The organism is Bartonella sp. MM97QHHN (assembly GCF_042194285.1).
In the GTDB taxonomy this organism is placed as follows: domain Bacteria; phylum Pseudomonadota; class Alphaproteobacteria; order Rhizobiales; family Rhizobiaceae; genus Bartonella.
In genome coordinates, this window is sequence record NZ_JBHIMS010000082.1 from 230,685 (window position 1) to 288,355 (window position 57,671).

At 38.0% G+C, this 57,671-nt stretch carries 38 protein-coding genes and 5 pseudogenes (2 of these 43 cut by a window edge); 22 read left to right on the forward strand and 21 right to left on the reverse strand.

Going from position 1 to position 57,671, the window contains the following annotated elements:
* A protein-coding gene (locus tag ACFIJW_RS06420; protein ID WP_375633684.1) for a GH36-type glycosyl hydrolase domain-containing protein crosses the window boundary here: on the forward strand, positions 1–6,339 show its 3' portion. Its footprint begins 2,232 nt before the window's first position; only the last 6,339 of its 8,571 coding nucleotides appear in the window; the start codon falls outside the window, past its left edge; it ends in the stop codon at positions 6,337–6,339.
* Positions 6,340–6,464: 125 nt separating this feature from the next.
* The gene (gene pncB / locus ACFIJW_RS06425; RefSeq protein WP_375633685.1) at positions 6,465–7,769 is read left to right on the forward strand and encodes a nicotinate phosphoribosyltransferase; all 1,305 of its coding nucleotides are present in this window, start codon (positions 6,465–6,467) and stop codon (positions 7,767–7,769) included.
* 1,483 nt (positions 7,770–9,252) lie between these two features.
* On the opposite strand, the gene ACFIJW_RS06430 is transcribed toward pncB, so the two are convergent.
* The 10 genes and pseudogenes from ACFIJW_RS06430 to nth all read right to left on the reverse strand — a co-directional run bounded on the left by ACFIJW_RS06430 (position 9,253) and on the right by nth (position 18,996).
* Positions 9,253–9,639 carry a YbaN family protein gene (locus ACFIJW_RS06430; RefSeq protein ID WP_375633686.1) on the reverse strand — a complete coding sequence of 129 codons (387 nt, stop codon included), beginning with the start codon at positions 9,637–9,639 and terminating at the stop codon, positions 9,253–9,255.
* Positions 9,640–10,047: 408 nt separating this feature from the next.
* Positions 10,048–10,953 (reverse strand): metal ABC transporter permease, encoded by a 906-nt coding sequence (locus tag ACFIJW_RS06435; protein WP_273790250.1) that lies wholly within the window; start codon positions 10,951–10,953, stop codon positions 10,048–10,050.
* Positions 10,950–11,816, reverse strand: coding sequence for a metal ABC transporter permease (locus ACFIJW_RS06440; RefSeq protein ID WP_375611406.1), 867 nt, complete (start codon positions 11,814–11,816; stop codon positions 10,950–10,952). Before ACFIJW_RS06440 ends, ACFIJW_RS06435 begins: the two co-directional genes overlap by 4 nt.
* A pseudogene (locus tag ACFIJW_RS06445) lies at positions 11,813–12,642 on the reverse strand (manganese/iron ABC transporter ATP-binding protein). The gene ACFIJW_RS06440 and the pseudogene ACFIJW_RS06445 overlap by 4 nt, the downstream one beginning before the upstream one ends.
* Positions 12,639–13,547: a metal ABC transporter substrate-binding protein gene (locus tag ACFIJW_RS06450; protein ID WP_375620851.1), complete on the reverse strand. Its 909-nt coding sequence runs from the start codon at positions 13,545–13,547 to the stop codon at positions 12,639–12,641. The pseudogene ACFIJW_RS06445 and the gene ACFIJW_RS06450 overlap by 4 nt, the downstream one beginning before the upstream one ends.
* Positions 13,548–13,837: 290 nt before the next feature.
* Positions 13,838–16,252, reverse strand: a complete 2,415-nt coding sequence (gene pheT / locus ACFIJW_RS06455; RefSeq protein ID WP_375633687.1) for a phenylalanine--tRNA ligase subunit beta — start codon at positions 16,250–16,252, stop codon at positions 13,838–13,840.
* Positions 16,253–16,284: 32 nt separating this feature from the next.
* Positions 16,285–17,367, reverse strand: coding sequence for a phenylalanine--tRNA ligase subunit alpha (gene pheS, locus ACFIJW_RS06460; RefSeq protein WP_375633688.1), 1,083 nt, complete (start codon positions 17,365–17,367; stop codon positions 16,285–16,287).
* 94 nt (positions 17,368–17,461) lie between these two features.
* Positions 17,462–17,863 carry a 50S ribosomal protein L20 gene (gene rplT, locus ACFIJW_RS06465; protein ID WP_375633689.1) on the reverse strand — a complete coding sequence of 134 codons (402 nt, stop codon included), beginning with the start codon at positions 17,861–17,863 and terminating at the stop codon, positions 17,462–17,464.
* Positions 17,864–17,896: 33 nt separating this feature from the next.
* Positions 17,897–18,100, reverse strand: coding sequence for a 50S ribosomal protein L35 (rpmI, locus tag ACFIJW_RS06470; protein WP_183193590.1), 204 nt, complete (start codon positions 18,098–18,100; stop codon positions 17,897–17,899).
* A gap of 155 nt (positions 18,101–18,255) precedes the next feature.
* Positions 18,256–18,996, reverse strand: a complete 741-nt coding sequence (gene nth / locus ACFIJW_RS06475) for an endonuclease III (RefSeq protein WP_375633690.1) — start codon at positions 18,994–18,996, stop codon at positions 18,256–18,258.
* A gap of 120 nt (positions 18,997–19,116) precedes the next feature.
* Here nth and ACFIJW_RS06480 point away from each other — a divergent pair, with 120 nt between their 5' ends.
* From ACFIJW_RS06480 to ilvD, 3 genes are all read left to right on the forward strand, one after another.
* On the forward strand, positions 19,117–19,548 hold the full coding sequence (locus ACFIJW_RS06480) for an Hsp20 family protein (RefSeq protein WP_375612819.1): 432 nt from the start codon (positions 19,117–19,119) through the stop codon (positions 19,546–19,548).
* Positions 19,549–19,574: 26 nt separating this feature from the next.
* Entirely contained in the window at positions 19,575–19,826 is a 252-nt protein-coding gene (locus tag ACFIJW_RS06485) for a DUF1150 domain-containing protein (RefSeq protein WP_012754519.1), read from the forward strand.
* A gap of 975 nt (positions 19,827–20,801) precedes the next feature.
* On the forward strand, positions 20,802–22,640 hold the full coding sequence (gene ilvD / locus ACFIJW_RS06490; protein ID WP_375633691.1) for a dihydroxy-acid dehydratase: 1,839 nt from the start codon (positions 20,802–20,804) through the stop codon (positions 22,638–22,640).
* 1,058 nt (positions 22,641–23,698) lie between these two features.
* Here the strand turns inward: ilvD and mutS are convergent.
* Positions 23,699–26,443 (reverse strand): DNA mismatch repair protein MutS, encoded by a 2,745-nt coding sequence (gene mutS, locus ACFIJW_RS06495; RefSeq protein WP_375633692.1) that lies wholly within the window; start codon positions 26,441–26,443, stop codon positions 23,699–23,701.
* A 195-nt stretch (positions 26,444–26,638) separates the two neighbouring features.
* Between mutS and ACFIJW_RS06500 the strand changes: the two genes are divergently transcribed.
* Positions 26,639–28,939, forward strand: a complete 2,301-nt coding sequence (locus ACFIJW_RS06500) for an NADP-dependent malic enzyme (RefSeq protein ID WP_375633693.1) — start codon at positions 26,639–26,641, stop codon at positions 28,937–28,939.
* Positions 28,940–29,005: 66 nt separating this feature from the next.
* Here the strand turns inward: ACFIJW_RS06500 and secB are convergent, their stop codons facing one another.
* Positions 29,006–29,482 carry a protein-export chaperone SecB gene (gene secB / locus ACFIJW_RS06505; protein ID WP_375633694.1) on the reverse strand — a complete coding sequence of 159 codons (477 nt, stop codon included), beginning with the start codon at positions 29,480–29,482 and terminating at the stop codon, positions 29,006–29,008.
* 142 nt (positions 29,483–29,624) lie between these two features.
* A complete protein-coding gene (locus tag ACFIJW_RS06510) occupies positions 29,625–30,119 on the reverse strand; it encodes an FxsA family protein (RefSeq protein ID WP_375633695.1) in 495 nt (164 codons plus the stop codon).
* Between the two features lie 174 nt (positions 30,120–30,293).
* Between ACFIJW_RS06510 and ACFIJW_RS06515 the strand changes: the two genes are divergently transcribed.
* On the forward strand, positions 30,294–30,986 hold the full coding sequence (locus ACFIJW_RS06515) for a Tim44/TimA family putative adaptor protein (RefSeq protein WP_375617567.1): 693 nt from the start codon (positions 30,294–30,296) through the stop codon (positions 30,984–30,986).
* A 52-nt stretch (positions 30,987–31,038) separates the two neighbouring features.
* Positions 31,039–31,629 (forward strand): Smr/MutS family protein, encoded by a 591-nt coding sequence (locus ACFIJW_RS06520; RefSeq protein ID WP_375617529.1) that lies wholly within the window; start codon positions 31,039–31,041, stop codon positions 31,627–31,629.
* 135 nt (positions 31,630–31,764) lie between these two features.
* Here ACFIJW_RS06520 and ACFIJW_RS06525 read toward each other — a convergent pair.
* Positions 31,765–32,013, reverse strand: a pseudogene (locus tag ACFIJW_RS06525) (Arm DNA-binding domain-containing protein); the annotation flags it as partial.
* A gap of 527 nt (positions 32,014–32,540) precedes the next feature.
* Complete coding sequence (locus ACFIJW_RS06530; protein WP_375617530.1) at positions 32,541–33,077, reverse strand: GcrA family cell cycle regulator; 537 nt, start codon at positions 33,075–33,077, stop codon at positions 32,541–32,543.
* Positions 33,078–33,562: 485 nt separating this feature from the next.
* Between ACFIJW_RS06530 and ACFIJW_RS06535 the strand changes: the two genes are divergently transcribed.
* The 3 genes from ACFIJW_RS06535 to ACFIJW_RS06545 are packed head-to-tail and all read left to right on the forward strand — an operon-like array spanning position 33,563 to position 36,746.
* Positions 33,563–34,777, forward strand: a complete 1,215-nt coding sequence (locus tag ACFIJW_RS06535; protein WP_375633740.1) for an aspartate aminotransferase family protein — start codon at positions 33,563–33,565, stop codon at positions 34,775–34,777.
* Entirely contained in the window at positions 34,774–35,709 is a 936-nt protein-coding gene (gene argF / locus ACFIJW_RS06540; RefSeq protein WP_375617531.1) for an ornithine carbamoyltransferase, read from the forward strand. Before ACFIJW_RS06535 ends, argF begins: the two co-directional genes overlap by 4 nt.
* A gap of 35 nt (positions 35,710–35,744) precedes the next feature.
* Positions 35,745–36,746 carry an Hsp33 family molecular chaperone gene (locus ACFIJW_RS06545; protein ID WP_375633696.1) on the forward strand — a complete coding sequence of 334 codons (1,002 nt, stop codon included), beginning with the start codon at positions 35,745–35,747 and terminating at the stop codon, positions 36,744–36,746.
* A gap of 911 nt (positions 36,747–37,657) precedes the next feature.
* Here ACFIJW_RS06545 and ACFIJW_RS06550 read toward each other — a convergent pair.
* The 5 genes and pseudogenes from ACFIJW_RS06550 to ccmA all read right to left on the reverse strand — a co-directional run bounded on the left by ACFIJW_RS06550 (position 37,658) and on the right by ccmA (position 40,580).
* The gene (locus ACFIJW_RS06550) at positions 37,658–38,251 is read right to left on the reverse strand and encodes a DsbE family thiol:disulfide interchange protein (RefSeq protein WP_375633697.1); all 594 of its coding nucleotides are present in this window, start codon (positions 38,249–38,251) and stop codon (positions 37,658–37,660) included.
* Positions 38,226–38,478 (reverse strand): annotated as a pseudogene (locus tag ACFIJW_RS06555) (hypothetical protein). Before ACFIJW_RS06555 ends, ACFIJW_RS06550 begins: the two are co-directional and overlap by 26 nt.
* Positions 38,466–39,245: a heme ABC transporter permease gene (locus ACFIJW_RS06560; RefSeq protein WP_375633698.1), complete on the reverse strand. Its 780-nt coding sequence runs from the start codon at positions 39,243–39,245 to the stop codon at positions 38,466–38,468. The pseudogene ACFIJW_RS06555 and the gene ACFIJW_RS06560 overlap by 13 nt, the downstream one beginning before the upstream one ends.
* Before the next feature lie 46 nt (positions 39,246–39,291).
* Complete coding sequence (ccmB, locus tag ACFIJW_RS06565; RefSeq protein ID WP_375617534.1) at positions 39,292–39,957, reverse strand: heme exporter protein CcmB; 666 nt, start codon at positions 39,955–39,957, stop codon at positions 39,292–39,294.
* An 11-nt stretch (positions 39,958–39,968) separates the two neighbouring features.
* Positions 39,969–40,580, reverse strand: coding sequence for a heme ABC exporter ATP-binding protein CcmA (gene ccmA, locus ACFIJW_RS06570; RefSeq protein ID WP_375617535.1), 612 nt, complete (start codon positions 40,578–40,580; stop codon positions 39,969–39,971).
* Between the two features lie 295 nt (positions 40,581–40,875).
* On the opposite strand from ccmA, the gene acnA reads away from it, so the two are divergent.
* The 11 genes and pseudogenes from acnA (at position 40,876) to gpsA (ending at position 55,189) form a co-directional block, all read left to right on the forward strand.
* Positions 40,876–43,563 carry an aconitate hydratase AcnA gene (acnA, locus tag ACFIJW_RS06575; RefSeq protein ID WP_375633699.1) on the forward strand — a complete coding sequence of 896 codons (2,688 nt, stop codon included), beginning with the start codon at positions 40,876–40,878 and terminating at the stop codon, positions 43,561–43,563.
* A 237-nt stretch (positions 43,564–43,800) separates the two neighbouring features.
* Positions 43,801–44,067: a 30S ribosomal protein S20 gene (gene rpsT, locus ACFIJW_RS06580; protein ID WP_273790272.1), complete on the forward strand. Its 267-nt coding sequence runs from the start codon at positions 43,801–43,803 to the stop codon at positions 44,065–44,067.
* Between the two features lie 701 nt (positions 44,068–44,768).
* Positions 44,769–46,340: a chromosomal replication initiator protein DnaA gene (gene dnaA / locus ACFIJW_RS06585; RefSeq protein WP_375611430.1), complete on the forward strand. Its 1,572-nt coding sequence runs from the start codon at positions 44,769–44,771 to the stop codon at positions 46,338–46,340.
* 186 nt (positions 46,341–46,526) lie between these two features.
* Positions 46,527–47,648, forward strand: coding sequence for a DNA polymerase III subunit beta (gene dnaN / locus ACFIJW_RS06590; RefSeq protein WP_375633700.1), 1,122 nt, complete (start codon positions 46,527–46,529; stop codon positions 47,646–47,648).
* Positions 47,649–47,668: 20 nt separating this feature from the next.
* A complete protein-coding gene (recF, locus tag ACFIJW_RS06595) occupies positions 47,669–48,802 on the forward strand; it encodes a DNA replication/repair protein RecF (protein WP_375611469.1) in 1,134 nt (377 codons plus the stop codon).
* 54 nt (positions 48,803–48,856) lie between these two features.
* Positions 48,857–49,310: pseudogene (aroQ, locus tag ACFIJW_RS06600) on the forward strand (type II 3-dehydroquinate dehydratase).
* Positions 49,311–49,440: 130 nt separating this feature from the next.
* A complete protein-coding gene (gene cyoA / locus ACFIJW_RS06605; protein WP_375633701.1) occupies positions 49,441–50,412 on the forward strand; it encodes a ubiquinol oxidase subunit II in 972 nt (323 codons plus the stop codon).
* A gap of 76 nt (positions 50,413–50,488) precedes the next feature.
* Positions 50,489–52,507 carry a cytochrome o ubiquinol oxidase subunit I gene (gene cyoB, locus ACFIJW_RS06610; protein ID WP_375617542.1) on the forward strand — a complete coding sequence of 673 codons (2,019 nt, stop codon included), beginning with the start codon at positions 50,489–50,491 and terminating at the stop codon, positions 52,505–52,507.
* Positions 52,504–53,172, forward strand: coding sequence for a cytochrome (ubi)quinol oxidase subunit III (locus ACFIJW_RS06615; RefSeq protein ID WP_375617543.1), 669 nt, complete (start codon positions 52,504–52,506; stop codon positions 53,170–53,172). Before cyoB ends, ACFIJW_RS06615 begins: the two co-directional genes overlap by 4 nt.
* A pseudogene (gene cyoD / locus ACFIJW_RS06620) lies at positions 53,172–53,777 on the forward strand (cytochrome o ubiquinol oxidase subunit IV); the annotation flags it as partial. The gene ACFIJW_RS06615 and the pseudogene cyoD, both read left to right, overlap by 1 nt.
* A gap of 404 nt (positions 53,778–54,181) precedes the next feature.
* The gene (gene gpsA / locus ACFIJW_RS06625; protein ID WP_375633702.1) at positions 54,182–55,189 is read left to right on the forward strand and encodes an NAD(P)H-dependent glycerol-3-phosphate dehydrogenase; all 1,008 of its coding nucleotides are present in this window, start codon (positions 54,182–54,184) and stop codon (positions 55,187–55,189) included.
* A gap of 1,835 nt (positions 55,190–57,024) precedes the next feature.
* On the opposite strand, the gene fabI is transcribed toward gpsA, so the two are convergent.
* Positions 57,025–57,671, reverse strand: partial view of an enoyl-ACP reductase FabI gene (gene fabI / locus ACFIJW_RS06630; RefSeq protein WP_375633703.1) — the 3' portion only. Its footprint extends 172 nt past the window's final position; only the last 647 of its 819 coding nucleotides appear in the window; its start codon lies off the right edge, out of view; its stop codon occupies positions 57,025–57,027.

Sequence of the window (57,671 nt, forward strand, 5' to 3'; positions counted from 1 at the left end):
TATGCTCGTACTGCTCTGGTAAGTAGCATAGAAGTCATTGAAGACTATCCAACCGCTTACAATATTGATGTTATGCGTTATCATCGTTGGGTCCGCGGTGATTGGCAGCTTTTGCCTTATCTTTTTTCCCACCGTCAAATAAGTTCCGTGACGCGTTGGAAAATGCAGGATAATTTACGTCGTTCTCTCACTCCACTTATGTGGTTAATCGCAGCATTTGCAGGATGGGCTTTTTTGTCTTTAAAGAGTGCAATCGTCTGGCAACTATTCTTGTTGTTTAGCTCCTTCATTTCACCCATTCTATGTGTATTAAAAACGCTTGTCTCATCCAATATAGATCATTCTTTGCGTGGACATTTTCAATTAATTTGGAACAAAATTGCTCTTACAAGCGCTGATATATTTCTTAAAACGACGTTTCTTGCTCATTCGGCGTATTTTATGACCGATGCGATTATTCGTACACTCTATCGTATGACGATTTCAAACCAGCATCTTCTTGAATGGAAAACTTCTGCCGCAACAAAATCAATGCCCAATAGTTTGCGTGTCTATGTTTTTACAATGGCACCAGCATCGCTTATTGGTATTCTTACTATAGCACTCCCTCTTTTTTCTGATAGTTTTGCAAGCTTGGTTGCTTTGCCTTTTGGGATAGCATGGTTTTTTTCACCCTTTATTGCTTGGATTGTGAGTCAACCTTCAACCTTTCAAGATAGCCTTGATCTTTCTTCAAAAGATGAAAAAAAACTTCGCTCTATTGCACGGCGGACATGGCTTTATTATACAACCTTTGTCAATGCACAAAACAACCATCTGCCTCCCGATAATTTTCAAGAAGATCCTGAACCTCTTGTTGCTCAACGTACATCGCCTACGAATATTGGCGTTTATCTCCTTTCTATTATTGCAGCACGTGATTTTGGCTGGATTGGTTTTGAAGAGACCATCACCCGTATTGAATGTACATTACGCTCTCTTACAAAAATGGAAAAGTTTCGTGGTCATCTCTATAATTGGTATGAAACGGAGACACTCAGGCCTCTTTTGCCTACTTATGTATCAACCGTTGATTCAGGAAATCTTGCCGGTCATTTGGTAACACTCTCTTCTGCTTTAAGTGAATGGGCTGAAAAACCGCCTCTTTTTTTCCAAAGTGATCGAGAAGGCTTATCGGATGTTCTTGCTATTCTTGAAGAAACTGTCAGAGAAGTTCCAGATCATCAACCCAGTTTACGCTCTTTACGCCAAAAAATCGAAGAAAACATCACTCGTTTTCATGACTCTGTCTTCACTTTTTTAGAACAAGAAAATACGGTCCCTTCTCACATCATAGATCTTTCACTTGCAGCCCACGATATTGTGCACTTAGTCGGTGAACTTGACCACAAAATTCAAACGATAGAATCTGCTCGTGCGCTTTCTTGGGCTAAATGCCTTATCGACACCTGTAACGCTCATCATCATGATGCGACTGCTCATTGTGATACTGAAAAATTACGTAAAAACCTAAACAGGCTGGCTATAATGGCACGGCAAATAGCCTTTGATATGAAATTTGACTTTTTAGAACAGCCTAAACGGCATCTCTTATCCATTGGATATCGTGTTCAAGAAAACAAACTCGATGAAAATTGTTATGACCTACTTGCTTCAGAAGCACGTCTTGCAAGCTTTTTTGCCATCGCAAAAGGAGATATAAAACTTAAACATTGGTTTCGTCTTGGTCGACTTCTCGTACCCATAGGTGGGAAAGGTGCACTCCTATCATGGTCTGGATCAATGTTCGAATATCTTATGCCATCTCTCGTAATGCATGAACCTTTAGGGTCTCTCTTAGATCAAACAAATCGATTGATTATTCGTTGTCAAATACAATATGCCCATAAACGGGAATTTCCATGGGGTATTTCAGAAGCCGCATTTAATGCTCGCGATCATTTAATGAATTACCAATACGCTCATTTTGGTGTTCCAAACCTCGGACTCCAACGTGGTCTTTCACGCAATGCTGTCATTGCTCCCTATGCCAGCCTTCTAGCGGCACAATATGCTCCTGCTTGCGCTGTCGCTAATTTAAAACGACTCCGTGATCTTGGAGCTTTAGGAACATATGGTTATTATGACTCTGTTGATTTTACTCCAACACGCGTGAAAACAGGGGAAAAATACGCCATTGTACGCAATTATTATGCGCACCATCATGGTATGTCTATTCTTGCTCTTAACAATGTTATTTTTCAAGGGCGAATGCGTGATCGTTTTCACCGTGATCCCGTTATTGAAGCAACACAATTGCTCTTACAGGAAAGAGCGCCTCATCTCATTCCTATTATTCATACCAAAGCTGTTAATCGTATGCGCAATAAGTCTCAAGCATTTGACGCAGCCCCTTTGCGCATTATTACAAACCCGTTACTCAAACCACGAGCAACTTTACTTTTGTCTAATGGCTTTTATTCTACCATGTTAACAGCGAATGGTTCTGGTTACAGCCGTTGGCACGATTATGCGATTACGCGCTTTATTCCTGATGCAACAGAAGATCAACAAGGTACTTTATTCTTCTTACGTGATACGCATAGTGGACGGTGGTGGTCTGTTACTGGTGAGCCAACACGTGTTATTGAAGAAGAAGCTGTCAGCATTTTTACAGATGAAAAGGCTGAATATACAAAAATGGTTGATGGTATTAAATCAACACTTGAATGTCTTATTACATCTGAAGGATGTGGCGAAGGGAGACGTATTCAATTGATGAATACGACAAATAAAGACCGACTCATTGAAGTGACTTCTTATGGTGAATTAGCGCTTGCAACGATGGATACAGACCAAGTTCATCCTGTTTTTTCCCGTATGTTTATAGAGACAGAAATTACTGAAGAAGGTAAAACAATTTTTGCCAAAAGGCGCAAACGCTCGCCTAGTGATCCTGAAATCTATGTTGCCCATTTTGTTTCTAGTACAACAGATATTCTCCAAGAGACAGAAGCTGAAACAGATCGCTCTCTGTTTATTGGTCGGGGGCGATCCATTCATCGGCCCACTGCATTTGACCAAAATGCTCGTTTCAGTAATAGTCAAGGTTGTGTTCTTGACCCTGTTATGTCATTGCGATGCCGTATAAAAATTTCAGCCCATGAAAAAGCAGAACTTATTTTTTGGACTTTTGCTGCTCATACAAAAGAAGCGCTAAATAATCATATTAAACATTATCGACAACCTGATATGTTTCAAAAAGAACTTTCAATGGCATGGACGCGCTCACAAGTCGCACTGTATCAGAGCGGAACCCAGCTTAAAGAAGCTATTATCTATCAAAAATATGCAACACCGCTTATTTATCCAGAAAGAACGTGGCGTCTTCCTTCTGAAATATTAGCAAAAACGATAGGAAAAAAGTCTAATCTTTGGCCTATGTCTATCTCAGGAGACAATCCACTCTGTCTTCTTAGATTAAATAACGAGGGAAATATAACTGTACTGCGCGAGCTCCTTAAAGCACATGAATATTGGCGTATGCGCGGACTCATTGTTGATTTGGTCATTCTTAATGAACAAACATTTTCCTACATACAAAATACACAACGCGCTCTTGAGTGGGTCTGTGAATCTTATTATCACCACACGCAAAAAGCAGATGAACGCCAACATATTTTCATGCTTCGACGCGATCAAATGAGTGAAAATAGTTTTAAAACGCTTCTTGCATCAGCGCGTATCGTTCTTGATGCCCAAAATGGCTCTTTATCTGAACAACTTAAACGACTTGATGAGAATGATTTTAATCTCACAGTTCGTAAAAATTATCAAGAATCTTATGATCAATTAAACTTGCCAAGATATAACGAAGGACAGCAATTTACAACACAAACTGAACAAAATCTTTTTTCTTCCATTGGTCTTATTAGCCAACAAAAACCATCCTCTTTTCTCCCAAATGGAGAAGATCTAAGATATTGGAATGGTTACGGTGGTTTTAATCAGCACAATCATTATGTAATACGTCTTCATGGACGTACCACTACACCGCATCCGTGGATTAATGTCATTGCTAATCACAGATTTGGTTTTCATGTCTCTGCTGAAGGTGCAATTTTTACTTGGGCTAACAATAGCCGCGATTATCAACTAACTCCTTGGGCGAATGATCCAACGTCTAACCGACCAGGAGAAGCTCTTTATCTGGTTGATCGCCAGTCTTTAAAACGTTTCTCACCCGTTTCTACTGTTGAATGTGACGAAAATATTGTCTATGAGGCTTGTCATGGGTTTGGATTCTCAACTTTTAAATCAACACATTCAGAAATCGCATTAGAACTGACTCATACACTTGATCCCGAAAAACCTATTCGCTTTTCACGTCTTATCCTTACGAATGAAGGGAAAAAACCACGCAGTTTACGCCTTTATAATTATGTTGAATGGGTTTTGGGAAATGTCCGTACAAAATATGCCCCCTTTATTGTTTCCTCTTATGAGGACAGATGGGGTGCACATTTTATTCAAAATCCCTATCACATCGAGAAATCTCAACAAGTTACATTTTTATCAGCATCCGAAATGCCAACCAGCACTACGACCAATCGCGCTGAATTTATTGGTGCAACGGGAACCGTAACACGTCCAAATGCGATCCGTAAAGCCGGTGCTCTTTCGAATACCATTGAAGCAGGATGTGATCCTTGTTCAGCATTCGCTTATGATATTGATCTTCAACCAGGGCAAACAAAAGAAATCATATTCTATCTTGGTAGTGCTGAAAATAGGCAAGAAGCTGAAAAATTACTCAATCAAGTACGTACAAGTGATTTTGAAATTCAGCTCACAAAACAAAAACAGCAATGGAGTGATTTTGTTTCTCCTTTCCAAGTCAAAACACCTGATGCTTCTTTTAATCTTATGGTCAACCATTGGCTTCCTTATCAAATCTACGCATGCCGCATCATGGCACGCGCAGGCTTTTACCAAGCGAGTGGTGCATTTGGTTTTCGTGACCAGTTACAAGATAGCTTGTCTTTGTTATTGCTGGAACCACAATTAGCACGTGAACAATTGTTAAATGCAGCAGCGCACCAATTTCTTGAAGGTGATGTGCAACATTGGTGGTTGCCTGACACAAATGCTGGTGTTCGTACATACATTTCTGATGATATCGTTTGGCTTGCATATGCAACAGCTCTTTATGTCACTACCACTGGTGATGACGCTTTTCTTGATACGCTCATTCCTTTTATTGAAGGTGATGTTCTCAAAAGTGGGCAACAGGATGCTTATTTTCAACCCACCCAATCCTCAAAGGTTGCAACAGTTTATGAACATTGTGCTTTAGCTTTAGACCTTGCCATTAAACGCTGCGGACCACATGGTCTCCCTCTTATTTTAGGTGGGGATTGGAATGATGGTATGAATTTGGTTGGTGTGGAAGGAAAAGGCGAAAGCATTTGGTTAGGATGGTTTCTTGGGTACACATTACAAGCATTTATCTCTTTAGCCCAAAAACGTGGTGATAATAGCCATATGCAAATATGGAGTACGTACCTTGAACATTTAACAAAATCCCTAGAGAAAAACGGTTGGGATGGTGCTTGGTATCGACGTGGTTATTTTGATGATGGAACACCTCTTGGCTCTAAAATCAATGATGAATGTCAAATTGATACCATTGCTCAATCTTGGGCTGTCATTTCTCAAATGGCATCGCCTGAACGTCAAAAACAAGCGATGAAATCAATGTTGGAACAGCTCTATGATAAAAAAGGCGGACTCATTCGCCTTTTTTGGCCGCCTTTTGATAAAAGTACGCTCGAGCCTGGTTATATAAAAGGTTATCCTCCAGGAATTCGAGAAAATGGTGGTCAATACACGCATGGTGCCATTTGGAGTATTTTTGCGTTGGCTGAAATGGAACAAAACGATAAAGCTTATGCTTTATTTTCTATGATAAACCCAATTACCCATGGACAAGATCCTGAAATTTATCGTGTTGAACCTTATGTGATGGCCGCAGATATTTATGCTGTTGAACCACGATGTGGTCAAGGCGGTTGGACTTGGTATACAGGTTCAGCCGGTTGGTTTTATCGCGCCGCAACACAAGCTATTCTTGGAATACAGCGTCAGGGAGACCTATTGTTTTTGCAGCCACATTTACCCTCTATTTGGCCAAAATATGAAGCAACAATGAAGTTTTATGATGCCGTTTATCGCATTAAAGTAAAATGGGGACCTAAAAATATGCTCTATGTTAATAGCAAAGAATATACCGAAGTTCATATAGGGATAAAGTTACAAAAAACAGGTCAGCATGAAATTATGCGTATTGTCAAATCTTAAAGATGAAAAAAGAGAGCAGGCTTTTTATTCTTGCCCAAAACTGTAGAGTTGTTATATTGCACCGTCTATATTAGCCGTGTTGGTGCATAATATTTTAGATTTTATGAAAATGAAAGAAAAAGGTTATGAATCATCCGGATATTGCTAGACGTGTTTACAATCACACTTGGAAGCTTGATCCCATTATTCGGTCACTTCTTGATACGGATTTTTATAAGCTTCTTATGGTGCAGATGATTTGGGGGTTATACCCTAATGTTAATGTTACTTTTTCCCTCATAAGTCGCTCTAAAACAATACGTCTTGCCGATGATATTGATGAGAGTGAATTACGTGCTCAACTTGATCATGCTCTTAGTTTGCGCTTTACAAAAAAAGAAATGATCTGGCTTGCTGGTAATACATTTTATGGACGCAAACAAATTTTTGAACCGGATTTTCTTCAGTGGCTTGAGAATTTTCAACTCCCAGAATATGAACTCACCCGCAAAGATGGCCAATATATCCTTCATTTTCATGGACCCTGGGCCCATAGTTCCATGTGGGAAATTCCTGCCCTTGCTATTATTAGTGAATTACGTTCACGTGCTGCTCTCAAAAAACTAGATCGTTTTGCTCTTGATGTACTTTATGCGCGTGCTAAAGCAAAAATGTGGAGTAAAGTTGAACGTCTCAAAAAATTGCCTGATATTAAAATATCTGACTTTGGGACAAGGCGCCGCCATTCTTTTTTATGGCAGCGCTGGTGTGTGGAAGCATTAAAAGAAGGCATTGGTCATTCTTTTACTGGAACTTCTAATGTTCTTCTTGCCATGGATACGGATTTAGAAGCTCTTGGAACCAATGCACACGAATTGCCTATGGTTATTGCGGCTCTCAGCAACAACGATGATGAATTACGCAGAGCTCCGTATCAAGTCTTGCAAGATTGGAATCGTTATTATGGTGGAAATCTTCTCATTGTTTTACCTGATACCTTTGGTACAGAAGAATTTTTACGCAATGCACCAGATTGGGTTGCTGATTGGACGGGTTTCAGACCCGATAGTGCGCCCCCTATTGAAGGTGGCGAACGTATTATTCAATGGTGGAAAGAAAAAGGAAAAGATCCACGCAAAAAACTTTTAATTTTTTCTGATGCTCTTGATGTCAATACAATTGAAAAAACCTATCATCATTTCCATGGTAGAGTGCGCATGAGTTTTGGATGGGGCACGGATCTTACCAATGATTTTACAGGCTGTGCACCTCAGGAAATCAAAACTCTTGATGCTCTTTCCCTTGTTTGTAAGGTGACCTATGCCAATGGTCGACCAGCCGTAAAACTTTCAGATAATCCTGAAAAAACGATTGGTGATTCAAAAGAAGTACAACGTTATCTCAATTTTTTTGGTAATAAAAAGCGAATTGCTAGACCTATAAAGACATAGTTTCCGGTTCTTTAAAACAAGTATATTGACTCATCATATTGTTTATAAGATTGATTTTTGTTCTACCCTAAGGATGAGGATTCTTAACCTTTGCTGGTCTGTAAACAGTTCGGCTGTTTTTGAGCAGATTCTACTTGGCCTACCACGCATACGCTTCACTTACATAAGGCGCGATAGATAAGACTTAAAAGTATTTACGACGCATTAAAAAAACACTTAACGTGCCAAGGAAGTTTAGCCAAGGAGATTTTCTCATTTTAACCCTGTTAAATCAAGCACACTCATCTCCTTGCATGTATGAAGGTTTTCAAGTTCTAAGGGTTATTGTTGTAGTTTGACAGTAGGTTTTATACTAAGTAGGAAGAGGTTGGATTAAGTAGGAATACGTGGTAATTTGTTGTTTTTATGTACAATTTTGACCATTAAATGCGCGTTTTATCAAAATAGATTTTGACACCTAAAATTGCAAAAATTACCGAAAATCAGAAAAAAGTGCGTTTCCATAAGTAAAAATGAGAAAAGGCTTTCAAAACCCTTTGAGAACATCTTTAAACTCTTTGAAAAAAATAAATTGGTACAAAATTTAGTGTCAAAATATACAAAACCAGATGACAAGCTATAATTGTAGCATTAGGAATTACTAAGGCAACATTGGAGGATGACAAATAGCATGGTGACTGTCGGTGTGTATTTTGCAAGGCAAGGATGATGGTGCTCAAATAGATTTTATACATGTTACAGGAGATTTTACTTTATCCATGTATAGTCTGCTATTATGAAATGAGTAAAGCGTTGAGAAATGTTTCATTAAAAATAAATGTGTAAATAACATGATTTGGGAGACCTTTTGTTTTACTTGAGGGGCATGACTTCATTAAAAAACAAAGAATGCAATAATATTTTTATTTCGAATAAGCTTTATACAAAGACAGAAAAATTATTTATTCGCATATTATAATAAGAATGCGTGTATATATAAAACCATTTGAAAAACTCTGTTGTTTCTTATGAATTATTCTTAAGTTAATAACAGATGTAACATTAAAGATTGATATAATAGACCGGCTTCTTAACTGTATAAGTATAAAAATGATGGTGTTTAGTAAGCTTTGTATTATATCCTCATTAAGAAATATGAAAAAAACGAAATGTCTTTTAGAAAGAAATGACTATCATATCAATGACTTTTTAATGATGTATATGTAGAGATTCATACAAACATGCTTTACAGAAATAAAGACTCTCTTCCATGAATGTGATTTATCATTGTTTACCAAGAGAGAACATTTTGAGTGTTCATAAACAATTTTCTTTGTTCATAAAAATTATTTCACAAACATATTATTAATTAATTGCGTTCAAAAAGCTTGCTATTTCATATGCATTTTGGAAATGGAGAGCTTATATTCAAAACTTAAAAGTTCTCATAGTTTTACAAATAAGCCGAAGCTAAAAAGAGTATCCCATAAAGCCTTTTTTATCATTAGGAAGATGGACGTGTTACAATATAAATGGCAATCAGCAATAATATAACCGCAACAAGTAAAGAAATCCACAAAGGAGGGTGTAGCATTACAAAAAAGGATAAAAATCCTCCTGTCATACTCATCATTGCAAAAACTTTAACAAATGGAGAGATTGCTTTTTTTTCTTCCCATCGCTTAATAGGGGGACCCAAAATACGATGATTATTCAACCATTGATGAAAACGTGGAGAAGAACGCGTAAAACACCATGAGGCAACCAATAAAAAAGGCACAGTTGGCATAATAGGTAATACGACACCGATAATACCTAATATAACCATCGCCCACCCTGCTATATAATAGCAGATACGTAAAGGGTGCGATATCTTCAAATCTTTTTTCATTTTCTCGTACTATTTTCCTCTACGCAAAACCCTATACAAAAACATTGTATCTGTTTTTTTCTGTTTACATGTCTGAGTGCACAATTACGCTCTACCCCTTCATGTGTAAGTGTCTTTGCTGTTATAAGTTCCTTGAAAATACCGAATAGCTTACACAATATTATAATCATTTTAAATGATTTCAAGAAAAGAGGAGAGATTTTAGAAAAACAAAAAAATAAAAAGGCTGCAGAAGAAATCAATGCAGCCTCTTAATTAAGAATGCAGTTTTGGGGGGGAGAAAATTTACTGCATTCACCTGCTAGATATTAGGAGGAAAAATAACCTAGCACCCCGGACTCTAATTAAAATAAAAATGAGAAACAATATATAAAAATGCATGGCTGATATGCATGAATTTTAACACTTTCAAGTCTCTTGAACTGTGTTTCGACGAAAGAAAATCATCATGAAAATAGCCATAAAAATCAACGTCAAGATCAACACAATTGTGGAAGCAGAATCAGAGCCGATAAATAAGCTGAGATAAATCCCTAAAAAACCAGAAAAAGCTGCAACAAGTATCGCGATCATTAACATAAAAGAAAACCGCTTTGTGACAAGATAGGCAATTGCTCCTGGTGCTATCAGTAAAGAAATAACGAGTACGATACCTACAGCTTTCAAAGCTGCAACAATTGTAAGAGAAATCATCGTTAGCAGGGTATAGTGGAGTAGAGATATTGGTAACCCCATTGCACGTCCTTGAACTGTGTCAAAAATATACAGCATAAAGTCGCGCCATTTTGCTGCTAAAATAAAAGTGACAACAGCGGAAATGATTGCCGTCTGCGTTATATCAAGCCAGTTAACACCCAAGAGATTACCAAATAGAATATGATTCAAATCTAAGCTACTATAAATAGACGTGGCTAAAACAAGCCCCAAACCAAACATTGAAGAAAAGACCACACCCATCACCGTGTCCTGTTTGATACGGCTATTGCTCCCTAAAAAACCCGTTAATAGTGCACACACCATTCCTGCAACAAAAGCACCGCAAGTAATCAAAGTCATTGTAATATTCTCTGGACGCATATGCTGAAACCAAGCAAATGGCAAAGAAGTTAAAAATGCGATTACCCATGGTGTTGTCATATAACCAACAACAACACCTGGAAAAACTGCATGAGAAATGGCATCGCCTAACAGCGCCCATCCTTTCAAAATAAGAAAACAGGAAAGCATCGCCATGGGAATAGAAAGAATCATGACAATAAGCATACCCTTAAGCATAAAAGAAAACTGAAACGGAAGCAGTAATTGATCAATCATGATAATATTACACCCTTTTTTGCCGCATTTATGCGTAAGCGCGCAGCAATAAACCCATGTTTAGGAGCAAAAATAAAAGCCAAAACAAATAAAGATGCTTGAAAAAGCACTACAACCCCCCCTGTTTGTGCATTCAAAAAATAACTCACATAAACACCCAAGACACTTGTGAAGGTTCCAATTACAACTGCAATAACCAAGATGTTCACGAAACGATCACTTAAAAGATAGGCCGTTGCTCCAGGTGTCACAACAAGACAAATGACTAAGAATGCTCCAACGGTTTGCATCGCAGCAACAGTACAAGCGGCAAGCAATGTGAAAAAGAGAATCTTTAAAAATTTTACGTTTAATCCAATGGCATGCGCATGCGTTTCATCAAATAATGACACAAGAAGATCTTTCCATTTCAAAAGCAATATAAGCAACGAAACAAAGCCGATAAAAGCCAATTGTAGAATATCTGTTGAACTCACTGCTAAAATATTTCCCAAAACAATCGTATCAATATTAACAGCCATTGGTTTTAATGATTTGAGAAACAACCCAAAGGCAAAAAAGGAAGAAAAAATGAGCCCAATAATGGTATCTTCTTTAAGCTTTGTCCGGTGGTTAAAAAAGAGCATTGCTGCTGCTGCAAGACCACCAGAAAAAAAAGCGCCGAGTGAAAAAGGTAACCCTAAAAGGTAAGCTCCTGCTACACCAGGAACAATCGAATGGGAAAGTGCATCACCAATCAATGACCAACCTTTTAACATCAAAAAAGCTGAAAGAAAGGCACAAACACACCCAACTAACCCAGAAACCCACATTGCATTCACCATATATTGATAGCTCAGTGGCTCAAGCAACCAAGAAATCATGCAACGTGCTCCACTCTTTCAATATCTTCACAAACTGCAGACTGCTTTCTTCCCATGAAAACATCATTTTTTTTGTGGTTTGAAGATCAAAAATATGGTGGTGCAAAGACCCTCCAAAAGTTTTCTCCAGATTTTCCTTTGTAAAGATTTTTTCTGTTAACCCAGAAGCTAAAACAGTACCTTTTATTAAAACTGTATGATCACAAAATTCGCGAACAGAACCCAAATTGTGAGTTGAAACCAAGATCACTGCTCCTTCTTTACGGAGATCTTGTAACAAAGCAATGATTTTATCTTCTGTTGTAACGTCAACCCCTGTAAACGGCTCATCTAATAAAATAGCTTTTGCTTTCTGTGCAAGAGCGCGCGCTAGAAAAACACGCTTTTTCTGTCCACCAGAAAGTTCTCCAATTTGGCGCTTGGCAAAAGCCAACATATCAACGCGTTCTAAGGCAATACGAACGGCTTCATAATCTTGTGTACGGGCATAGCGAAAGAAATTCATATGACCGTACCGCCCCATCAATACAACATCTTCAACCAAGACAGGAAAATTCCAATCAACATCTTCACTTTGAGGAACATAAGCAATAAGATTTTTTTTCAAAGCTATATCAACGGGCAAATCAAACATACGAATTTTTCCCTTTGAGGGGCGTACAAACCCCATAATCGCTTTAAATAACGTTGACTTACCGGATCCATTAACACCAACCAATGCCGTAATAGAACCCTTTGGACTTTCAAAATTCACTTCGCGTAAAGCTGTATGTCCATTACGATATGTTACCGTTACTCCTTGGGCAAAAATTCCACATTCCGTCATTGGTTTTTTACTCCCTCTACTAAAGCATTGCTAATACGTCCACTCGTGACACGTAATAAATCAATATAAGTGGGTACCTCACCATTTTTCTCACTTAAAGAATCAACATAAAGAACACCACCGTATTTAGCCCCTGTTTCTCTGGCAACCTGCTTGGCAGGCGCAGGGGAAATAGTGCTTTCAGAAAAAACTGCATGAATATTGTATTTGCGAACCATATCGATAACATGCTTGACCTGCTGTGGTGTTCCTTGTTGGTCAGCATTGATGGGCCATAAATAAAGTTCTTTTAGATCAAAATCACGCGCCAAATAGCTAAAAGCCCCCTCACTGGTCACAAGCCAACGTTTATCTTGCGGTACAGCTTCTAATTCAGCCCTAATTGGATCAATCGTTGCACGAATTTTCTGTTTATAAATTTCAGCATTCTGTTTATAAATTTCAGCATGTTCAGGATCATATTTTACAAAAGCATCGCGAATATTATCAACGTAAATCAAAGCAGAGGTCGGTGACATCCACGCATGAGGATTGGGTTTACCGCTAAAGGGTCCCTCACCAATTTTAATGGGTATAATACCTTTTGAAACAACAACACTTGGAACATCCTTGATATTTTGAAAAAACTTTTCAAACCAAAGCTCTAACTCTAAACCATTCCACAATACAAGGTTAGCTCCCTGAGCACGCATAAGATCGCGTGGGGTGGGTTGGTATTCATGAATTTCCGCACCTGGTTTTGTAATGGATTCAACATCAGCGGCATCACCTGCTACATTGCGTGCCATATCAGCAATGATAGTGAATGTCGTAACAGCTTTAAATTTACCAGCACACAAAGCAAAATTGGGTGTAAAAAAAATAACACTTCCAAAAACTATGGTGAAAAACGTTCTTACGTTCATTGATTCTCTCTTTCCTTTATATGCCTTCTTTTTATTGCAAATAATTTGCATTATCATTTAGCAATAGCAGTTATCTTTTACATTTGCAATGAAGGATTAAGAGAAAAAATAACTTTTCAAGATGTTTAAAAACAGTTTTTTCATATTGAAAAAATTGATGATTTAAGCAGCTTGTTTTGGTAAGGAGGTTCCCTTTCAAGAAGGTCTATAGCTCTTGAATGCCAAACAAAAAGGGAGCACTCAAAAATGCTCCCACTTCATGTAAAATATCTCATAAAAAATGAGAATACTCAGTAGCGTAAATATGCACCTGTCATTTTGGTAACATTATCCACGATCTTTGAGGCAAGCTTTTCTAAATCTTCATCTGTTAGAGTCCGTTCTATGGGCTGAATAGTTACTTCAATTGCAACAGATTTTTTATCTTCACCAAAGCTTAAATCTTCAAAAATATCAAAAACCTGCACTGAATGAATAAGTTTTTTATCGGCTCCACTTGCCGCCCGAATAATAAGAGAAGAGGCAACAGTTTTATCCGCTATAAAGGCAAAATCACGCCGCACCATTTGAAAAGGTGAGAGTTTCAAAGGAGGGCGGCTTTTGGTCGTTTTTTTCTTTGATTCTGGAATTCGGTCTAGAAAAATTTCAAAGCCGCATAAAGGTCCACTGACATCTAACTTTTCTAATGTAGCAGGATGAAAAACACCAAAAAAACCAAGAATAATCTTTGATCCAAGTTTTATGACACCTGAACGACCAGGGTGATACCAATCAGGTGCTCCAACTTCAATCTGCACTTTCCCAACATCCATATCGCATGCTTCTAAAATAGCTAAAGCATCTGCTTTGGCATCAAAAACATCAACGACGGTTGCATTTCCATTCCAAAAACGCCCAGCCCCTTTAAACTGCTCTGTTCCGCGACGAATTCCACTAACAACACGGTGTTGTTTATCAGGGGTGTCGCCCTCATAAATACTTGAAACTTCAAACAAAGCAAGATCGGAAAAACCACGATCAGCATTTCTTTGTGCCGCTATAATCAAACCAGGTAAAAGGGAAGGACGCATCATTGACATATCAGCAGCAATAGGATTAACTAATTTAAGCTCTTCTTGACCTCCTCCAAAAGCAAGAGCTTGATTTTCAGAAATAAAAGACCATGTTACCGCTTCTTTCATACCACGTTGCACTAGAGCCAAACGTGTAGCACGTGAACGAATTTGTGCGCATGTTAAAATTTGATCTTTTCCTTCTGCAAAGTTTTCCAAAGGAATAGGTTTAATTTTATCTAACCCATAAATTCTCATAACCTCTTCCACCAAATCGGCTTTACTCATAATATCAGGGCGCCATGATGGTACTTTTACCGTAATAACATCTCCTTTTCCTTCAACAAAAAATCCAAGTTTTGTTAAAATAGAGATGACTTTTTCAGGCTCTATTTCCAAATTTGTTAAACGTTTAATTTCAGAAAAAGGAAAAGCGATCTGTTTGATTTCTTGTTGCTGATAGCCAACGATCCTCTTTTTAGATACTTCACCACCACAAAGACGTAAGACCAATTCTGTTGCAATCTCAAGTCCTGTTTCTATAAAAGCCGGGTCAACACCTCGTTCAAATCGATAACGTGCATCACTGATAAGACCTAATGCTCTTCCTGTTTGTGCAATGCTTCGCGCATCCCAAAGCGCCGATTCAATAATAACGCGATGTGTTGTTTCATCACAACTCGTTCTTTCACCGCCCATGATACCGGCAATCGAAACAACCCCCTCATCATCTGCAATGACACAATTCTTAGCGCCCAGATGATAGATTTTTCCGTTCAGTGCTTGAAGCTGCTCTCCCTCACGCGCGCAACGTACACACAAATTACCTTTAATTTTATCTGCATCAAAAACATGGAGTGGACGACCAAGGTCAAAACTGATGTAATTGGTCATATCAACAAGCGCATTAATCGGTCTCAAACCAATTGCATTCAAACGCTGTTGCATCCACTGTGGTGATTCGCCATTTTGAACATTGCGTACTTCACGCCAAGCGAAACCTAAACATAATGATGAACCTTGCGAAAAATCTAATGAAACATCGAGAGGTGTTTCAAAAGAAGGCTCAAATTTTGACAAAGATAATTCTTTTAATTTTCCCATTCCAGCGGCAGAAAGATCACGAGCAATACCGCGAACACCTGTACAATCGGAACGATTGGGGGTCAAACCAATATCAATGATCGGATCATCTAAACCAGCATAAGCTGCAAATGAATCTCCAATAGGTGCATCTTCTGGAAGTTCGATAATTCCCTCATGTTCATTTGATAATTCAAGCTCCGCTTGCGAACACATCATCCCAAAACTTTCAACCCCGCGGATTTTTCCTACAGATAATGTCACATCAAGTCCTGGGATATAAGTGCCTGGTAGTGCCAGAACACCTACAAGACCTGCTCGTGCATTTGGTGCTCCACAGACAACTTGAACAGGTGTAGCAGTTCCTGTATCCACTGATAAAATTTGAAGTTTATCGGCATCAGGATGTTTTATTGCTATTAAAACTTTTGCAATCATAAAACCTTTTAAAGAAGACCGATCATCAACGTGATCAACCTCAAGACCGATAGCGGTTAATTTTTCACAAATTTCATTCAAAGATGCATTTGTTTCTAAGTGATCTTTTAACCACGACAATGTAAACTTCATTTTAAAACCTCACATGAAAGCGATGACTAAGATCACACGTTTTTATTAGGAAAAAAAGCAGGCATATCAAAGCAACGAAAGCCATAATGGTCTAACCAACGCAGGTCAGCATCAAAAAAAGCCCGCAAATCAGGCATACCGTATTTCAACATGGCAATACGATCAATGCCCATGCCCCATGCAAAACCTTGATATTCATCGGGATCTAAACCAACATTTTTCAACACCTGGGGATGCACCATTCCGCATCCTAAAATTTCCAACCAATCCTGTCCTTCTCCGAACTTTACTTCTGAACCAGAACGATCACATTGAATATCCACTTCCATAGATGGTTCGGTAAAAGGGAAAAAAGAGGGACGAAAACGCATTTTTACAGAGGGAACTTCAAAAAATTCTTTACAAAAGGTTTCATGTAGCCACATCATATGGGCAATGGTGGAGGTTTTATCGATGACAAGACCTTCTACCTGATGGAACATGGGAGAATGTGTTGCATCCGAATCCATGCGGTAAGTTTTTCCAGGAATAATGATTCGTATCGGTGCTTTTTGTTTTTCTAGTGTACGAATTTGTACGGGTGATGTATGGGTTCGCAATAATTTTCGTTCTCCCATTTTATCAACATCAAAAAAGAAGGTATCATGCATTTCACGCGCTGGATGCCCTTCAGGAAAATTCAATGCCGTAAAATTATAATAATCTGTTTCAATATCAGGTCCCTCTGCAAGAGAAAAACCCAACTTTGTATAAATGGCAATAATTTCCTCAATCACTTGTGAAATAGGATGAATGCGTCCCCGTTCTATAGGTGAAGAGCGAACAGGCAAGGTAACATCAACTGTTTCACGAGAAAGACGGGCATCCATTGCCTGTCTTTTCAAAAGATCACGCTTTTGTGCCCATAATTCTAAAATGCGATTTTTTAATCCATTAAGAACTGGTCCAACTTTATGGCGCTCGCCAGCATCCATTTTTCCTAATTCTTTTAATTTTTCAGAGATACTACCTTTTTTACCCAATGCTGCAATACGCACTTCTTCAAGTGCTTGTTCATCACCTGCTGCCTCTAAGGCTAAACAAATTTCTTGTTCCAGATGCTCAATATCATTCATATTTTTGCCTATTTTTTAATAAAGAAAAACCCGCACTCGCAATAGCCAGCACGGGACCTCGAATAAATGAATGCTTTAAGAGAACACGACTGGCTTATTTGACAGCGCCTTCGAAAGCATTAGGTGTCGTATCTTTTAAATATTCTAAAGCTTTTTTTGCCGAAGCTACTAAAGCAGAAAATGCTTCTGCCTCATGGATTGCTATATCTGAAAGAACCTTACGATCAACCTCAATACCGGCTTTTGATAAGCCATCAATAAAACGTCCATAAGTTAAACCTTCTGCGCGAACAGCCGCATTAATTCTCTGAATCCACAAAGCACGGAAAGTACGTTTCCTATTTTTGCGATCACGATAAGCGTATTGCTTTGAACGATCAACCGCTGCTTTAGCTGCACGAATGGTATTTTTACGACGACCGTAAAAACCTTCAGCCTGTTTAATAACTTTTTTGTGCTTAGCGTGTGCTGTCACACCTCTTTTCACACGAGCCATATTATAATCTCCTCAAAATCAAAAGCGTAAGGTTTAAATACCATTCGGCAAATAATGCTGAATGACTTTTTTAGCATCTTGTTCACACAAAACCATTGTTCCACGTGCATCGCGAATAAATTTATTCGAACGCTTAATCATGCCGTGGCGCTTACCGGCAGCTGCTACTTTAATTTTGCCTGACGCAGTGATTTTAAACCGCTTTTTAGCGGATGATTTGGTCTTCATCTTGGGCATTTTGCTACTCCGTACATTAATTTATTTAATCAAACATTTTATTCACTCAAGCGGACCAACGCTTGAACAAGCATTTAAACAGCCACGGCATGCCCTGCCGGGCGGCTCTTAAAGACGTTTTCATAAGCTAGTATACACAAAATAGCAAGACCGTATTACAAAAAAATCGGCGCTCCATTGCCTTGAAGCTCAACCAAAGGTGCTGGAATTACATTTGTTTTGATGGCTGCTTTACATAAATCGGCAATAATGCATTGCGTACATTGTGGTTTACGGGCTTGACAAATATAGCGACCATGTAAAATCAGCCAATGATGCGCATGGCGAATATAATGAACCGGTATAATCCTTAATAATTTTTTCTCAACAATTTCTGGTGTTTTGCCAGGCGCCAAACCAAGACGATTGCTTAAGCGAAAAATATGTGTATCTACTGCCAATGTAGGCTGACCAAAAGCAACATTCAAGACCACATTAGCCGTTTTGCGCCCCACTCCAGGAAGGGCCATGAGTGCTTCACGCGTATCGGGTACTTGACCGCCATAATAATCAATTAAACAGTTGCAAAGCGCATAAACATTACGTGCTTTTGCACGCCAAAGGCCAATTGAACGGATATGATTTGCTATTTCTTCTTCCCCTAATGCAACCATTTTTTCCGGTTGATCAGCAAGGCAAAATAATTCTTTTGTCGCTTTATTAACGCTTACATCTGTCGCTTGAGCCGAAAGCACAACGGCAACTAAAAGTGTAAAAGTATTTATATAGTTAAGATCACTCTTAGGTGTTGGGCGTTGCACAGAAAAACGGCGAAATATTTCCGCAATTTCATCTTTATTATACAATATACTAGATAAATTTCGCACCTTTGATAATTTTATGTTACTTTGAGGCATTGAACTCTCTTAAATCTTCTCTCTTGAAGTTATCATTCACGCTCGCCATATGAGAGGAGTGCAGCGAACACTTTTATAGAGTTTGGTCAAGTAAAGCCGTTTTAAAGAGGATACTCATGAATGACACATGTGACGCCTTTCTCCAATCCTTTTCTTTTAGGGTTTGAAACCGTAGAAAAAATATTGCAACGTATCGGTAAAGCTGATGAGGCTTACCCAGCCTATAATATTGAACGTTTGCATAAAAGTGATGATGCAAATCATATCCGGATAACTTTGGCTGTTGCTGGATTTAAGATTAACCATCTTAATATTTTACTCGATGATAATCAATTGGTTATTCATGGTAAACAAACAGACAACCAAAATCATCAATATTTATATCGCGGTATAGCTGCGCGACAATTCCAGCGAACCTTTGTTCTCGCGGAAGGGATGCATGTTACAAATGCAGAGTTGAAAAATGGTCTTTTATCAATTAATCTGTATCAACCAAAATTAAAAAAAGAAATAAAACAGATTCCAATTAAAGTCAGTAGTGGTGAGTCATAAAAGTTAAGGCGTAAAGGAACAGTGAAATGGGAGAACACAAACAAAACTTGTCGTTTCAGAACACATCCTACTCTGATGCGGGACAGATTGCCTATTTAAAAAAAGTTTGTACAGATGATCTGGCTAAAAACTTTCCAGATCTTCCACCGATGACCCCAGGCATTACGATATGGGCTCTCTTTGGTGAAACAGGTTATCCTATCATTTTATCCGATGAGCGTTCTATCGCTCTTGCTGGAGCCAATGAGCATGAACTACAAATTGTAACTCTGCACTAGATTACCTTACGAGAAAACGCTGTACTCTTTGTGAATTCTATCTGTTTTTTCGTAAAGGGTGTAATGTGAGTTATAATGAGATAAGTATTGGTTTATATTCATAATTAATTTTTTACAACTGGAATGAGAGTCCCGAATATCATAAGGTTCTCTCATTTTAGATCCTCTTGTATTAAAACAATTAAAGTCACTTGCTTGTATGTCACACGCAGGGAAAGCCGTGTAGATAAAAACGCTTGAAGGAAGGAATAAAAATATCTCTTGTTAATTGTCTTAATTACCAAGGATGTTCGCAATATTGGGGATGAGAAAAATGTATGATGGTGTCAGTTATCTTCTTCATAAGTGTGAAGATGTCCCTTATAGATTTATATTATTCACGGGGGCTGTTATACCATTCATAGGCGCTATCGTGAAATGGGCTCAAGTGCATTGAAAGATGTCTCTTTAAAATGAGTACATAAAGGCTATACAAGTGTATTTTGTTTGGTGTGTTTTGTTCTTCCTGAGGGGAGTAGCTCTATTGAAGAGTGTAAAAACAAAAGCATGAGATAATGCGTCATCATTATTTAAAAGATATTTTTATGAATGCGTTTGAAAGGTGTAAAGCTGAATTGTAAGGAGATAATAGATTTTTACCACGATTTCTTTATATTCTTTCCAATTCCAGAGATTACGCAAACAGATAGATGCAATATACTAACCAAATCTGGCATACAAAAATCTGGAACTGTTCATGTCACACTGAAGCGTTTTGATATTTGTCTCAAACGTGGACTTGCACAAGGATTAGATGTTGATTAACAGGTAATAAAAAACAAAGGCTTTATGAAAAAGTTTATGCAGAGCTTTTAATTTTGTGCTTCAAATGCCGCAGTACAAGGTATTTTTCTCTTTTGAATATTAAAGCTCTTGTTTTTATAATGAAGTTACAGCACAAAAAGCAAAATGGAATTATTTGAGGGGAAAAAAATAATGCCTTCTTACCGTTCAAGAATATCAACCCACGGGCGTAATATGGCAGGAGCCCGCGGACTTTGGCGTGCAACAGGGATGAAAGATACTGATTTTGGTAAACCCATTATTGCGATTGCGAATTCTTTTACACAATTTGTACCAGGGCATGTTCATTTAAAAGATCTTGGGCAATTAGTCGCACAACAGATAGCAGTTGCCGGTGGTGTTGCGAAAGAATTTAATACCATTGCTGTAGATGATGGAATTGCGATGGGGCACGATGGAATGCTCTATTCGTTGCCCTCACGTGAAATCATTGCTGATTCTGTAGAGTATATGGTTAATGCACATTGTGCAGATGCACTTGTCTGTATTTCTAATTGTGACAAAATTACGCCTGGTATGTTAATGGCTGCTTTACGGTTGAATATTCCGACAATCTTTGTTTCAGGCGGTCCTATGGAAGCAGGTAAGATTAAATGGAAGGATCAAGATCTAACGGTTGATTTGGTCGATGCCATGGTTGCAGCAGCTTCAGAACAAAATTCAGAAGAAGAAGTGGCTGAAATGGAGCGTGCTGCTTGTCCTACATGTGGTTCTTGTTCAGGAATGTTTACGGCCAATTCTATGAATTGCTTAACGGAAGCATTGGGGCTTTCTCTTCCCGGAAATGGATCAATGTTAGCAACACATGCAGATCGACGGATGCTTTTTGAAGAAGCTGGAAAACAAATTGTTGCATTGGTTAAACGTTATTATGAAAAAGATGATGAAACAGTCTTGCCGCGCTCTATTGCTTCACGCAAGGCTTTTGAAAATGCAATGACCGTTGATATTGCTATGGGGGGATCAACCAATACAGTACTGCATCTTTTAGCCGCGGCGCAAGAAGGTGAGGTGGATTTTACCATGACGGATATTGATCATCTTTCACGTCGTGTTCCTGTTTTATGTAAGGTTGCTCCTGCTGTCGCGAATGTACATATGGAAGATGTTCATCGCGCTGGTGGTATTATGGGGCTTTTAGGTGAACTGGATGCGGCGGGACTCATTGATACGTCAACTTATACGGTTCACGCAAAAACAATGAAAGAAGCTCTTTACCGTTGGGATGTGAAACAAACTAATGAACCAACAGTTCGTACATTTTATCGTGCTGCTCCTGGTGGCATTCCAACACAGACAGCTTTTAGCCAATCTTGTCGCTATGAGAGCCTTGATCTTGATCGTGAAAAAGGTGTGATTCGCAATAGGGAACATGCATATTCACAAGATGGAGGATTGGCAGTTCTTTATGGAAATCTTGCAAAAGATGGCTGCATTGTAAAAACAGCAGGCGTTGATCAATCAATTTTAACTTTTAAAGGTCCGGCAAGAATTTTTGAAAGCCAAGATTCAGCTGTTTCAGCTATATTAACTGATAAGATTAAAATAGGTGAAATTGTTTTAATCCGTTATGAAGGTCCACGTGGTGGACCTGGAATGCAAGAAATGCTTTATCCAACAAGTTATCTCAAATCTAAAGGATTGGGCAAGGTTTGTGCACTTGTTACGGATGGACGTTTTTCAGGGGGAAGTTCAGGGCTCTCGATAGGACATATTTCACCAGAAGCTGCTGAAGGAGGAGAAATTGCGTTGGTGGAGGAGGGGGATATCATAGAAATTGATATTCCAAATCGTAAAATTCATATGTTGGTGGATGACGTTGAGATGAAGCAGCGCCGTGCTAAGATGGAAGCAAAAGGAAAAGGTGCTTGGCAACCGATAGAGAAGCGTCAGCGTAAAGTTTCAAAGGCTCTCAAAGCCTATGCAGCGATGACCACATCTGCTGCAAAGGGTGCAGTACGTAATATTTGATGAGATGAATGACGCGTCTTATAAAAGAGAGATAGTATTCTGATTTTTTGCATCTTTTACACGATATTCTAAGCTAATTATTTTATGAGCTTATCAGAATATTTCGAGTCATGATCAGTATGATTAAAAAGCTATCAATACAACTAAAAGCTGCTGCGGATTGCTTATTTTAGCAGCTATGTAAGACAGATAAAGATAGATATGGTATGATTACGTTTCATATCATATTTCAATTTTATACGAAATTACGATTTCCTGTTCTTATATTTATGAAAGATATTTATTGTACTGGTGGCATTATCTTGTTGTACCGTAAAAACACTGTCATTTAGAGCTGTGATATACGGCATCCTACTTAATATATTTAGTGTGTGGTGAATATTCTTAGACTTGTTTATCAAACTTTGAGTTTAAGTGAATTACATGACTAGGAAGTTAAGGTAAATCCCTTAGAATCTGGACTGTTTGCAGACTTGATTCGAATGAAAATCCTTATCCTTTGAGGTGCGGGAAGGAGTTCAAGGATGTTTATGAAAATAAAGTACTGCTGTGATATATCTGATTATATGTTTCATATGAAAACAGTAAAAGAGCTCTTTATAACTTAAAATGTGAAGCATAACTTAAAATGTGAAGAAAATGCGAGATCCATTATCCATGAATTTATTATGAAAAATGGGGAGGCATCCCAACACCGACAGCTTTAAACTAAAACTGTTGCTATGATAACAATAATATTGATTGTGAAAAAGCATAATTCATTAAATGTTGCGTATTTGCAAGGTGGAGGAGATTTCATGACAATCTTTGCAAAAAACGACTATCTTGTAAAAATAGTCGATATTGACCAATTTTTTGTATACGGGCCAATGTTGATCTAAGGAAATATGAAATATAATGCATAGGATTTTGCCTCTATATGCATTACACTTATCAAAATATATTGTGTAGAAAAGAGATGGGAATACGGTAAACAACAGTTTGTGCTGTGGCATATCAAAAAGGGATACTTTATCTCCTATTAAGAAAGCTTTTTAATAAAAAATAACATTTGTTTTCTATAAAGGGTTACTCTTTTCAAGCTGTTTGAGGTGGTAAATTGCTTCTAAAGCTTGTTTAGGGGAGAGTTCATCGGGATGGATATTTTTTAAAGCTTCGTGAAGTACACAATGTTTGTTTCTTGCTTCATTGACGGGAGATGTTGCTTTAAGAGAAAAGAGTGGTAAATCATCAATGAGTTTATGTCCTTTTCCAGCCATTTCACCTTGTTCTAATTGATGGAGTACATCTGTTGCTCGTGTAATAACGGCTGGGGGAAGTCCAGCAAGCTTTGCGACTTGTACACCATAGGAACGGTCAGCAGCTCCTGGTGTGATTTCATGAAGAAAAACTACATCACCATCCCAATTTTTGACTTTCATGGTTACATTATGCAGTCTGTCAAGTTTTTCGGTAAGTGCAGTCATTTCATGAAAATGGGTAGCGAGAATAGCACGACAATGGTTAACTTCATGGAGATATTCAACAGCAGCCCAAGCAATAGAAAGTCCATCAAAAGTTGATGTCCCACGCCCTATTTCATCAAGAATAACAAGGGAATGATGGCTAGCATGATTGAGAATCGTTGCTGTTTCAACCATTTCCATCATAAAGGTTGAGCGCCCCCGTGCAAGATCATCGGAAGCCCCAACGCGACTAAATAGGCGATCAACGATACCAATATGTGCTGAAGTTGCTGGAACGAAGGACCCCATTTGCGCCATAATAGCAATGAGAGCATTTTGCCGCAAAAAAGTTGATTTTCCTCCCATATTAGGCCCTGTCAACAGCCAGATTGCTGCATATTGCTGATTTTCTTGTACAGAGAGATCACAATTATTGGCAATAAAAGGTTCTGCTGCTTGTTTGCGGAGTGCTTGCTCGACGACAGGATGGCGTCCTGCTGTAATATGAAAGGTAAGTGAAAGATCAATTTTAGGGCGGCAATATCCTTGTTCTTCAGCAAGATATGCTAAAGCGACAGAGACATCTAAAATAGCAAGTGCTTCAGAGGCTTTACGAATAAAATCAACTTGTTCGGTAATTTCCTGAACGAGAATATCAAAAATCTCTAGTTCAAGTGTCAATGCGTGATTGGCAGCGTGGGCAATACGGCTTTCAAGGTCAGCAAGCTCTGTTGTCGTAAAACGCATAGCGTTTGCCATTGTTTGCCGATGAATAAAACGTGCTTTAGCTTGTGGATTATTTGTAAGGGCAGATGCTTGTGTGCTGGTTACTTCAATGAAATAACCTAGAATATTATTATGCTTTATTTTAAGAGTCTTAATATCTGTTTCTTGGGCATATTGCGCTTGAAGTTCAGCAATGACACGGCGCGATTCATCACGTAAAGCACGCATTTCATCGAGCTCTTTATGATAATTTGAACGAATAAAACCACCATCACGTTTAAGGAGTGGGAGATCATCAGCTAATGTTTGTTCTAAATGAAAGTACAACGCTGTAGGTAAGTTTGAGAACACCTGTTGTACATCACTTATTTCTTGAGGCAGAAGCTCATTATTAAGAAGTTGATGCAATTCACGAATGATTTCAAAGCCGCGCTGGATTGTCGCCATATCACGGGGACCTCCTCGTCCAAGAGCCAAACGTGAAACGGCGCGGGGCATATCTGGTCCCCCCTTTAAAATAAGTTTTATCGCTTCCGCAAGAGAAGGATTATGTAGAAAAAAATCGATAGAATCCAAACGCGTATCAATAGCTGAAGGAGTTGTGAGGGGAGCAATAAGGCGGTCAATAAGAAGGCGTGATCCTCCTCCTGTTACAGTGCGATCAATAGCTTTTAATAAACTTCCATCCCGTTGACCTGATGTCGTTCGAATAAGTTCAAGGCTTAGTCTGGTTGCAGCATCAATAAAAAGAGTTGCACTTTCATTTTGGCGCTCAGGCTGCATGAGGGGAGGGCGATGCGTGATTTGTGTTTTTTCGATATAACGAATAGCAGCTACAATTGCAGAGAGTTCACAGCGTGAATAATCGGCAACGCCTTCAAGAGTTGAGAGTTTAAAATAATTGCAAATATCGCGTTCAGCGGTGAGTGCATCAAAGAGACAAGCAGGTTGAGGTGAAACGATACGATCAAGAACACTAAAAAGTGACTTGTGAGATTTATCATGAAAAAATGAATCAGAAACAATGATTTCTTGTGGATCCACACGCATAATATCTGCTAAAAGTTTTTCTTGGCGGCTCTCTGTTACACGAAATATGCCTGTTGAGATATCAATCCAAGAAAGAGCAAATTCCTCTCCATCGCTAGTTTTTATACGGGAAAGTGTCATAAAATAATTTGCGCGTGTTGGATCAAGGAGTTTTTCTTCTGTTATCGTTCCAGGGGTTACAAGGCGAACAACATCACGCCGAACAACAGATTTTGAGCCACGTTTTTTTGCTTCAGCAGGATCTTCTATTTGTTCACAAACAGCAACTCGGTAACCACAAGCAATCAGTTTTTGTAAATAATCATCTGCTGCATGAACGGGAACACCGCACATAGGAATATCTTGTCCTAAATGTTTTCCGCGTGTTGTGAGTGTGATTCCTAAAGCCTGAGCAGCTTCAATCGCATCATTAAAAAATAATTCATAAAAATCCCCCATTCGGTAAAAGAGAAGGGAATCATGATGGACGGCTTTGATTTCTATGTACTGCTCCATCATAGGTGTAAGACGTTCTTGAGAGGAAGCAGATGGGGAGGCAGGCTGTGGAATTAAATTATTTTTATGATTGTTTTTTTTATCCATTTGTACGAGGCCTGTTTCCTTTAAGTGAAGTTTTTACTCTTTTTTGTTTACTTCAATATCTATTTATCTCTAAATTGCAACGCATCATCAGATTTGCTAAGGCAAGAATAGCGATTTCTAATATATGAATCAAATTTAATGACTATACGCATTATCAAGCAAAATTTACACTGTTTTTGGAGAAAATAAAGTGAGATGAAAAAGAGCGAGCAGGATCAGAAAATGTCTCAAACTGTTTACAGTGCGAGCGAAAGAGAAGCTCTAGATTTTCATAGTCGTGGTCGACCAGGAAAGCTTGAGATTATTGCAACAAAGTCTATGGCAACACAGCATGATTTAGCACTTGCTTATTCACCAGGTGTTGCAGTTCCAGTTAAGGCAATTGCTCAAAATCCAGCGCTAGCTTATGATTATACAGCAAAAGGTAATCTTGTTGCTGTTATTTCAAATGGAACCGCTATTTTAGGGTTAGGCAACTTAGGGGCACTTGCCTCTAAGCCGGTCATGGAAGGCAAAGCAGTGTTGTTTAAGCGTTTTGCGGATATTGATTCCATTGATTTAGAAATTGATATAAACGATACAGAAAGTTTTATCAATTTGGTGCGCCATTTAGAACCTTCTTTTGGTGGAATTAATCTTGAAGACATTAAGGCGCCAGAGTGCTTTATGATTGAAAGCCGCCTACGCGAGATGATGAATATACCTGTTTTTCACGATGATCAACACGGTACAGCGATTATTGTTGCTGCGGGTGTTCTCAATGCTTTGACTTTAACAGGGCGCGATATGCAAAATACGCGGTTAGTCTGTAATGGTGCTGGTTCTGCAGGGATTGCTTGTATTGAATTGATTAAAGCGATGGGCTTTCGTTCCGAAAATATCATATTATGTGACACAAAGGGTGTGGTCTATGAAGGACGCAAAGAGGGAATGAATCAGTGGAAATCTGCGCATGCTATTCAAACAGATAAACGTACGCTTATGGAAGCAATGGAAGGTGCAGATATATTTTTTGGGGTTTCTGCTAAAGGTGCTCTTACTCCTGAAATGGTAAGATCCATGGCACCCCAGCCGATCATTTTTGCTATGGCTAATCCCGATCCAGAAATTACGCCGGAAGAGGTTATGCAAGTGCGTCATGATGCCATTGTCGCAACAGGACGTTCCGATTATCCAAATCAGATTAATAATGTTCTTTGTTTTCCTTATATATTTCGTGGTGCGCTTGATGTGCGTGCAAGAGTTATTAATGAAGACATGAAGATTGCTGCGGCAAAGGCTCTTGCTAATTTAGCGCATGAAGAAGTGCCTGACAGCGTTGCAGAAGCTTATCATGGAAAGCGATTAAAGTTTGGTCCTAACTATATCATCCCTGTTCCTTTTGATCCGCGTTTATTTACGGTTGTTTCAATAGCGGTAGCAAAAGCAGCAATGGAAAGCGGTGTTGCGCAAAAGAACATAGATGATTTAGAGGCCTATGAGCGCGATTTGAATGCGAGACGTGATCCTACTTCCTCGATGATGCGTGGGGTTTATAACCATGTTCGTCAAGCGCCAAAACAAATTGTCTTTGCAGAAGGTGAAGAAGAGCAAGTTATGCGGGCAGCCGTTTCCTATGTTCATCAAAAATTGGGACAAGCGATTTTGGTTGGTCGTGAAGAGCAAGTAAGAGAAGCGGCTGTTATCGCTGGAATTGATCTGGAGCGTGAAGGTATTTCTATTATGAATGCTAAGCTTTCTTGCCGTACAGATGCTTATGCGAATTATCTTTATAAAAAAATGCAGCGTCAAGGTTGGCTGTTGCGTGATTGTCATCGTCGTATCAATAATGATCGCAATTATTTTGCTGCGTGTATGGTGGCACTAGGAGATGCTGATGCAATGGTTACAGGGGTGACACGCAATTATGAAACAGCGTTGATCGATATACGTCGTGCAATTGATGAAAAACCAAAAGAACGATTGATTGGTATTTCAATGGCTATTTGCCGTGGACGAATTGTGTTTATTACGGATACAGCCGTTTATGAAAATCCTAATGCTGAAGAACTTGCAGATATAGCGGAACAAGCAGCTTCATTTGTGCGAGGATTTGGATATCAACCACGGGTAGCATTTTTAGCATTTTCTACATTTGGTTATATGAAAGGGAAGACGACGCAGCAAATTCAGGATGCGATTAATATTTTGCATGAACGCAAAGTTGATTTTGAGTTTGATGGAGAAATGAGTGCTGATGTGGCACTCAATTCCAAATTGATGCAGCAATATCCATTTATGGGATTAACGGAGCCTGCTAACATTTTGGTTATGCCTGGATATCACGCATCTTCCATTGCAAGCAAAATGTTACAAGAACTCGGTGAAGCAACCATCATTGGTCCTATTTTAATTGGATTGGAAAAATCTGTCCAAATTGTACCGTTTAGTGGAAGCGATACAGATGTTGTCAATATTGCAATGCTTGCGGCTTATCATGCCGCAAAAGTCGTCTAAAGGAAAAAAGCCCCTAATATACCAATAATATATCAAGGGGCTTTTTGATAGCAAAAAAATAAATTTTTAAGAGGGCTGTATTTGATTGTCTTTTTGTTCTTCAGAAAGACGCTTTTGGAAGAGTGCTGCAAAATCAATAGGATCAATCCACAAAGGTGGAAAACCACCACTTTGAGTAGCATCAGATATAATTTGGCGAGCAAATGGAAATAAAAGACGGGGACATTCAATAAAGACCAGTGGCATAACATGTTCTTGTGGAATGTTTTTAAGGTGGAAAACACCACCGTAAATAAGTTCTACATGAAACAAGGTTTCAGTTTCATCATTGGCTTTGACGGAGAGAGACAAAACGACATCGTAATTGTCATCACCAATTGGGGTAGCATTGACGTTAATATTGATATCAATTTGTGGTGATTTTTCACGTGCACGCAATGAACGAGGAGCACCAGGGTTTTCGAATGATAAATCTTTTAAATATTGAGTTAATACAGCAAAAACCGGCTCTCCACCACTGTTATTTATTTCACCTTCGGCCATACGACAAACCTCTCTCATTATAATATGTATATTTATTTTAGATCTAAAGACCAGATTGGTTATCACGCCTTGTAAAAGGTTGCAAGAAATGCGCTCTTTATCTTGAATATTTTTTTAGTTTGTTACAGATTTTTTAGGCATTTCAATGGTTATCATCATTTTTGCGCCATGGAGATTCTGTCGTATCATGAATTGTGTAATCTTCTGCTTTAAGATCAATTATTTTTTCAGAGTTATTTTTTCTTCTAGTATTGGGATTCATTTTGTTTTTTAATGATGCAAAGAAATGCCAAGCAACAGAGCGAATTGGTTTAATAAGAAGTAATATTCCCAAGAGATCAGTGACAAAGCCGGGAAGAATAAGTAAAATTGCACTAAACATGATGAAAGCATCATTAATAATATTATTCTCTAATGTACGTCCTTGGATAAGTTCATTTTGTATATTTTTTAAAAGGCTAATCCCTTGAATTCGCAATAAAACAACCCCAGCTATGGTTGTGAGAATAACCAAACTCAAGGTTGCCAAAATACCAATTTCTTGACCAACAAAGATAAAACCAGCAATCTCGATTAAAAGAATGCAAAGAAAGATAACAACAAAAAAACGAGGATTTATAGAATAAAGTTTTATCACATGAAAGTTTCCTTCTGGATGAGTAGGGGGAGAAATTCTTAAGAGAACTCCGTTTAAATACAAAATCTATAAAAATATTTGAATGATAAGATTCCTTATTTTACATATTTATTGATAAATGGTATTGACTGCAATGTTTATTAGAGACTTAAGCTTTGGAGATTGACAGCGCCTATGGAATTTGACGTTATACTTGTCATAGCTCTTGTTGTTATGGTTGTTATTTTTGTGCAACTCCGTAATGTATTAGGGAAACGAATTGGGTTTGAAAAGCCACCCTTTGATCCTTATTCACGACGTTCTAAAAAACAAGTTGAAGCAGAAACGGCTGATAATATTGTTTCGTTCCCTCATCAGAAAAATTCACAAAAAGACGACTTTAGTGAAATTGATAAAATTTCACCGGAGGGGAGTGTTTTGAATAAAAATTTGCGGGAATTGCATAGAATTGATCCTCATTTTTCTCCTCAACTTTTTATAAAAGGTGCACAAATTGCGTATGAAATGATTGTAATAGCTTTTGCCAAAGGTGATCGCAATCAACTTAAAAGCTTGCTTTGTCAGGATGTTTTTGAGAGCTTTTGTACGGCTATTGAGCAACGAGAAAAAAATAAAGAAAGAATAGAATTCACTTTTGTTGGAATTAATAAGATCGAATTTGTTGCGGCGGCAATACAAGAAAAAGATGAACTTTTAACGATACGTATTGTCAGTGAGATGATTTCTGTTACTTATAATGAACAGGGCGAGCGTATAGACGGTGATCCTGATGCTATTGTAGAAATCAGGGATATTTGGACTTTTGTTCGCAATAGTTTATCGTCAGATCCCAACTGGAAGCTTTTTGCTACAGAAAATGAAAATTAAAATACTTTTTGTTTTTCTTCCATAAGCATTCAATGATTTATGAGAAATTAAAATGTCCTCAAGTAAATGGAGACAAAAAATAGATTTATTGGCTCCACAAGATCGTTTTTTATGGGAGATGGTTTGTCGTACGATAACACCGCTTCACGGTAAGATGCTCTCTTCTGCTTCAGAAACTATTGCAAATATTAATGATAAAAAACAGCCTGTAACTCAAATCTCCTCATTGTCTCAGGAAAATCAACAATCCTCGACAATTATTAAAAGAGAAAAGAGGTCAGTTACACAAGCACAAAAGATTCATTTCTTTGATCATGTTGCATATCGTAAAATTTCCCAAGGTCGTTGTCCTCTTGAGGCGCGTCTTGATCTCCATGGTTATATGCAGGAAGAAGCTTATTTTTTATTAAAAAAATTTCTACAGTCCTCTCAGCAGAGAGGATTGCGTTATGTCCTTGTGATTACAGGAAAAGGACGATCCGTTGGGAGCGATGGAGCTTTGTATAGATTTGTTCCGTATTGGTTATCAACACCAGCTTTTCGATATTATGTCCACGCGTTTGAGCAAGCAGCGCGTCAGCATGGCGGAGAAGGTGCGCTTTATGTTTGGTTGCGCCGTTTTGTGTCGGGAGAAGGAAAGTGATGTTATTGTGGTCGCTCTAGATTTTATATTTATTTATACTTATAATTTATTGTTTTTGTATATTTCGTAAGAGCCTTGAATACAATATTCCCTTCTTTATAATTTTTTATAAAAAATTATAAAGATATTATTTTACATTCTACGTATTGCTTCACGCTTTTGTTTTTCGCATTCTTTAACGGGGCACATCCCTCACGCAAAACAGAATGACATTGAATTGCATATATTCACAGGCTTGTTTTAAAGAAACATCTCTCAACGCTCCCAAGCCTATTTTGCGACGGCATTCGTGAAGAGTATAACGATAAATCCATGAAGCACCCACTATCTTTATACTTAATAAAAGAGCAAGCTGGCATCATCATACACTTTGCCATCTCCCAATGTTGCAACAACCCTTTAAGTCCTTGGCACTTGAAAGCATTTATAAGAGGCATGCTTTTCTTTAAGTGTTTTTAACTCTCCACAGTTCTCATCTCGCTCGTGACGCCCAAACGAAAGATTTTGATTGATTCAATATAATAGGACTTAAAATGAGAGAGATATAGATGGATCTCATTCAGGTTGCAAAGCAATAAATTATTTTTATAAACCACAGCATTACTCTATTAAATACACGAAGAATAAAAACATGAGAAATTGAGAAACGATCTTATTCAAAAGATGTTGCTATGGATAGTGTTAAAAGCAGTACAACTAAATTAAAGAAAATTATGAAAATAAACAGTAATATAACTTTACAACACACAGCTGCGCAATAGCACCAAAAGATACAGTTTCGTTGAATAGTTTCATGAAGAAATTTTTTCATTCATTAAAAGCTCCATCAAATTTCTTTCTCATAATAATTCGATAATAAAATTTAATAACGAAGCGCAGAAGGCGTAGAATATGAGATTCTACCGTGGGTATTATACTCTTATCCGACGTCTTTCAGATATTGGTTGAAATGCTAGCTTAGCATGAAAGGCACAATAGGGGCTATTTTCATCAGAATCCGCACCACAAAAATGAAAATCTGCTGATAATGGATCGCCAACCGGCCATCTACATGTATTTTCACTCAATTGTAGAAGATTAAGTTGACGTGATATAGGCACAACGACATTGGATTTTGTGGACATATCAACTTCTTTTACATCTTCCACTACAAATTCTGTCTTTAAAGCTGTTTCTTCAATACTTACAGATGATGTGTTTATTGGCGATACCGTGGATGTGTTGCGACGCACACGTGGAGATGATGGACTGCTGCTTCCCACGGGAGTTTTTTGCGCACGCGTGCTTCCTTGTGCTGTCTTACCACGTCCTGGTAACTTTAATCGATGTACTTTGCCGATGACTGCATTTCTACTGACCCCACCTAATTGAGCAGCAATTTGACTTGCACTTAACCCTTCACTCCAAAGCTTTTTAAGAAGCTCAACGCGTTCACATGTCCAACCCATACCAGCACTCCATTCTGATTACGTCACTAAGATGCTCTCCTCCGTTGCATCTTCAAATGTTTAAATAATGTTTCATTACGCTGAATGAAAGAACTTTACACTCTACGTGAGCATAAAAAAATCATCCAACCTGTGGATTTACAAATCAAAACACATCATCTTGCTTATTATATTGTAAATTACAATATGCACTCACTCTATGACAAGAGTCTTTACCTCTTGAAGAGTTCATTTAGAATGTTTTCCCCAACTTGCAAATCAATCATAGGTTAAACTTTCACTTTTGTTTAAGGCTTTTTCCCAAAATGCTTATTTGTAGAACCCTCATTGACTTTTTTTCAATTGGTGTAATGATCTATTCTATAGGTGTAATCACTAATCGTAATGAAATGTTGAAAGCACCGTAACGAAATATACCATGCTGTTTTATTTGTAGTGTTGCTTTGTATATATATTGAAAAGACTAAAATATAAAGGGAATTATGATGGATGTCGTCTCTATACAACCACTTTATGAATGCTTCGCACGACGAAATTTGCATTTTGAACAAGGGCATGGTGTATGGCTTATTTCCGATAAAGGAGAACATTATCTTGATTTCACATCTGGTATTGCTGTTAACGCATTAGGGTATTCACATCCAAAATTAGTTGATACGCTCAAAATACAAGCTGAAAAACTTTGGCATGTTTCTAATATTTTTCAATCTCCTGAACAAGCATCTTTTGCCACGCGGCTTTGTGCAAATAGTTTTGCGGATAAGGTTTTTTTCTGCAATTCAGGTACTGAAGCATTGGAGTGCGCATTCAAAACTGCACGCCATTATTACTATGCTGCTGGTCATTCAGAACGCATTGAAATAATTACTTTTGAAGGGGCATTTCATGGACGTACACTTGCTGCACTTGCTGCGACTGGGTATGAAAAATATCTTGAAGGCTTTGGACCTAAAGCTGGTGGATTTATTCAAGTACCTTTTTGTGATGAAGTCGCTTTGCGTAACACTATTAATAAAAATACCGCCGCTATTCTTATTGAACCTATTCAAGGAGAAGGAGGAATACGAACGGTTCCTCATGAATATTTAAGATTTTTGCGCAAAATATGCGATGATAATGGTCTGTTATTGATTTTAGATGAAGTCCAAACGGGTATAGGACGAACAGGAAAGCTTTTTGCTTATGAATGGAGTGATATCACGCCTGATATTCTTACCCTCGCAAAAGGATTAGGAGGGGGATTTCCATTAGGTGCTTGCCTTGCAACGGATAAAGTTGCAAAAAGCATGACACTTGGGACACATGGCTCAACCTTTGGAGGAAATCTTCTTGGAATGGCTGTAGGAAATAGTATTCTTGATGTTTTGTTAGAGCCAAGTTTTCTCAACCATGTTCAGCGTATGGGGGATAAACTAAAAAGTGGACTTTTGTACATTCTCAATATCTATCCTGATATTATCTGCGCAGTTCAGGGGATGGGGCTTATGTTGGGTATTCAGTGTATTGTACCTTCAAATCTTGTCGTTAATGCTTTGGAAAATGAATATCTCTTAAGCGTTGCAGCCAACAACAACGTTGTGCGCTTATTGCCTCCTCTTATCATTAGGGAAGAAGAAATAGATGAAAGTTTACATCGTATTGAAAAAGCAATAGCTTATCTTTCCCAAGTAAACAAAGAAAGACAAATATCACACACATGACAAATGCTCTTCGTCATTTCACGGACTTATCCATTTTAACGCCAGCAATAGCACGTGCACTGATCGATTATGCAAAGATCCTTAAAGCATCTTTTAAAGCAGGAAAAGATTCAAAACCTTTTATAGGTAAAACACTTGCGATGATTTTTGAAAAACCATCCACACGAACCCGTATTTCATTCGATATCAGTATGCGCCAGCTTGGCGGAGATACAATCATGCTCACGGGTTCAGAGATGCAACTTGGTCATAGTGAAACCATAGCTGATACGGCGCGCGTTTTATCCCGTTTTGTGGATATAGTGATATTACGAACAACGAAACACCAACGTATGCTCGAATTGGCACAATATGCACAAATTCCTGTCATTAATGCTCTTACAGATGATACACATCCTTGCCAAATTCTAGCAGATATCTTAACCTATGAGGAGCATCGGGGGCCTATTTCTGGTAAAATATTTGCGTGGATGGGGGATGGTAATAATGTGCTCCATTCCTTAATTGAAGCCGCAGCTCTTTTTGATTTTCATTTGCGTATTGCTACTCCAAAGGGCAGTGAACCACAGGAGAAATTTATACATTGGGCACGTGAACGAGGAGCGCATCTTACACTAACCCATGATCCCCAAAAAGCGGCTCAAGATGCTGATTGTATTATGACCGATACATGGGTCTCCATGGGACAAGAATTTCGTGCTCGCAGTCATTCTATTTTTCAGCCTTATCAAGTCAATGAATCTCTCATGAAATTAGCAAAATCTGATGCTCTTTTTATGCATTGTCTTCCTGCTCATCGTGGTGAAGAAGTGGTTGATTCTGTGATTGATGGACCGCACTCCGTTGTTTTCGATGAGGCTGAAAATCGTCTTCATGCTCAAAAAGCAATTCTTTCTTGGTGTTTACAAGATGCGTTTTTCTCTCCACAATAGCCTCCTACAATAAATTATATAAAAAAGGCAAAGCTATGAGTGAACAAGCTAAAGATGAAGCCTCTCTCAACAACAACTTCTTGCATGAAGATGATAGTGTTATTCCCTTTCAAGTTGAAGAACTTGATATCCGTGGACGGACCGTACAACTTGGGGAAACTTTAAATTCTATTCTCACAAGACATCAATACCCTGAACCGGTTTCTTATCTTCTAGCAGAAGCTTTACTTTTAACGGTTCTGCTTGGAACTTCTCTAAAACTTACGGGAAAATTTATTTTACAAACTCATTCCGATGGACCAGTTAATATGTTGGTGTGCGATTTTTTGCCTCCTTCCAGTTTACGTGGATACGCTCGTTTTGATAAAGAACAGCTTAAACAAGCCATAAACAATGGTCAAACCTCTTCAGAAACACTTTTAGGAAAAGGCACTTTAGCTTTCACAATTGATCAAGGTCCCCATATGCAACCCTATCAAGGGATAGTTGCATTAGATGGATCAAATTTACAAGAAGCTTCTCGTATTTATTTTGATCAATCAGAACAAATTCCTACCGATATCCGTCTGGCTGTTGCTATATTAATTAATCGTGACCAACAAGGAAAACAGCAGAAAAGCTGGCGAGCTGGAGGTATTTTGATCCAACTTTTACCCCAAGAATCGTCTCATCATAAAATAGATGCCCCTCATCAAAAGCAAGAAGAAACGAAAACTCATACCCAATTGGATAACCAATGGCAGGAAGCTAAAATACTCATGGCAACGATTGAAAGTTCAGAATTAACAGATCCCCAAGTCGGTAGTAAACAGCTCTTGTTCCGTCTTTTTCATGAACAAGGTATTAGAGTTTTTAACCCTTTTTCTCTTGTCGATCAATGTTCTTGTTCACACGAAAAAATTAAAGGAATCCTAGAAGGCTTTTCTATTGATGAACGCAATAAAATGGTTAAAAATAAATATATTTCAGTCACATGTGAATTTTGCTCAAAAACATATTGTTTTACACCGCAAGAATTTTTAGAAGAAAAAACATAATCAAATATTTTTCATAAAAAATGATGATTGCAACAAAAGCCTATTTTATTTGCGTCATAAAAGTTTACGCATAATCTCATATGAACTTCTAGAATATTGCTTGTCTTAGAGTTTTTTTAATGTATACGAGTGATCGTTCTGTTGAGATCAGTAATTACGTCATAGAGTGCTTAAAAAAGAGTTCTCTGTAAAATATATTTTCTCCTCTCGAAAAAGCTTCTTTTGTACTTTTTACATCTCAAAAGTTTATTTCTTACAATGAATTCTTTTATAATGTTCATTGATAAATTGATTATGCACTCATAACTTATCTTCTCTGTTAAATGAGACTTTTTGATTGTAGTCATATTTTCTTACTCGAATTTATCTTATTAAGACTTAATAAAGCTTATTAGTTATAATCATAAGGGAAATTATCGAGAGAATAAGAATGTATAGATTCAATATAGACTTTATGGAGTCTATTACGAACAGATAAGTGTAATGGGAATAAATATAAAAATGACGCTGCAAAAGAGCAGATTTATTATTTTATAAAGATGAGAATAGTGGTGAAGTCCCCTCATAACAATGTGTATTTCAGATAAAAAAGCGGAGAAAAAATACTATATGATTTTGAAAACAATAGTTGGTTGCTGTCACTAAGCTAACGATGGTTCTATAGCAATATTGTTTTGTCCAAATAATCAAAAATAAAGCTCCCAAACAGATATTTAATCGCTAAAGAAAAATGAAAACTACTTAAAATTTTTGTCATATTTTGGAGGTTTGTTCTACAGATATTTCTTTACACATGTTTTTGAATCAACAATGATAATACTCTTGTCAAATCCTTCTAAGAAGAATAAGTGGCCGTATAAATAAAATAGCATACATAGCATGATAAAACGTTATGTTTTTACACACCTGCATTATTTTTCTTCTGTCATAATCGCTTGTTCAATTTTTGGTAGAATTTTTTTTTGATAAATTTGCCATGTTAAGGGACCAACATGTTTGGCAATAATGATGCTCTCTTTATTCAAGAGAAAGGTTTCTGGGGGGCCATATATTCCCCAATCAATGGCTGTATATCCTGAAATATCAAAGCCAATAAATTTAAAAGGATTACCAAAACTGTTTAAAAAGCGCAGGGCGTTTGTTTTATTATCTTTATAATTAATACCAATCAGATCAAAACGTTTATCTTGTGCAATTTGCATAAGAATAGGATGCTCTTCGCGACAGGGCAAACACCAAGAGCCCCAAAAATTGACCAATGTGACACGTCCTTTAAACTGTTTTGAATTGAGATAACTTTCTTTATCAAGAAGAGGAAGATGAATATTGGGAGCAGGTTTTTCAGCCAATGCGTTTGGGAGAAGAGAAGAATCTTGAAGGTGTTTTTTATCCATAAAGTTGAAAAAAAACATCATGAGAAGAAGAAAAAGCACAAATGGTCCCAAAAAAACAAGCAGAACAGGTAAAGATATATTTTTTTTAAGTTTTGGAGGGATGTTTTTCATTATACTTTATCTTTTTGTGACAGCTCTTTTTTGTTTAGATGTTGGAGAATTTTTTTTTGGTATAGGGCTTTGCAAAGAATATATCCAATAAGACATAAGAGGGATATTGCAGAAAGCACATAGCTTAAAACAACAATTTGCTCGTGTTTAAGGGTGCTCAGGAAAAAATCAATTTTCTGAGATAGATTTCCTAAAAGTCCGCCGTGGATGCCATTTAGGTCGAGCATGATGAAGCGTCCTGTTGTTGTACACGACGGGATTTTTTAATCTGAAGTATTCGGATATAATGACTATTGATTTCATTTCGCATAGCCATCAAATAAAGAGCAATAAACATAAAGATAAAACAAAAGAGCATTGTTATAAGGGGCCATAACATAGCATTGTCGATTGTTGATCCTCCAGCACGTAACAATGATGCTGGTTGATGCAATGTATTCCACCAATTAACGGAAAATTTAATAACAGGGATATTAACAAATCCAACAAGTGTAAGAATTGCAGTAGCGCGAGCGGCTTTTACTTGGTTGTCAAAAGCACGCCCAAGCAGGATAATGGAGAGATAGATAAAAAGCAGAATTAAAACTGATGTTAATCGTGCATCCCAAACCCACCATGTTCCCCATGTAGGTCGCCCCCAAAGCGCTCCTGTCATGAGAGCCAAGGCGGTAAAAATTGCCCCAATAGGCGCTCCACATTTAAGTGCTACATCAGCAAGATGATATTTCCAAATCAGATTTCCTAATGCCGCTGCACTCATCGTTACATAGCAGAATGTAGACAACCACGCAAAGGGTACATGAAGGTACATAATCTTAACAGTAATGCCTTGTTGATAGTCATCAGGGGAATGCATCACTAGAATAAGCCCTAAGATAAGGAAACACAATGTTATGCCGGCCAACCAAGGTAAGACGACTCTGCTTATTTTCATGAAAAGGGTGAAACTTGCAGGGAGTAACCTGATTTTATATGTACGAGATAGTTTATTCATAAAATTCATAATAGGCAGAGTTTTGCTATGCGGCAATCATCTTTTATTATTCTGATAAAAGTTTAAGCGTTATCGCAGCAACAAAAGAGCTAAAGAGACTCAAAAGAAGTGAAAAAGCGCTGAGAAGAGCTAGAGAAGTGAGAAAAGAGGTATTTGGGTTTATTGGGGCTGTAGCAGCGGAAACACCAAAAATCATAATTGGAATGATCCACGGCAAGATAATGATAAAAATAAGCAAAGTACTGTGCAACAATGAGGTTGCGAGTGCAGCGCCTATAGCACCAATAAAAATAATAGCTGGTGTTCCGCATAAAAGGGTAAGTATTGTTGTAAAAGTTATTGTTATATCTAAATGGAGCATGAGGGCTAAAATAGGTGTGGCAAAAATAAGAGGAAGCATTGTTCCTACCCAATGGGCAAGACATTTTGTAAAGACAATTAGTGTAAAACTTTGTCTTTTTCCTGAAAGGATAAATTGGTCGAGATTACCATCATCACGATCGATTTGGAAAAGTTTGTTCAGATTGAGGAGTCCTGCAAGAAGGGCTCCAAACCACAATATACCTGGTCCTATTTGTGCAAGAATTTTGGGATCTGGTCCAATGGTAAAGGGGGTTATGACAACAACAGCGATAAAAAACAATAATCCTGTTAGTGAAGTGGCTTGTAGCGCTAATAATAGTTTAAGATCACGCCAGAACAGTGCTTTCATTTTATTCTCTCCTAGAGAGGTAAAAATTTTTCCAGAGCGATGTTATGGTTTTCTGGAATGCCTATGGAATTATGAGTTGCAGCGATAATCATACCACCTTGATTGAGATGACGTTGGAAAATACGGGCAAGGAGTTTTTGGGCATGGTTATCAAGCCCAGATATTGGTTCATCTAAAATCCAAAGAGGACGATAGGAGAGCAAAAGGCGAGCAATAGCTACGCGTCTTTGTTGTCCAGTTGATAGAGCGTTAAAGGGTAAATGTTCAAGGTTAGAAAGACCAATATCGGCAAGAGCTTCATGCGCAAAACGTAAATGTTGACCGTAAAAATCTGCCCAAAATTGCAAATTATCAATGACAGATAAGAGAGGTTTCATAGCATTTTGAGGACCAAGATAATGACAAGCAGTTGCAACAGGGTATATTTGATCATGGTCTTTAAGTATTATATGACCTTCAGCAGCTTCAAGAAGACCGACAATGATTCGGAGTAATGTAGACTTTCCGATACCATTAGGACCGGTGATTGTCATAAGTTGCTGTGAAAATAAACAAAAAGAAAGACCTTTAAACAGAATTTCCTCGTTTCTGTAAGCGGCTAAATCTTTGCCTGATAACACCATGTGATTGCCTATTTTGTTTTTATTTTCATATTCTTTATTGCATTATAGAATAAAAAACACATTTTTTATGCAATTGTACCTAGAATAGTTCTAGAAATAGTTCTATAAGGGATACCTTACATCAATATCTGGTGTAAAATGGTTTCTGGCGCTGATTTCCGCATTATGCCTAGAGGGTGGAGGGGGAAATGGATGGCGGAGGTAATTGCGTCTGCGCTCAAGCTGCGACCTTGACTCGTAGTTTGTGTTGTTCATTCCTGGAAATTGGGTGGTTATAGTATGAGGGTGGACAGTCATGACTCAAATTGATAGCTTTAATTGTCGTAGAGTATTAAATGTTGGTGGCAAAGAATATATTTATTATGGCTTGATTGAAGCGGAGAAGAACGGACTTGAAGGTGTTTCTCGTTTACCGTTTTCGATGAAAGTTATTCTCGAAAATTTATTGCGATTCGAAGATGGTCGCACAGTTAAAAAAGAGGATATCTTCAATGTTGCTAAGTGGTTAAACGACAAAGGGAGCGCTGGGGCAGAAATTGCTTACCGTCCTGCACGTGTTCTTATGCAGGATTTTACAGGTGTTCCAGCAGTTGTTGATCTTTCTGCAATGCGTGATGCTATGGTTAAACTTGGCGGTAACGCTGAAAAAATCAATCCTCTCATTCCCGTTGATCTCATCATTGATCACTCAGTTATTGTTGATGCTTTTGGCAATTCCATGGCTTTTAAGGAAAACGTTGAGCATGAATATGAACGCAATGGTGAACGTTATCGTTTCCTTAAATGGGGGCAACAAGCCTTTCAAAATTTTCGCGTTGTTCCTCCAGGAACAGGGATTTGTCATCAGGTTAACTTAGAATATTTAGCACAATGTGTATGGATGAAGAATGAAGAGGGCTGTGAGACGATTTATCCTGACACCTGTGTGGGAACTGATTCGCATACGACTATGGTAAATGGTTTAGGGGTTTTAGGTTGGGGTGTTGGTGGTATTGAAGCAGAAGCAGCAATGTTAGGCCAACCTGTTTCTATGTTGTTACCTGAAGTGATTGGTTTTCGTCTAACAGGTAAACTTAAGGAAGGTGTAACAGCCACCGATCTCGTATTAACGGTGACCCAAATGCTACGTCGGAAGGGTGTTGTCGGTAAATTTGTTGAGTTTTTTGGTCCTGGTTTGGAGCATATGACGCTTGCTGATCGGGCAACGATTGGAAATATGGCACCTGAATATGGAGCAACGTGTGGTTTTTTCCCAATTGATAAGGAGACAGTGCGTTATCTCAATATGACAGGGCGTGATGAAAGTCGGATTGCCTTAGTGGAGGCTTATACCAAAGCACAAGGGATGTGGCATGATGAAATGGTGGCTCATCCCATTTTTAGTGATACAATTGAATTAGATATGGGAACCGTTGTCCCTTCTATGGCTGGTCCTAAACGTCCTGAAGGACGTATTGCGTTGGGAAATGTTGGGCAGGGTTTTGAGAAGGCATTGGTCGAAGACTATAAGAAGACTTCTGGACAAGATAAGCGTTATCAGGTTGAGGGTGAAGAATATACGCTTGGTCATGGTGATGTGGTGATCGCTGCGATTACGTCGTGTACGAATACATCGAATCCAAGTGTTCTTATTGCAGCGGGTCTTTTGGCACGAAATGCTGTGGCAAAGGGTCTTAAGAGTAAACCATGGGTAAAAACTTCTCTTGCACCTGGTTCACAAGTCGTTGAAGCTTACCTTCAAAATTCGGGTCTGCAAAAAGATTTAGATGCATTAGGATTTAACTTAGTAGGATTTGGGTGCACAACATGTATTGGGAATTCTGGTCCTTTGCATCCAGCTATTTCCAAAACGATTAATGACAATGGTATAATTGCATCTGCGGTTCTTTCAGGAAATCGTAATTTTGAAGGGCGTGTTTCCCCTGATGTGCAAGCGAATTATTTAGCTTCACCACCGTTAGTTGTTGCACATGCGCTCATCGGGACGGTGTGTAAAGATTTAACCAAGGAGCCTCTAGGTGAAGATTCAAATGGCCACCCCATTTATTTGAGAGATATTTGGCCAACTTCTCAAGAAATACAGGAGTTTATCGAAAAAAATGTCACGCGGAAGGTTTTTGCCGAAAAGTATGCAGATGTTTTTAAGGGAGATGAAAATTGGCAAAAAGTTCAGATTCCTACGGGTTCTACCTATTCTTGGGATGAGCAATCCACCTATGTACGCAATCCACCTTATTTCGATGATATGCAGAAAACACCTGATATCTTACCAGATATTAAAGATGCACGGATTTTAGGTTTATTTGGTGATAAAATCACGACGGATCATATTTCTCCTGCTGGTTCTATTAAAGCAGCTTCTCCTGCCGGAAAATATTTAATGGATCATGGTGTTAAAGTGGCTGATTTTAATCAGTATGGAACGCGTCGTGGGAATCATGAAGTTATGGTGCGTGGGACCTTTGCCAATATTCGCATTCGTAATTTCATGTTAGGGGAAAATGGTCGAGAAGGAGGTTATACGGTTCATTATCCGTCAGCGGTAGAACAAACCATTTACGATGCAGCAATGGCGTATAAACAAGAAGGTATTCCACTCGTTGTTTTTGCAGGTATTGAATATGGTAATGGATCATCCCGCGATTGGGCTGCCAAGGGAACCAATCTTCTTGGTGTCAAAGCAGTGATTGTGCAGTCTTTTGAAAGGATTCATCGCTCTAATCTTGTTGGTATGGGCATTGTCCCTTTTGTCTTTGAAGAGGGACTAAGTTGGAAATCTTTAGGCTTAAAGGGAGATGAAAAGGTGACAATTGAAGGGATTCATAACTTGAAACCTCGTCAAAAGACTGTAGCGAAAATTACTTTTTCTGATGGTACGGTAAAAACCGTTCCATTATTATGCCGTGTTGATACTGAAGATGAGCTAGATTATTTGCATCATGGTGGAATTTTGCAATATGTCTTGCGTAAGTTAGCCGTTTAAATTCTTTTGTTTGTTAAGGAATATCTATTATTAAGCTATAAAGTTGCGGATCAAAGAGTTTGGCTTCGTTTTTTTATGGCTATCTTTGAAAATCTAATTGACGTTAGCTTTAGGATTGCGCTATAAACCACACAGTTATAGGCAGCTTTATAGTTTTGCTTGGGTTGGATTTATTTATATTGGTAGAGTTGTTATTGAGACTCATTTTACCAAGGTGTTGAAAGAGAGATTATATTTATGGCGAATACACCTTCTGCTCGAAAAGCGGTGCGCAAGGTTGCGGCGCGCACACAGGTTAATAAGGCCCGCCGTTCACGCGTTCGTACTTTTATACGTAAGTTTGATGATGCTTTAGCGGGTGGCGATAAGGCATCTGCAGAGATTGCATTTAAGAATTTTGAGCCTGAAATTATGCGTGCAGTTTCTAAAGGGGTTTTTCATAAAAATGCTGCTGCGAGGAAAGTATCGCGTTTAGCTAAACGTTTGAAGGCTCTCAGCGTTTAAGCTTTTCTCCTTTAATTGAGAACAAAGCCAGTATCCATGAGGATGCTGGCTTTTTGTTTATTATTTCAAAAAGTTTCTATTGAAAATAAGAATCGATAATGATTCTCCACTTGAAAAAGGAGAGAAAGTTTATAAGGGGAGGTATGGTTATCCACAAGCTTTGTGGATTTGTACAGAGTCTTTTTTGTCAAGCATTTTATTTTTTTTTTTTAAATCTGAAGAGATTCTTTAATTATTGGTAAATTTAGAGAAAAAAAATGAATTGAATCAATATTTTTTTCAGTCCTCATTAATATAAGCATTTTTTTCGGGTTTTTTGATTTTATTTTGACCTCTTGCATTTTACCTCTGCTGTTTTGTATGGTTCTTATGAAGACTAAGAAGCATGAAGGGGTCACATCAGCGCATTATTCTGTATTTTGTTGAATACAAGATGTTTTGATTTAGGCTTTTCGAAACTTTTGTGTTGGAGAGGTTTTCTGACGGTTTTTAGTTTTCTTAATGGATATGTTTACCATTTTAGAAGGGTGGGTCATATCATGAGTGCAAGTAAATCTTATTGGTCATCTTTGTTAGTGGGGTTGTGATGAGGCTATCCTAGGGGAGGGTGAGTAATCTTATTTGGGGTAGGGCGTTTTGCCTTCGCTAGATTTATTTTAGTTGTTTGGCAGGACAAAATTTTATTTTTATCAGGATGGAAGATGGTGGATAAATTGAACTCTAAAGCTAGTTCCTTTAAAAGGGTTTCGGTAAATATCCTGTCGGCAGAGAACATAATAAAGAATAGGATGACGGAAAGTGATGAGAACGTTTGTAGAAATGCTTCTATAGGGCATTCTATTGTTTCAGAGGAGGAAAGTGCGGCGGCTTTTATACGTGTTATGGCGCAATTAAAGGTGCAGGTTGGTGTTGAGGCTTATACCAGTTGGTTTGGACGTGTGAAGCTTGCTGAATATAGTCATACTCTTGTAAAGCTTTCTGTTCCTACTGCTTTTTTACGTTCATGGATTAATAATCACTATGGTTCTCTTCTGACACATTTATGGAAACAAGAGAATTCAGCAATTCTTCGTGTTGAAGTTATTGTTCGTGGTATGGAACGCGTTTCAAGAGATGTCGTTTGTAAAAGAAGTGTTCCTCCTGTTGTGCTAGAGGAGCAGGCGACTTCATCTTTTGTTGAAAGTTGCGCAGAGCATTCAGTTAAGAATTCTCAAACGGGAGTTTTTGGATCTCCACTTGATTCTCGCTATACTTTTGAAAGTTTTGTTGAGGGGGCTTCTAATCGTGTTGCTTTAGCAGCAGCGCGTTCCATTGCAGAAGGGCATAAAAGTGCTTTGCGTTTTAATCCTCTTTTTATTCACGCATCTGTTGGCTTAGGAAAAACACATTTGCTTCAAGCGATTGCTGCTTCTGCATTGAAGCGTTTAACGTCTGCGCGCGTTATTTATTTAACTGCTGAATATTTTATGTGGCGTTTTGCAACAGCTATTCGTGATAATGATGCTCTTTCTTTTAAAGAACAGCTTCGTGATATCGACCTTTTGATTATTGATGATATGCAGTTTTTGCAGGGTAAGTCGATACAACATGAGTTTTGCCATTTGCTTAATATGTTGCTTGATAGTGCAAAACAGGTTGTTGTCGCTGCAGATCGTCCACCAGCAGAATTAGAATCGCTTGATCTTCGCGTTCGCTCTCGTCTTCAGGGAGGGGTCGCTCTTGAAATTGAAGCACCAGATTATGAAATGCGTTTGCAAATGTTGCGCCAGCGGTTGAAGGTGGCACAACAAGATGATGGCATGGTATCAATTTCTGATGATATCTTGGAATATATTGCGAAAACGGTTTTAGGGTCTGGGCGTGATATTGAAGGTGCATTTAATCAGCTCTTGTTTCGTCAATCTTTTGAGTCTGATTTATCTTTAGAGCGGATTGATGAGTTATTAGGTCACTTGACACGTCCTGGTGAACCTAAGCGTATTCGGATTGAAGAAATTCAGCGTACGGTAGCACGCCATTATAATGTTTCTAAACAGGACTTGTTATCTAATCGTCGAACACGTACGGTTGTGAAGCCACGGCAAGTTGCAATGTATTTAGCAAAAGTATTAACTCCTCGCTCATTACCAGAAATTGGGCGCCGTTTTGGTGGGCGTGATCATACAACAGTTTTACACGCTGTGCGTAAAATTGAAGATTTGGTTTGTGGTGATCAGACCTTGGCTAAGGAACTTGAGTTGCTTAAGCGGTTGATTGGAGAACAGGCTGTATAGTGTTTATCGTTTCTTTCTTTGGAGAGACTTTAAAGAATTTAATGAAAAGATTTATTTTTTCTTATGCAGGAGTGACTTGCCATTTTAAGAGAGGTTTAATAAACTCTAGCAGGCGATTCTCTAAAGGGATCTATTCTTTAATTCTAAGGAATTCTTATAGTTTTTAGTAAATCATACGGGGCTTTTATGCGTATTACAGTTGATCGCAGTCAATTTCTCAAGTCTCTTGGTCGGGTTCACCGTGTGGTAGAGCGCCGTAATACTGTTCCTATTTTATCGAATGTGTTGATTGATGCAGAAAATGTCCGTGTACAGTTAAAAGCAACAGACCTTGATTTAGAGGTTATGGAATCTTTTGCAGTTAATGTTAAACAAGCTGGAGCAACAACTGTTCCGGCACATTTGCTCTATGATATCATTCGAAAACTTCCTGATAGCAATGAAGTTGTATTATCCCTCGATGAGAATCAAGCAGGTACAATGTCCGTTGTTTCGGGTTGTGCACATTTTCAGCTTCAATGTCTTCCGAAGGCAGACTTTCCAGAGTCGCTTCCTGGGCAATTTGGTTATCGTTTTTCTCTATCGGCATCAGGCTTAAAACATTTACTTGATTGTACACAATTTGCTATTTCTACTGAAGAAACCCGTTATTATCTTAATGGTATTTATTTCCATATTATTAATGATGGTGTTTTGAAATTGCGTTTGGTTGCAACTGATGGTCATCGTTTGGCACAAGTTGAGATGGAAGCTCCTTCGGGAGTTGAGGGAATGCCTGGTGTTATTGTTCCCCGTAAAGCTGTAGGAGAATTGCAAAAACTTCTTTCAGAAGAAAATGATAGCGATGTATGTATAGAGCTTTCGGAGACAAAAATTCGTTTTTCTATAGGCTCTGTGATTTTTACATCAAAATTAATTGATGGAACATTTCCAGATTATCAACGTGTTATCCCTCTTGGAAATGATAAAGAATTAATTGTTAATAGGCAGGACTTTTCTTCTGCAGTTGATCGTGTTTCAACGATTTCAAGTGATCGGGGGCGTGCAGTTAAATTAACGATTGAGCATGGACAGTTAAGGCTTGTTGTTAATAGCCCAGATTCGGGCAGTGCAGAAGATCAATTATCAGTAACTTATGCATCTGAACCGCTTGAGATAGGATTTAATTCACGTTATCTTTTGGATATTGCTGGGCAGCTTTCAAGTGATGAGATGGTTTTTATGTTGGCTGAGGCTGGAGCACCAGCTCTGATTCGTGATAATGATGATGCGAATGTGCTCTATGTACTGATGCCTATTCGCGTTTAGGGGCAGTTGTTTTGCAATGCATGGCCAGTCATGTGCACAAAGTGGCAGTGAGGCAGCTGAAGCTTTTACGTTATCGCAATTATTCTTTTTTCAATATTCATTTTTCTGGTCAGCATGTGGTTTTTACTGGCCATAATGGTGCTGGTAAGACGAACCTTTTAGAGGCGTTATCTTTTCTTTCTCCTGGTCGTGGTTTGCGGCGTGCTGTTTATTCTGACGTTAGCTTTGTAGATGGTGGTGGTGGAGGATTTGTTGTATTTGCGCGTCTTGAATGCGCTCTTTATGGTGAAGTAAAGATTGGTACAGCTTTTGAGGTTAGCGATAACAGTCGAAAGGTCCATATTAATGGTGTGAATGAGTCGAGTGATTGCCTAACAGATTATTGTCATATTAGTGTCCTAACACCGTCTATGGATGGTCTTTTTACAGGTCCTTCACTTGAGCGCCGTAGTTTTTTGGACCGTATGGTTTTGGCGATTGATCCCTTGCATAGGCGCCGCATAGCCGATTATGATAGAGCTATGCGCGCACGTAATCGTTTGTTTTTAGATGGAAATGAAGATTGTGCTTGGTTTGATGCTTTAGAAAAGCAAATGGCAGAATTGGCGACAGCTATTTCTGCGGCGCGTGTTGATGTTATTCGTCTTTTAAATGACATGTTTACACAAATGCCCTCACAGATACCTTTTCCACGAGCTTTTTTGCAAATTGATGGTTTTTTAGAAACAGCTCTTAGTGAAATATCAGCAACTGAAGTTGAAGAACAATTTTGTGATCGATTGCGGCATAATCGCGCAATGGATCGTGCTGCTGGTCGGACGTTAGAAGGACCACATCGTGCAGATTTGCAGGTTTTTTATGCTGATAAAAATAGAGCAGCAACATCTTGTTCAACAGGTGAACAAAAAGCGCTGCTAACAGGTTTAGTTTTGTGTCATGCACGTCTAACAGGTATGATGTCGGAAAGATCTCCCATTCTTCTTCTTGATGAAATGGCTGCCCATCTTGATTCGCATCGACGTGCTGCTCTATTTGATATTCTTGATGATTTAGCTGTACAAACATTTATGACAGGAACAGATCGTCTTTTATTTGATGACTTAAAAGGACGCGCAGAATTCTTTGAGATTAAGGATGGCGCTTTATTGCCGTAAAAACATGCTAAATATTTTTTTAATAAGTGATAGATCTGAAAGAAAAGGCTTGCTATGTCAGAGATAATAACGATTTTAAATGGTCCTAATTTAAATTTTCTAGGTCAACGTGAGCCAGAAATTTATGGAACTGAAACTCTAGAAGATATTGAAAAAAGATGCAGAGAATGGGCAAAAAAAAAATGATATCATAATAAATTTTTATCAAAGTAATTGTGAAGGGCAATTAGTAGCATGGATACAAGAAGCAATAGAGGCAAGTTCTGGATTGATCATTAACCCAGCGGCTTACAGTCATACATCTGTTGCACTTCTTGATGCCCTAAAAATGTTTTCAGGGCCGAAAGTAGAAGTTCATTTATCTCATATTTATCAGCGTGAAGCTTTTCGTCACCATTCTTATACGTCTGCAGGTGTAGACGCTATCATAACTGGGTGTGGAGGTGATGGATATCGGTTTGCACTTGAGTATATTGCAAAACAATTAAGCAAAACAATTAAATTGTGATAGGTAAAGAGTAAGCGTTTAATAAGAGTAATATAGGCATTTAATTCTCTTGATAATTATTTTCAAATCTGTACAATGTGAGGTATATATTTATGACAGTTTTTAGTGCGTATGACGGGGGTAAATAGAGATGAAAAGCTTTGTTAGACAATTAGAAATGCTTGTGATTTTAGGGGGATCACTGCTTTTGTCTGGTTGTAAAATTGATGTTATGCAGCCATCAGGTTATGTTGCACGTCAACAGCTCATTTTGATCGTTGTTTGTGTGGTGGTGATGCTTTGTATTGTTATCCCAGTTATGGTGAGTGTGGTATTTTTAGCTATAAAATATCGTGCATCGAATATGAAAGCGGACTATTCTCCTGATTGGGCACATTCAAATAAAATTGAAGCATTGATGTGGGGTATTCCAGTTGTAATTGTAATGGTTTTAGGTTCATTAACAGCTTATTATACCTATAAGCTTGAACCTACAAATCCTCTTCCAGTGGAAGTTGTAGGTGAAGGAAAGCCATTACAGATTGATGCTGTTGCTCTTGATTGGAAATGGCTTTTTATTTATCCTGAATACGGTGTTGCATCGATTAATGAGATTTATGCGCCTGAAGGACGTCAAGTTTTATTGCAATTGACGTCAGAGAATTCTGTCAATGCTTTTTGGGTTCCCAAATTGGGTACTGTTCTTTACGCTATGCCGCAGATGAATGCTAAGTTGCATTTGGTCGCTGAAGAGCAAGGAGTATTCAAAGGAGCCTCAGCAAATTATAGTGGTGATGGTTTTTCGGGTATGCGGTTTAAGTGGCATTCTGTGTCTTTGCAGGATTTTGAGGATTGGATTGTAAAAGCTCGGGCTAATGGTCGAGTACTTGATCGTTCATCTTATCGTCAACTTTCTATTGCGCCTCGTATGGGTGATATTGCTGCGAAGGAAAAAGATGCTGAAGTTCGTTATTTTGCACCTGTTGAGAAGCGGCTTTACTATCGTGTTGTTAATCGATGTGTCGATGAAAAGACGGTATGTAATGAAGATTTAATGAAACGTGCTGCTGTTCAGACGCTATGGGGTGCACTATGTTCAGTATTTGATCCTGATGTTATTTAACAGAGTCAATAAAGTAAAGAGCCCTTTTAACAAAGGTTTCTTTTAAACTTGAATTTCATTTGAAATGGGTTGAGAAATGTTTGGAAGACTTACAGATCCTACGGCAGGTGCTTTTCATGCGCTTGCACATGAACCGATCGTTTTGTATACATGTATTGCGATTGTTTTGGTTGGTTTAATTGCTGTTATTGCTCTAACAGTACTTGGGTGGTGGGGGATTCTATGGCGAAATTGGATTACAACGGTTGACCATAAACGCATAGGTATTATGTACATCGTTCTTGGAATTATTATGCTTGTTCGCGGTTTTGCGGACGCACTTATGATGCGAACGCATCAAGCTTTAGCTCTTGGGAGTGAAACAGCAGGTTATTTGCCCCCTGAGCATTTTGATCAAATTTTTTCGGCGCATGGTACGATCATGATTTTTTTCATGGCCACGCCTATTTTATTTGGTCTTTTTAATTATCTTATACCACTTCAAATTGGTGCGCGTGATGTTGCTTTTCCCTTTGCAAATAATCTAGGTTTTTGGATTACGGCTGCAGGGGCGATATTGATTAACATATCCCTAGGTGTTGGGAATTTTGGTCGTGGTGGTTGGTTGATGTATCCACCTTTTACAGAATTGCAAACGAGTCCAGATACAGGGGTAGATTATTATTTATGGTCACTTCAGCTTTCTGGTATTGCAACAACAATGGGATCAGTGAATTTCATTGCAACGATGATTAAAATGCGTGCTCCTGGAATGACAATGATGAGAATGCCTATTTTTTGTTGGAGTGCTTTTGTCAGCAATGTTCTTATTGTAGTCATTTATCCTGTTTTGGCTGTAGCATTTGCACTCTTGGCATGTGATCGTTATTTGAACATGAATTTCTTTACCAATGTTGGTGGCGGAAATCCGATGGTATGGATTAACTATGTTTGGGTTTTTGGTCATCCTGAGGTTTATGTTTTGGTTGTTCCTGCTTTTGGAATTGTTTCTGAAGTTGTATCAACTTTTTCTTCAAAACGCCTCTTTGGTTATACTTCAATGATATGGGCCATGTTGGTTATTTTGATTCTTTCGCTTCTTGTTTGGGGACATCATTTCTTCACAATGGGTGGGGGTGAAGCTGTAAATACCTTTTTTAGTATTGCTACGATGATTATTGCAGTTCCAACCGGTGTAAAAGTTTTTAATTGGCTGCTTACGATGTATAGAGGTCGGATTCGCTTTGAGCCTCCTATGCTTTGGTGCATGGGTATGATCTTTACATTTGTTGGTGGTGGATTAACAGGTGTTTTATTATCTATTGTTCCTGCTGATTGGCAGTTTCATAATTCGCTCTTTTTGATAGCACATTTCCATCATACAATTATTGGAGGTGTGGTTTTTGCGTACTTAGCGGGGATTGCATTTTGGTTTCCAAAAGTTTTTGGTTATAAACCAAATCGCATACTAGGTATTACATCTTTTTGGTGTTGGTTTATTGGTTTTTACCTTGCCTTTTTTCCCGTTTATGCGCTTGGTTTAATGGGGGCGACGCGTCGTCTTCAGCATTACATGGAACCTAGTTGGCAGCCGATGTTTATTATTGCTGCATTGGGTGCTTGTATTATCTTACTTGGTATCCTTTGTTTCGTGCTACAGGTTGTTTTGGCGATTTGGTACGGTATTAAGCATAAAGGGCACTTACCGGTAACATTAAATGATTCTTGGGGTGATGCACGTACACTTGAATGGTTTACCTCTTCACCGCCTCCTTCCTATAATTTTGCCCTCCTTCCAAAGATACAGTCTGATGATGCTTATTGGAATATGAAGAAAAGTGGTTATCAACGGCCGACAAGTGGATTTACAAAAATTCATATGCCTTCGAATACATCGGCTGGAATTATTGCTGGCTTCTTCTCATTAGTTGTTGGTTTTGCGCTTGTTTGGCATATTTGGTGGCTTGTTGCGGTTGGACTGGTTGGTTTTATCGCAACGCTTGTGTGTCATTCATTAACAGGTGATCATCATGGTTACTATATTCCAGCTGAAGAAGTGCAAAAAACTGAAGATGCCTTTACGGCTGTTCTTAAAGAACGAGGAGTAATAGTATGAGTGCTGTAACAATGAATAACGCGAGCACTATAGATGAACTTCACCACGATAGTAGCTCGGTAATGACGTTTGGTTTTTGGGTCTATATTCTTTCAGACTTAATCCTGTTTTCGACACTGTTTTCAAGTTTTGCTGTATTTTCTGCTTCTTATGGTGGTGGTAAAGCGGGCAGTGAGTTTATAGATTTAAAGTTTGTTTTGGTTGAGACTGCTTTCTTGTTGTTTTCATCCGTCACTTATGGCTTTGCAATGGTACAAGCACATAAAAATAACATCAGTGGTGTGCGTTTATGGATGGCTATTACCTTTGTATTGGGGTGTTGCTTCATTGGTATGGAACTTTACGAATTTCATGAACTTTTGAGTGAGGTTTTTTATTTCGATCCAAATGCTTATGCGGGTATTGATCCTGCAACAGGTTTACAGCTTTTTGGACGGGAAATTCTCTCTGCTTATTGGTCAGCATTTTTTGCTTTGGTTGGCACCCATGGACTTCACGTAAGTGTTGGCCTTCTTTGGATGGTTGTGATGTTTTTTCATCTTCGTCGTAATGGCTTGGATCAGAACAATAAGACACGTTTAGCATGCCTTTCCATTTTTTGGCATTTACTTGATATTGTATGGATTGGTGTTTTCACCATGGTTTATCTATTAGGAGCGTTGTGATGAGCGTGCAAAATGAAACACATGGTCCCAGTACTGGTTCCTATTTGGTTGGTTTTATTCTGGCTGTATTTTTCACTTTGGGTTCTTTTATTCCTGTGATGTATGGAATGATGGAAAGTTGGGCAGTTAGTACAAAGGTTGCGTATCTTATTGGGATGGCGATTATTCAGATTATAGTACAAATTGTTTTCTTTTTGCACTTGAATTCTGGTCCAGACGCCAAGTGGAATTTAAGCGCGTTGTGGTTTGCTGCTATTTGCGTTTTTGTTATTATTGGGGGAACTTGGTGGGCTATTTCTCATTTGAATTATAATATGATGGGTGGTTCAGGACGTGTTATTGAACCGGAAATATCAAGTAGAGATGATTCTTCAGTGTCTGAGCAGTTATCAACCAAAGATATATCCGTAAGAAAACAGCCAGAAAAGATACAGGGCTCAGAGGTTTCGATGGAGCAAGGTGCAAGTACGCAAACTCTTGTAGAACAGGCACCTAGTTCAGAAATGCCTATGGGGCAGGGTCTAGGTACGCAAACTCCTGTAGATCAAGCACCTGGTTCAGAAATGCCCATGGAGCAAGATCCAAATACGCAGTTTCCTGTGGAGTAGTTGTTAGAAATATCTACGGAGCTCTGATGCGGCATGTATCAGCTTCGTAGAAGAAATTCGTAGGATATAAAGCAGGAGATAAGTACAAGATATCAGTGGAATGAGTATCATTATTTTGAATATACTTTTAATTTAAAAGAGAAAGTCCGTGGGGTATTTAGTCAATCTTTAATTTTTGAGACAAATAGCTATTTGTAGAATATACAAAAAGTTATGTTTGTAAAATTTACTACAAAGAAAGAGAATGTGCGAAACAAGTTTTTATATTGTGTGAGATAAAAAAGCTACGAAGCAGTAATATTTTTAGATTTAAAGAATTTATATTAAAGATAGCATTAAAATTATTTGTAATAATAATATGTAATTGAAATCAAAAATTTAGAGAATAATCAGAAAATTTAATGAAAACCGTTGCAATGACAGTTATAGGTGCTGGTTCTTTTGGTACTGCATTAGCGATAGCTCTTGCCCGTAATGGTCATAATGTTTTACTTTGGGGATATAGTCCTCAACATATCAAAGAATTACAGGAACAACGTTGTAATCAAGTATATTTACCCGATATTCGATTTCCTGACAATTTATTACTTGAAGCTTCGCTTGAAACTGCTATAACAGCAAGTCACAATATATTAATCGCTGTTCCAAGCCATGTATTTCATCAAGTTTTGTATAATATTCAGCCTTATTTAGATCAGCATTCACGCGTTATTTGGGCGACAAAAGGTTTAGAACATGGTACCGGACGTTTCTTACAAGAGGTTGCTCGTGAGATTTTAGGTGAAAAAATTCCTTTAGCTGTTTTTTCTGGACCAACTTTTGCTCAAGAACTAGCTATTGGTTGGCCTACTGCAATGACGATAGCAGCTTCTGATGTTGAGTTTGGTAAAGAATTGCAGCAACTTTTTCATTGTGACAAAAGTTTTAGAGTTTATAAAAGTTCAGATATGATTGGTGTTCAATTAGGGGGAGCAGTCAAAAATGTTATTGCTATTGGTGCAGGAATATCAGATGGCATAGGTTTTGGGGCAAATGCACGAATAGCTCTTATCACACGAGGACTAGCTGAAATCAGTCGTTTAGGGGGGGCTATGGGTGCTGAGCTTTCCACATTTATGGGAATGACAGGCTTAGGTGATCTGGTTTTGACATGTACTGATAATCAGTCACGTAATCGTCGTTTTGGAATACTTCTTGGTAAAGGAATAGATATAAAAGAAGCGGAAAAACAAATTGGTCAGGTTGTGGAAGGATACTTGAATACCAAGGAAGTACATACGTTGGCGCAGCGTATTGGGGTAGAAATGCCCATTGTAGAACAAATTTATCAAATTCTCTATTGTGGTAAAAACATAACTGAAGCAGCAAACACATTATTAAGCCGCGCCCTCAAGGACGAAATACAATAATATCCTGTTTTTTAATAATTCAAATCATAAAAAATAGAAACATGCTATGATAGACATATAAAATAGATTGTATTGATGGTTGTATAAGGCAGTCATATTCCAGCAAATTATAGATTCATATCATTCGATTCTTTATGAAACATGGCTGAAATATAAAAGTTTTTGCTTTTGTCTAAGAGCTATCTCTTTGAAGATAAATTATCCGTTTCCACTTACACATGTTTGTGTAATGTAATGAACAAGATATTTTTATTGTCTCTTAAATTCATCTCACAATGATATTTGCAAACAGAATAATACAAGACTCATTAGGTAGAAGCATCTTATTTATATAACGTATAAGCTAAGAATATCGGGGCAGGGATATTGTGTATCTCTGTTTTTGTAATTCTTTAAAACAAGAAGACAATCTGTTTTGGGAAGAAGATGAAATTTTAAAGATGAAAACTAGTTCCCATTTCTACAATCATTTTTAAATTCAGTTTTACGCTATCTAAAGCAATATCTTTTAAATAATGGAGATTATCTCACACCTTTATTTTTCTCATTTTTTAATGAAAGCATTTCCCTGATGTGTCAGGTAAAATAGAACGCCCAAAAAAACACGATTGCTGTTATATATTCACGCGCTTGTTTTAAAGAGATCTCTCTTAAAACTCCCAAGTCTAATTCGCGACGGTGACCGTAAATAGTGTAACGATAAAGCCATTGTGCACATCCCCATTTTTACGTTTATGAAGGAGGAAGCCGATCATCATTACACCCCCCAATGTTGAGACAGCTCTAGGTACTTGAAGCTGTTCAGTAGAGATATTTAAGCCTTTTATTTTCTCACATATCAATTCTGTTTTTTATATGCAAGAAATGATTTTTGGAATTATAACTTTGAAAGTCTAAGATTGAAAAAAATGTTATTGTGCTTGTTTGTGGCTGTCATTTAAACTGAAAGAATAATCTGATTATAAAGATAATAAATTGGTTTATATGAATAATTTATTTTTGTATTGAATTAATTAAAAATATGCGTTTACTTGTCACAAGTAGATTAATATGTGGATAAAAATTATTAAAGATACTTCTAATGAATCATCTCAAGTGTTGTTTCAATATTAGAACATGGCAAGTAAAATGACGGTGTCAGTTTGTCATCTGTATAAACATTAAAATGGTGGTGAAAAAAGGATTTTATGTACTTCACAGGGATTTTTATACGTTTTACAGGTACCATTGTGAAATGGAATGGCGTGCATTGAGCGATATCTTTAAAAAAATGCATGAAAGAGCAACAGCTATAGTATTTTTGGGCGTTCTATTTTACCTGATACATTAGAAGAAATGCTTTCATTAAAGAATATAGTAAGATTAATGATTGATTTCTTTACGCCTTCATATTCATCCTAAATTAGATTGTATTTGCGTTTCAAGAATAAATCAAACGGTAGGAATATTTTTTTCAATTTGCTACACAAAAGCTGAAACTAAGGATTTTAATAATTCTCTAATCTCTTTTTCAAACTACGATGGCATGAGGGCTGGGGATTGATTTATAAGCAACGACAAAAGCGTATGCTTTAGTAAGGTAAATAACGTCATAAAATACAAAATTTATCAACCATGGATTGAAGAAATATTCCGGATTTTTATAAAATATTTTGCGAAACAGGGCATCGTACATCTGGTTTTGTATTGACTTATTCTTACAAATATTTGCACATATTCCTTACGTCATATTATTATAAGTCAATACACTATTATATAGCTGAGAAAGTACTCAATACCCGATTAAAGCACTATGCACATGATTGATTTTATTTTTTAGTGCAATGAAATAAAATTTATCCTTCTTGGGAATCGTCACTTTTTTTCAGTTCTTCAAGTATTGGCATAGACATGATGTTATATCCTGAATCAACATAATGAATTTCACCTGTAACACCTGATGATAAGTCAGAGAGTAGATAAAGAGCAGATTTTCCAATTTCATGAATATTTACGGTACGCCGTAATGGGGCATTACGCCGTTGATGTGAAAATATTGCACGTGCAGCTGCAATACCATTACCTGCTAAAGTTCTAACAGGACCAGCGGAAATCGCATTGACACGGATATTTTGAGGACCAAAGTCCGCAGCTAAATAACGTACCATAGCTTCTAAAGCTGCTTTAGCAACACCCATGATGTTATAATTAGGCACAACTTGCTGTGAAGCACCATAGGTAAGAGTTAAAAGTGTTCCTCCATTGGGCATAAGCTTACCGGCGCGCTGGGAAATTTCAGTAAAGGAATAAGCTGAAATAACCATCGTGCGTTGAAAGTTTTCACGTGTTGTAACATCAACGTAACGCCCTTTTAGCTGAGTTTTATCTGAAAAACCAATGGCATGGACAATAAAATCAATTGTTTTCCATTCTTTTTCAAGTTGCTCAAAGACGTAATCAATATTTTCACTTTTTTCAACGTCACACTCTAGCACTAATTTGC

What these genes read in the sequence shown, in the direction of transcription:
- pncB (WP_375633685.1), top strand. Translation starts at nt 6,465, where the DNA reads ATGAATCATCCGGATATTGCTAGACGTGTTTACAATCACACTTGGAAG.
- ACFIJW_RS06430 (WP_375633686.1), bottom strand. Translation starts at nt 9,639, where the DNA reads ATGAAAAAAGATTTGAAGATATCGCACCCTTTACGTATCTGCTATTAT.
- ACFIJW_RS06435 (WP_273790250.1), bottom strand. Translation starts at nt 10,953, where the DNA reads ATGATTGATCAATTACTGCTTCCGTTTCAGTTTTCTTTTATGCTTAAG.
- ACFIJW_RS06440 (WP_375611406.1), bottom strand. Translation starts at nt 11,816, where the DNA reads ATGATTTCTTGGTTGCTTGAGCCACTGAGCTATCAATATATGGTGAAT.
- ACFIJW_RS06450 (WP_375620851.1), bottom strand. Translation starts at nt 13,547, where the DNA reads ATGAACGTAAGAACGTTTTTCACCATAGTTTTTGGAAGTGTTATTTTT.
- pheT (WP_375633687.1), bottom strand. Translation starts at nt 16,252, where the DNA reads ATGAAGTTTACATTGTCGTGGTTAAAAGATCACTTAGAAACAAATGCA.
- pheS (WP_375633688.1), bottom strand. Translation starts at nt 17,367, where the DNA reads ATGAATGATATTGAGCATCTGGAACAAGAAATTTGTTTAGCCTTAGAG.
- rplT (WP_375633689.1), bottom strand. Translation starts at nt 17,863, where the DNA reads ATGGCTCGTGTGAAAAGAGGTGTGACAGCACACGCTAAGCACAAAAAA.
- rpmI (WP_183193590.1), bottom strand. Translation starts at nt 18,100, where the DNA reads ATGCCCAAGATGAAGACCAAATCATCCGCTAAAAAGCGGTTTAAAATC.
- nth (WP_375633690.1), bottom strand. Translation starts at nt 18,996, where the DNA reads ATGCCTCAAAGTAACATAAAATTATCAAAGGTGCGAAATTTATCTAGT.
- ACFIJW_RS06480 (WP_375612819.1), top strand. Translation starts at nt 19,117, where the DNA reads ATGACACATGTGACGCCTTTCTCCAATCCTTTTCTTTTAGGGTTTGAA.
- ACFIJW_RS06485 (WP_012754519.1), top strand. Translation starts at nt 19,575, where the DNA reads ATGGGAGAACACAAACAAAACTTGTCGTTTCAGAACACATCCTACTCT.
- ilvD (WP_375633691.1), top strand. Translation starts at nt 20,802, where the DNA reads ATGCCTTCTTACCGTTCAAGAATATCAACCCACGGGCGTAATATGGCA.
- mutS (WP_375633692.1), bottom strand. Translation starts at nt 26,443, where the DNA reads ATGGATAAAAAAAACAATCATAAAAATAATTTAATTCCACAGCCTGCC.
- ACFIJW_RS06500 (WP_375633693.1), top strand. Translation starts at nt 26,639, where the DNA reads ATGAAAAAGAGCGAGCAGGATCAGAAAATGTCTCAAACTGTTTACAGT.
- secB (WP_375633694.1), bottom strand. Translation starts at nt 29,482, where the DNA reads ATGGCCGAAGGTGAAATAAATAACAGTGGTGGAGAGCCGGTTTTTGCT.
- ACFIJW_RS06515 (WP_375617567.1), top strand. Translation starts at nt 30,294, where the DNA reads ATGGAATTTGACGTTATACTTGTCATAGCTCTTGTTGTTATGGTTGTT.
- ACFIJW_RS06520 (WP_375617529.1), top strand. Translation starts at nt 31,039, where the DNA reads ATGTCCTCAAGTAAATGGAGACAAAAAATAGATTTATTGGCTCCACAA.
- ACFIJW_RS06530 (WP_375617530.1), bottom strand. Translation starts at nt 33,077, where the DNA reads ATGGGTTGGACATGTGAACGCGTTGAGCTTCTTAAAAAGCTTTGGAGT.
- ACFIJW_RS06535 (WP_375633740.1), top strand. Translation starts at nt 33,563, where the DNA reads ATGGATGTCGTCTCTATACAACCACTTTATGAATGCTTCGCACGACGA.
- argF (WP_375617531.1), top strand. Translation starts at nt 34,774, where the DNA reads ATGACAAATGCTCTTCGTCATTTCACGGACTTATCCATTTTAACGCCA.
- ACFIJW_RS06545 (WP_375633696.1), top strand. Translation starts at nt 35,745, where the DNA reads ATGAGTGAACAAGCTAAAGATGAAGCCTCTCTCAACAACAACTTCTTG.
- ACFIJW_RS06550 (WP_375633697.1), bottom strand. Translation starts at nt 38,251, where the DNA reads ATGAAAAACATCCCTCCAAAACTTAAAAAAAATATATCTTTACCTGTT.
- ACFIJW_RS06560 (WP_375633698.1), bottom strand. Translation starts at nt 39,245, where the DNA reads ATGAATAAACTATCTCGTACATATAAAATCAGGTTACTCCCTGCAAGT.
- ccmB (WP_375617534.1), bottom strand. Translation starts at nt 39,957, where the DNA reads ATGAAAGCACTGTTCTGGCGTGATCTTAAACTATTATTAGCGCTACAA.
- ccmA (WP_375617535.1), bottom strand. Translation starts at nt 40,580, where the DNA reads ATGGTGTTATCAGGCAAAGATTTAGCCGCTTACAGAAACGAGGAAATT.
- acnA (WP_375633699.1), top strand. Translation starts at nt 40,876, where the DNA reads ATGACTCAAATTGATAGCTTTAATTGTCGTAGAGTATTAAATGTTGGT.
- rpsT (WP_273790272.1), top strand. Translation starts at nt 43,801, where the DNA reads ATGGCGAATACACCTTCTGCTCGAAAAGCGGTGCGCAAGGTTGCGGCG.
- dnaA (WP_375611430.1), top strand. Translation starts at nt 44,769, where the DNA reads ATGGTGGATAAATTGAACTCTAAAGCTAGTTCCTTTAAAAGGGTTTCG.
- dnaN (WP_375633700.1), top strand. Translation starts at nt 46,527, where the DNA reads ATGCGTATTACAGTTGATCGCAGTCAATTTCTCAAGTCTCTTGGTCGG.
- recF (WP_375611469.1), top strand. Translation starts at nt 47,669, where the DNA reads ATGGCCAGTCATGTGCACAAAGTGGCAGTGAGGCAGCTGAAGCTTTTA.
- cyoA (WP_375633701.1), top strand. Translation starts at nt 49,441, where the DNA reads ATGAAAAGCTTTGTTAGACAATTAGAAATGCTTGTGATTTTAGGGGGA.
- cyoB (WP_375617542.1), top strand. Translation starts at nt 50,489, where the DNA reads ATGTTTGGAAGACTTACAGATCCTACGGCAGGTGCTTTTCATGCGCTT.
- ACFIJW_RS06615 (WP_375617543.1), top strand. Translation starts at nt 52,504, where the DNA reads ATGAGTGCTGTAACAATGAATAACGCGAGCACTATAGATGAACTTCAC.
- gpsA (WP_375633702.1), top strand. Translation starts at nt 54,182, where the DNA reads ATGAAAACCGTTGCAATGACAGTTATAGGTGCTGGTTCTTTTGGTACT.